This is a genomic window from Paenibacillus sp. GCM10023252, from assembly GCF_042653305.1.
GTDB lineage: Bacteria > Bacillota > Bacilli > Paenibacillales > Paenibacillaceae > Pristimantibacillus.
Genome location: NZ_JBHSHW010000027.1, coordinates 57,672 through 115,342, shown reverse-complemented (window position 1 = coordinate 115,342; position 57,671 = coordinate 57,672). Strand labels below are relative to the sequence as shown.

General features: G+C 52.3%; 47 protein-coding genes and 1 pseudogene (1 of these 48 only partly in view). 10 read left to right on the top strand and 38 right to left on the bottom strand.

Annotation, left to right across the window (positions count from 1 at the left end; genetic code table 11):
* Positions 1-20: 20 nt before the first annotated feature.
* From ACFO9Q_RS15620 to ACFO9Q_RS15590, 7 genes are all read right to left on the bottom strand, one after another.
* Positions 21-971 carry a ribose-phosphate diphosphokinase gene (locus tag ACFO9Q_RS15620; RefSeq protein ID WP_379183664.1) on the bottom strand — a complete coding sequence of 317 codons (951 nt, stop codon included), beginning with the start codon at positions 969-971 and terminating at the stop codon, positions 21-23.
* Between the two features lie 458 nt (positions 972-1,429).
* The gene (locus tag ACFO9Q_RS15615) at positions 1,430-2,512 is read right to left on the bottom strand and encodes a mandelate racemase/muconate lactonizing enzyme family protein (protein WP_379183662.1); all 1,083 of its coding nucleotides are present in this window, start codon (positions 2,510-2,512) and stop codon (positions 1,430-1,432) included.
* Positions 2,513-2,528: 16 nt separating this feature from the next.
* Positions 2,529-3,377, bottom strand: a complete 849-nt coding sequence (locus ACFO9Q_RS15610; RefSeq protein ID WP_379183660.1) for a DUF72 domain-containing protein — start codon at positions 3,375-3,377, stop codon at positions 2,529-2,531.
* Between the two features lie 21 nt (positions 3,378-3,398).
* Positions 3,399-4,259, bottom strand: a complete 861-nt coding sequence (locus tag ACFO9Q_RS15605) for a phosphotransferase family protein (protein ID WP_379183658.1) — start codon at positions 4,257-4,259, stop codon at positions 3,399-3,401.
* Positions 4,256-4,861: an AAA family ATPase gene (locus ACFO9Q_RS15600; protein ID WP_379183656.1), complete on the bottom strand. Its 606-nt coding sequence runs from the start codon at positions 4,859-4,861 to the stop codon at positions 4,256-4,258. The genes ACFO9Q_RS15605 and ACFO9Q_RS15600 overlap by 4 nt, the downstream gene beginning before the upstream one ends.
* 6 nt (positions 4,862-4,867) lie before the next feature.
* Positions 4,868-5,380: a CYTH domain-containing protein gene (locus ACFO9Q_RS15595; RefSeq protein ID WP_379183654.1), complete on the bottom strand. Its 513-nt coding sequence runs from the start codon at positions 5,378-5,380 to the stop codon at positions 4,868-4,870.
* A 175-nt stretch (positions 5,381-5,555) separates the two neighbouring features.
* Positions 5,556-6,059, bottom strand: a complete 504-nt coding sequence (locus tag ACFO9Q_RS15590; RefSeq protein WP_379183652.1) for a hypothetical protein — start codon at positions 6,057-6,059, stop codon at positions 5,556-5,558.
* A 122-nt stretch (positions 6,060-6,181) separates the two neighbouring features.
* On the opposite strand from ACFO9Q_RS15590, the gene ACFO9Q_RS15585 reads away from it, so the two are divergent.
* Positions 6,182-6,364: a hypothetical protein gene (locus ACFO9Q_RS15585; RefSeq protein WP_379183650.1), complete on the top strand. Its 183-nt coding sequence runs from the start codon at positions 6,182-6,184 to the stop codon at positions 6,362-6,364.
* Between the two features lie 2 nt (positions 6,365-6,366).
* Entirely contained in the window at positions 6,367-7,221 is an 855-nt protein-coding gene (locus ACFO9Q_RS15580; protein ID WP_379183648.1) for a hypothetical protein, read from the top strand.
* 367 nt (positions 7,222-7,588) lie between these two features.
* Here the strand turns inward: ACFO9Q_RS15580 and ACFO9Q_RS15575 are convergent, their stop codons facing one another.
* The 9 genes from ACFO9Q_RS15575 to ACFO9Q_RS15535 all read right to left on the bottom strand — a co-directional run bounded on the left by ACFO9Q_RS15575 (position 7,589) and on the right by ACFO9Q_RS15535 (position 17,224).
* Positions 7,589-8,557: an ABC transporter ATP-binding protein gene (locus tag ACFO9Q_RS15575; protein ID WP_379183646.1), complete on the bottom strand. Its 969-nt coding sequence runs from the start codon at positions 8,555-8,557 to the stop codon at positions 7,589-7,591.
* Positions 8,547-9,566: an ABC transporter ATP-binding protein gene (locus ACFO9Q_RS15570; protein WP_379183702.1), complete on the bottom strand. Its 1,020-nt coding sequence runs from the start codon at positions 9,564-9,566 to the stop codon at positions 8,547-8,549. The genes ACFO9Q_RS15575 and ACFO9Q_RS15570 overlap by 11 nt, the downstream gene beginning before the upstream one ends.
* Positions 9,567-9,908: 342 nt before the next feature.
* Complete coding sequence (opp4C, locus tag ACFO9Q_RS15565; protein ID WP_379183644.1) at positions 9,909-10,841, bottom strand: oligopeptide ABC transporter permease; 933 nt, start codon at positions 10,839-10,841, stop codon at positions 9,909-9,911.
* Between the two features lie 8 nt (positions 10,842-10,849).
* Positions 10,850-11,812, bottom strand: coding sequence for an ABC transporter permease (locus tag ACFO9Q_RS15560; RefSeq protein ID WP_379183642.1), 963 nt, complete (start codon positions 11,810-11,812; stop codon positions 10,850-10,852).
* Between the two features lie 95 nt (positions 11,813-11,907).
* Positions 11,908-13,653, bottom strand: coding sequence for an ABC transporter substrate-binding protein (locus tag ACFO9Q_RS15555; protein ID WP_379183640.1), 1,746 nt, complete (start codon positions 13,651-13,653; stop codon positions 11,908-11,910).
* Positions 13,654-13,931: 278 nt separating this feature from the next.
* Positions 13,932-14,666 carry a hypothetical protein gene (locus tag ACFO9Q_RS15550; RefSeq protein ID WP_379183638.1) on the bottom strand — a complete coding sequence of 245 codons (735 nt, stop codon included), beginning with the start codon at positions 14,664-14,666 and terminating at the stop codon, positions 13,932-13,934.
* Between the two features lies 1 nt (position 14,667).
* Complete coding sequence (locus tag ACFO9Q_RS15545; protein WP_379183636.1) at positions 14,668-15,039, bottom strand: STAS domain-containing protein; 372 nt, start codon at positions 15,037-15,039, stop codon at positions 14,668-14,670.
* Positions 15,014-15,502 (bottom strand): ATP-binding protein, encoded by a 489-nt coding sequence (locus ACFO9Q_RS15540; RefSeq protein ID WP_379183634.1) that lies wholly within the window; start codon positions 15,500-15,502, stop codon positions 15,014-15,016. The genes ACFO9Q_RS15545 and ACFO9Q_RS15540 overlap by 26 nt, the downstream gene beginning before the upstream one ends.
* A gap of 24 nt (positions 15,503-15,526) precedes the next feature.
* Positions 15,527-17,224 (bottom strand): SpoIIE family protein phosphatase, encoded by a 1,698-nt coding sequence (locus ACFO9Q_RS15535; protein ID WP_379183632.1) that lies wholly within the window; start codon positions 17,222-17,224, stop codon positions 15,527-15,529.
* A gap of 200 nt (positions 17,225-17,424) precedes the next feature.
* Here ACFO9Q_RS15535 and ACFO9Q_RS15530 point away from each other — a divergent pair, with 200 nt between their 5' ends.
* Together ACFO9Q_RS15530 and ACFO9Q_RS15525 are read left to right on the top strand one after the other, a co-directional pair.
* Positions 17,425-17,895, top strand: a complete 471-nt coding sequence (locus ACFO9Q_RS15530) for a MarR family winged helix-turn-helix transcriptional regulator (protein ID WP_379183630.1) — start codon at positions 17,425-17,427, stop codon at positions 17,893-17,895.
* Positions 17,892-19,037 carry an MFS transporter gene (locus tag ACFO9Q_RS15525; protein ID WP_379183628.1) on the top strand — a complete coding sequence of 382 codons (1,146 nt, stop codon included), beginning with the start codon at positions 17,892-17,894 and terminating at the stop codon, positions 19,035-19,037. Before ACFO9Q_RS15530 ends, ACFO9Q_RS15525 begins: the two co-directional genes overlap by 4 nt.
* Positions 19,038-19,993: 956 nt before the next feature.
* Here ACFO9Q_RS15525 and ACFO9Q_RS15520 read toward each other — a convergent pair.
* From ACFO9Q_RS15520 to ACFO9Q_RS15490, 7 genes and pseudogenes are all read right to left on the bottom strand, one after another.
* A pseudogene (locus ACFO9Q_RS15520) lies at positions 19,994-20,128 on the bottom strand (DUF3934 domain-containing protein); the annotation flags it as partial.
* A gap of 352 nt (positions 20,129-20,480) precedes the next feature.
* Positions 20,481-22,103 carry an MDR family MFS transporter gene (locus tag ACFO9Q_RS15515; protein WP_379183626.1) on the bottom strand — a complete coding sequence of 541 codons (1,623 nt, stop codon included), beginning with the start codon at positions 22,101-22,103 and terminating at the stop codon, positions 20,481-20,483.
* 60 nt (positions 22,104-22,163) lie between these two features.
* Positions 22,164-22,835 (bottom strand): bactofilin, encoded by a 672-nt coding sequence (locus tag ACFO9Q_RS15510; RefSeq protein WP_379183624.1) that lies wholly within the window; start codon positions 22,833-22,835, stop codon positions 22,164-22,166.
* Positions 22,828-23,550 (bottom strand): hypothetical protein, encoded by a 723-nt coding sequence (locus tag ACFO9Q_RS15505; RefSeq protein WP_379183622.1) that lies wholly within the window; start codon positions 23,548-23,550, stop codon positions 22,828-22,830. Before ACFO9Q_RS15505 ends, ACFO9Q_RS15510 begins: the two co-directional genes overlap by 8 nt.
* Positions 23,547-24,197, bottom strand: a complete 651-nt coding sequence (locus ACFO9Q_RS15500) for a DUF4004 family protein (RefSeq protein ID WP_379183620.1) — start codon at positions 24,195-24,197, stop codon at positions 23,547-23,549. The genes ACFO9Q_RS15505 and ACFO9Q_RS15500 overlap by 4 nt, the downstream gene beginning before the upstream one ends.
* A 318-nt stretch (positions 24,198-24,515) precedes the next feature.
* The gene (htpG, locus tag ACFO9Q_RS15495; protein ID WP_379183618.1) at positions 24,516-26,399 is read right to left on the bottom strand and encodes a molecular chaperone HtpG; all 1,884 of its coding nucleotides are present in this window, start codon (positions 26,397-26,399) and stop codon (positions 24,516-24,518) included.
* 132 nt (positions 26,400-26,531) lie between these two features.
* The gene (locus ACFO9Q_RS15490; RefSeq protein WP_379183616.1) at positions 26,532-27,893 is read right to left on the bottom strand and encodes a dipeptidase; all 1,362 of its coding nucleotides are present in this window, start codon (positions 27,891-27,893) and stop codon (positions 26,532-26,534) included.
* Between the two features lie 167 nt (positions 27,894-28,060).
* Here ACFO9Q_RS15490 and ACFO9Q_RS15485 point away from each other — a divergent pair, with 167 nt between their 5' ends.
* Entirely contained in the window at positions 28,061-28,381 is a 321-nt protein-coding gene (locus ACFO9Q_RS15485; protein WP_379183614.1) for a hypothetical protein, read from the top strand.
* A 235-nt stretch (positions 28,382-28,616) separates the two neighbouring features.
* Here the strand turns inward: ACFO9Q_RS15485 and ACFO9Q_RS15480 are convergent, their stop codons facing one another.
* On the bottom strand, positions 28,617-29,012 hold the full coding sequence (locus ACFO9Q_RS15480) for a type II toxin-antitoxin system VapC family toxin (protein WP_379183612.1): 396 nt from the start codon (positions 29,010-29,012) through the stop codon (positions 28,617-28,619).
* Positions 29,012-29,242 carry a hypothetical protein gene (locus ACFO9Q_RS15475; protein WP_379183610.1) on the bottom strand — a complete coding sequence of 77 codons (231 nt, stop codon included), beginning with the start codon at positions 29,240-29,242 and terminating at the stop codon, positions 29,012-29,014. Before ACFO9Q_RS15475 ends, ACFO9Q_RS15480 begins: the two co-directional genes overlap by 1 nt.
* Positions 29,243-29,444: 202 nt before the next feature.
* Between ACFO9Q_RS15475 and ACFO9Q_RS15470 the strand changes: the two genes are divergently transcribed.
* Positions 29,445-30,296, top strand: a complete 852-nt coding sequence (locus ACFO9Q_RS15470; protein WP_379183608.1) for a nucleotidyltransferase domain-containing protein — start codon at positions 29,445-29,447, stop codon at positions 30,294-30,296.
* Positions 30,297-30,370: 74 nt separating this feature from the next.
* Here the strand turns inward: ACFO9Q_RS15470 and mutT are convergent, their stop codons facing one another.
* Both mutT and ACFO9Q_RS15460 read right to left on the bottom strand, forming a co-directional pair.
* Positions 30,371-30,760, bottom strand: coding sequence for an 8-oxo-dGTP diphosphatase MutT (gene mutT / locus ACFO9Q_RS15465; RefSeq protein ID WP_379183606.1), 390 nt, complete (start codon positions 30,758-30,760; stop codon positions 30,371-30,373).
* Between the two features lie 13 nt (positions 30,761-30,773).
* Positions 30,774-33,932, bottom strand: a complete 3,159-nt coding sequence (locus tag ACFO9Q_RS15460) for a DUF3427 domain-containing protein (RefSeq protein WP_379183604.1) — start codon at positions 33,930-33,932, stop codon at positions 30,774-30,776.
* Between the two features lie 285 nt (positions 33,933-34,217).
* Between ACFO9Q_RS15460 and ACFO9Q_RS15455 the strand changes: the two genes are divergently transcribed.
* Positions 34,218-34,661 carry a hypothetical protein gene (locus tag ACFO9Q_RS15455; protein ID WP_379183602.1) on the top strand — a complete coding sequence of 148 codons (444 nt, stop codon included), beginning with the start codon at positions 34,218-34,220 and terminating at the stop codon, positions 34,659-34,661.
* A gap of 107 nt (positions 34,662-34,768) precedes the next feature.
* A complete protein-coding gene (locus ACFO9Q_RS15450; RefSeq protein WP_379183600.1) occupies positions 34,769-36,238 on the top strand; it encodes a hypothetical protein in 1,470 nt (489 codons plus the stop codon).
* Positions 36,239-36,373: 135 nt separating this feature from the next.
* Here the strand turns inward: ACFO9Q_RS15450 and ACFO9Q_RS15445 are convergent, their stop codons facing one another.
* From ACFO9Q_RS15445 to ACFO9Q_RS15420, 6 genes are all read right to left on the bottom strand, one after another.
* A complete protein-coding gene (locus ACFO9Q_RS15445; protein WP_379183598.1) occupies positions 36,374-38,680 on the bottom strand; it encodes a helix-turn-helix domain-containing protein in 2,307 nt (768 codons plus the stop codon).
* Between the two features lie 148 nt (positions 38,681-38,828).
* Positions 38,829-40,364: an ABC transporter substrate-binding protein gene (locus tag ACFO9Q_RS15440; protein ID WP_379183596.1), complete on the bottom strand. Its 1,536-nt coding sequence runs from the start codon at positions 40,362-40,364 to the stop codon at positions 38,829-38,831.
* Positions 40,365-40,498: 134 nt separating this feature from the next.
* Positions 40,499-41,365 (bottom strand): carbohydrate ABC transporter permease, encoded by an 867-nt coding sequence (locus tag ACFO9Q_RS15435; protein WP_379183594.1) that lies wholly within the window; start codon positions 41,363-41,365, stop codon positions 40,499-40,501.
* Between the two features lie 15 nt (positions 41,366-41,380).
* Complete coding sequence (locus ACFO9Q_RS15430; RefSeq protein ID WP_379183592.1) at positions 41,381-42,358, bottom strand: ABC transporter permease; 978 nt, start codon at positions 42,356-42,358, stop codon at positions 41,381-41,383.
* 338 nt (positions 42,359-42,696) lie between these two features.
* On the bottom strand, positions 42,697-47,301 hold the full coding sequence (locus tag ACFO9Q_RS15425; protein WP_379183590.1) for a cadherin-like beta sandwich domain-containing protein: 4,605 nt from the start codon (positions 47,299-47,301) through the stop codon (positions 42,697-42,699).
* A 326-nt stretch (positions 47,302-47,627) separates the two neighbouring features.
* Positions 47,628-50,792: a discoidin domain-containing protein gene (locus tag ACFO9Q_RS15420; protein WP_379183588.1), complete on the bottom strand. Its 3,165-nt coding sequence runs from the start codon at positions 50,790-50,792 to the stop codon at positions 47,628-47,630.
* A 187-nt stretch (positions 50,793-50,979) separates the two neighbouring features.
* On the opposite strand from ACFO9Q_RS15420, the gene ACFO9Q_RS15415 reads away from it, so the two are divergent.
* A complete protein-coding gene (locus ACFO9Q_RS15415; RefSeq protein ID WP_379183585.1) occupies positions 50,980-51,666 on the top strand; it encodes a GntR family transcriptional regulator in 687 nt (228 codons plus the stop codon).
* Between the two features lies 1 nt (position 51,667).
* A complete protein-coding gene (locus tag ACFO9Q_RS15410; protein ID WP_379183583.1) occupies positions 51,668-53,644 on the top strand; it encodes a hypothetical protein in 1,977 nt (658 codons plus the stop codon).
* Positions 53,645-53,716: 72 nt separating this feature from the next.
* Here ACFO9Q_RS15410 and ACFO9Q_RS15405 read toward each other — a convergent pair whose 3' ends face one another.
* The 5 genes from ACFO9Q_RS15405 to ACFO9Q_RS15385 all read right to left on the bottom strand — a co-directional run.
* Positions 53,717-54,511 (bottom strand): nucleotidyltransferase domain-containing protein, encoded by a 795-nt coding sequence (locus tag ACFO9Q_RS15405; RefSeq protein WP_379183580.1) that lies wholly within the window; start codon positions 54,509-54,511, stop codon positions 53,717-53,719.
* Between the two features lie 141 nt (positions 54,512-54,652).
* The gene (locus ACFO9Q_RS15400; protein ID WP_379183578.1) at positions 54,653-55,633 is read right to left on the bottom strand and encodes a ring-cleaving dioxygenase; all 981 of its coding nucleotides are present in this window, start codon (positions 55,631-55,633) and stop codon (positions 54,653-54,655) included.
* A 44-nt stretch (positions 55,634-55,677) separates the two neighbouring features.
* The gene (locus ACFO9Q_RS15395; protein WP_379183576.1) at positions 55,678-56,139 is read right to left on the bottom strand and encodes a MarR family winged helix-turn-helix transcriptional regulator; all 462 of its coding nucleotides are present in this window, start codon (positions 56,137-56,139) and stop codon (positions 55,678-55,680) included.
* A gap of 385 nt (positions 56,140-56,524) precedes the next feature.
* Complete coding sequence (locus tag ACFO9Q_RS15390) at positions 56,525-57,529, bottom strand: ABC transporter substrate-binding protein (protein WP_379183574.1); 1,005 nt, start codon at positions 57,527-57,529, stop codon at positions 56,525-56,527.
* Positions 57,530-57,556: 27 nt separating this feature from the next.
* A protein-coding gene (locus ACFO9Q_RS15385; protein WP_379183572.1) for a nitroreductase family protein crosses the window boundary here: on the bottom strand, positions 57,557-57,671 show its end. The gene runs 431 nt beyond the window's last position; 115 of the gene's 546 nt are visible here — the last part of the coding sequence; its start codon lies off the right edge, out of view; its stop codon occupies positions 57,557-57,559.

The following is a 57,671-nucleotide window of genomic DNA, read 5'->3' as shown; positions in this document are numbered from 1 at the left end:
GGTAGGTCGTCATGACAAAATTATATCCCTCTCGACTTGAACAACGTTGCTATGGAGCCGCCATCCACATTCGCCCGAATCGCTTCCGTAATCGTATCAGCAATTGGAATGACAATCAGCTTATCCGACTTGGATGTATCCTGAAGGATAGAGTCGGTCACCACAATATTGCGGAGGCGAGGATGGACAAGCTTGCTTAGCGCATGGTCAGAGAATAGGCCGTGAGTGGCAACCGCCAGACAATCCTCAGCCCCTGACTCGACGAGCTTATTAATGACGCTGTGCAGCGTCTTCCCCGTATCAATCAAGTCCTCAATAATAATCGGCGTCTTACCCTTCACATCACCGATGATGTTGAACGTCTCTGTCCCGGTCTGGTTATCCTTACCCGTTACGACGATCGCGAATTCAGCGTCCATGTAGCTGGCCAGCTTCTCTGCCGTTGAAGCACGTCCTGCATCTGGGGAGACGATAACCGGGCTCTTGATGGACAAGGTCTTCAAGTAATCCGTCAGCGTATCCAGTGCGGTCAGATGATCCACCGGGAAGTCGAAGAAGCCTTGGATAGCAGCCGTGTGGAGATCAAGTGTAATAATACGGGAAGCACCGGCAGCTGCCAGCAGATCGGCCACCAGCTTAGCCGAGATGGCTTCGCGAGGCGCACGCTTGCGTTCTTGGCGAGCATATCCGTAATACGGCATGATGATGTTAATTGTACCTGCAGAAGCACGCTTAGCCGCATCTATCATCGCCAGCAGCTCCATGAAGTGCTCATTAATGGGATCCGACAACGATTGTACGATGAAGATATCGCATGTACGAATCGACTCCATGAACGCTACATAGACCTCACCATTCTTGAACCGGGACAGCTTCACATCGCCTAGCGGGACTCCAAGCTTCTCACAGATCTGTGTAGTCAGGGGAATGTTGGACGAGCCTGCAAAGATTTTGATTTTGTCTGTAATCATCTCAGAATACCTCCATAGCAGTAACAGTAATCATTGAGGCTATTATAATCATGTTTGGAGGAAATAGCACGTCCTTATCAAAAAAGGTGTGAAAATGTGCCTTACCGGAGCCGTTCACTTATAATCATCCTCTGAAGTTTACAAACAATCTTTGCAAGATATACAACCTTTGCGCGAAGTATGACCGAGAGACTACTTTCATAGTGAGAGGAGTGTGACTCGATCGTTATTGAATGCGGTTACAAAATCTTGCATCAGAGCAGTTATTTTATCAATTGGAGAAGTCTCATCCCGATGACCTTCCAACCCGGGGATTCCACTCAATTCAAGACGGGGACCACATGCTCCGGCGTTACGTTAGCTCCTAATGGCTCCGGAATGGAACAGCCATAGCCATTCAGTAATCTGCCTTCTCGGATGAAATGATAGGCTGATAGACTTAGCCTATCAGTCCATTATTAATCGACTACCCGCATCGTTCGCCTCATTTTCTCCAGGTCTGGCTCCACGCCGAGACCTTGCCCTGACGGAATGTTCAACCTGCCTCCAGTTAACTGGAGAGGCGCTTGTAGATAAGCTTCGGATGGATCGTTGCCTATCTTCCATTCCATATAATAGCTGCACTCAGGCAGGGCGGCGGCTAGTTGGAGTGTGGCAGCCAGTCCAAGTCCGCGTGATGTATTATGCGGAGCATAAGTCACACCGAAGGCTCGGCATAACACAGCTGCTCGAACCGCACTGGCAATTCCGCCGCACTTCACCACATCCGGTGCATACAGCTGGCATGCCCCTGAGGCAATGAAGCTGCGGAACGTATATAGGTTCCAATCCTGCTCGCCAACATGGATAGGTACAGGAAGCTGGCCAGCCAGCTTCACATAGGCCTGAACGTCGTCATAGCGGCAAGGCTCCTCATAATGATAGATATCCGCCTCCTTCACGAAGTGATAGAACCGCACGGCTTCCGTATAGGAGTACGAGCTGTTCGCATCCAGCATCAGCTTCATGCGAGGCCCAATTGCCTCGCGCATCACATGCACGCGGCGAACATCTTCCTCTAGGTCCACTGCTTGCCCGGTTCCTAGTCTAGGTCCTACCTTCATCTTAATCGCCTCGAAGCCGTATTCCTCAATACTGCTGAGCACCTTGGCCGCTTCTTCCTCCGCACTCAGATGTCGGCTCATGCTGGAGCCATAGAACTTCACTTCCTCACGGCAGCGGCCCCCGAGCAGATTGTAGACAGGCTGTCCAACAGATCGTGCGGCCGCATCCCAGCAGGCTATCTCAACCCCGCTGAAGGCCATAGCCAACAGTTGCCCTGCAATCTTGTACTTCCCGTTCATGACATTCTGCTCCAGCTTGGCATGACCGAAGGGACTCTGCCCAAGCACGAGCGGCTTAATGACCTGATGAATGAGCTCTTCCAGCACCGCTTCCCCTACTCTGCTGCATTCACCGAATCCGCTAATTCCCGAATCCGTCTGCACTTCCACGAACACAGCACCCTGTGCTGCATAAGTGATTATATTAGTAATAAGCACACGCACCATCCTCCCCCTAGAACAACTCCAGCTGCTTCGGCGCGAACGGCTTCGTCTCCTGTCCGAGCATCTCCATCAGCCGAGCAGCGTTCGCTGCAGCATGCCCACCAGAGTTGTTGTTGAAAATCACATAAATCTCCTTCGTCATTCCCTCTAGCGTAAGCAGACGATCCTTCCACTCGCTGAGCTCTTGCTCGCTGTAGTTATACAGGTAGCGCACCTCACGCCAGTTGGGACCGCCGCCGCCATTCCAATGCTCGGCATTACGCCCATGCATGCGCACAATGGTCTGCCCCTTATCCGTCGCCTGCAGCACAATCGGAATGGAGCCAGCTCCAGCTTGCGGCTCATCGCATACACTGTGAATCCAGCCCTCCTGCTCCATGAAGGCCAGCGTCTTGTCCTTCATCTCTCCATCGAACCAGCTCTGGTGACGGAACTCCAGTGATACGGGCAGACCCTGCATACGTTCACGCGCTTCTCGCAAAATATCGACATGAGGCTTGCTGCAATCGAACCAAGGCGGATACTGGAACAGCACGGAGGCCAGCTTGCCTGCCGCGGCAACGGGAGCAATCGAGGCGCGGAACGCCTCGAACATAGCCTCTTCAGATGGGAACGGGTTCGGTCCGCGAAGATGACCGGTCATTCCTTGGTAGGCCTTAATGACGAACCGGAAGTGAGGGGGGGTATCCTCCTCGGCCCAGCGTGCAAGCACCTTCTCCGCCTGAATGGCATAGAAGGTGCTGTCTACTTCTACGCAGGAATGATAGGTGCTGTATATCTTCAGCCGGTCGCGTGCTGATACTCCCTTCGCATACAGATCGGTATGGTCACCCCAGCCCGCCAGTCCGATATGAATCATCGCTCACCCTCCTCACATCCGTTATAGCAGCTCTTCCGATAGATACGGACTGCTCTTCAGCAGCGCCCGTATACGCTTCTTCGTGCTCGGCCCATGCGGCAGTCCGACCTGGCGGTTAAGGAGCAGCCACCTGATGCAAGCTATCGCTTCAACAAGCTCCGAGTCCCGCTCACAGTCCTTGTTATCAGCCAGGTAGGCTGCCTTGAAGGCAGCTGCCAGCCTGTCCGACAAGTAGATTCTGGCGAGTACGGTTGACCAAGCAACATCATATCTTGCATCGCCCAGCTGTCCATTCGTCCAGTCAATAATCGTATAGACTCCGTCCTTCTGTACAATATTGCCTAGGTGATAATCGCCATGAATGAGAACCTGCTGCTTGTAATCCACCTTCGAGAAGAGGCTGTCCAGCCGCTCCTTCAGATCATCATAGTATTCGATTCCGGGGAAGAAGTACGGGATGAAGTCATAAGCTGGCAGAGGCTGCAGGAACCGGGATACGTCCGCTCTGTGGACGCGGGACAACAGCTGAGCGAGCTCCCGCACCTGCTTCAGCTTCACCTCAGCAGGAGGGATGCCGTCATCTGGCGTGAGCAAGACGGGATGGTTCTCCCCGTCTACTCCCCAGCCTAGGGGGCGAGACACCGCGACTCCTTGCTCGAATAGACCCTGGAGCAGCCTATATTGGGCAGCGACGTCGGGGCGGGATTGTTTGCTCCATCTTTTCACAATTAGGGGTTGTGAGGAATGGGGGCTGGCTACTCGAATGACCTCGGCCTCAAGGCCTCCATCTAATGTGGTGAATTGCAGCTGCTCCGGCTGATCCGCCAGGTGGCGGAGGCTGTCATCGAGCGCTGTGAAGCGGATGCTGGTCCATAGATTCATGCCGGTTCACTCCCCTTAACTCCGAATAAGAAGGTCTCCAGCAAGGCTAGCCGCTCCCCGCTCAGAGGCTTCGAGTTGTCGTATGGCATGATAGCTTCGGCCGGCAGGTCCCACTTCACCTCTCTGCGTGCGAGCGAACGGCTGAACTCCTTCCAATGAGCCAGCTTCCACTGATCCTGCTTCAGCCCTCTCGCCTGAATGCGTTGCTTGTACAGCTCCTCGCCAGGGAGATAGACGATCAGCACCTTCACATCCACATCCTCCGTCGTTGCGCCGATCCGCGCTAACTCCTGCTGCAGCCACTCGGGCTCTCCGGTCTCCTTCGTTAGTGGGCCAACGACGATGACGTCGCCTCCCAGCTCCACATTCTCCAGTGCAGCGTCCATCGTAATCCGGTATCCCAGATCGCGGCACAGCGTCTTGTATATGGCGGAGTCCCGGTCCTGCGGATCCTGACCTGACAGCTTCATAATGACTTGCGCAGCTGGACGCAGCAGCGTGTCCATATCGAGCAGCACCGTCTTGGTCCGCTTCGCTATCTCCTTCGCCACTGTCGTCTTGCCCGCCCCAGCAGCACCAACTACGAACAAGAGCTTCCTCATGCCCGGTTAGCTTCCTGCCGCTGCTCTGCTTAATTGAAGCTCTCGCCAGACGGTCTTGTTGCTGTACTGCCGCTCGCTGCTAATGTCTGGTCCGAACCACGCTGGCGGGTTGAAGGCATTCGCTTCTTCGATAGAGGCGAATTCGACCTCGACTACGGTTAACTGGAGCTGATCGTATACATCTACTTCGAGTATCGTCCCGTTCCACTCTGCCGTGATACGGTTCTTCGTCAGTGCAACCGCATTGTGCGCGCGCGCCACCTGCTCATAGATGCTCTCTGAGATCTCGTACTCAATCTCTTCCCTTGATAGACCGTTGCCCTGCTTGAAGGTATGCGTGTAGGTGCGTTCATTCGTGCTTAAGTCGGTTAATCGTCGAATTCTAAGCTCCTGCTGCTCGTCAATCGCCAGATAAGTCTGTTCAATACACTGCTCTCCCTGGATGCGCAGAACCCCTCGGTCTGCCAGCTCCTGTACAGGCTCCGCCAGCAGGAACTTGCGTTCAATCTCTAAGGCCATGTCCTAACCTCCTCGTCATTAGCTAGATTATACCTCTAGAGGCTGGGGAGATCCAAGACGCCGCCGTTCCCGCCACCCTATAATTACAACCGCCCTTCTGCAAAAAAAAAGTAACCACCCATCCCACCTAACGGGGCAAGAGGGTGGTATGACCATAGTAAGTACTAGAAAGTGATTAGTTAGTGGAACCTGCTATGCTGGCATTCTGCCTCTTCTGAATGGCATGAACGCCCATCACGATAGCAATGAGCTCGTAATGATCCAGGTGCTGTGATTGATTGTTCAGGCAGAAGGCTCCGGGATGGAGCCATCCGCTGATTTTGGCAAAGGACGCCACCTCGTTCTCATCCTCATCTAAGACGGCATACTCATTCGAGAAGGCAGGCGATACAATCTCATAGATGCCTCGACCGCCTGAATCGTACTCATACTTCTTCTTCAAGAAGCTCATCCTCGCACGCAGTACACCAAGCTCACAGTCGTCCGCCGTTGTAATATGCCACTTATTCGAGAAGAAGGGGAATTCCCCTGCGCACATCTTCAATCCCTGCCCATTGTATACATCCAGCCCCGAGCCGAACGCACTCCGCAGATCCAGTGAACCGGCATGGTTGCCTTCCGCGTCCATAATATCGCTGCTGCCAGCATTGAAGAAGTTGTCTCTGAAGTACAGCTCCATTGTTCATCCCTCCCTACAGACTAATACGCCGCACGCCTCCTAATTGTTGCGCATGAATGGAATATTATTGAAGACAGTGCTGTGGTATACTGCTGGAAGAAGAGACGTCAGGAGGGTACGTTATGACCATATATGTCATTCAAGCGTTCAGTGAGGACGGGATGGAGAATGTGTATGTCGGCGAGGATAAGGAGAGAGCTCTGTCCTTGAAGCCAGAGGACTTCGAGAACTGCGACGCACTGTTCGTCGAGATCTGGACCGATGGGGAGAAGACCGATGACTTCCGGTTGGGGTCGGAGGAGTGAGGATGGGGAGGCGGGAGGCGGTTCGAGGCTTGCTGTGGTGCTTGCTGAGTCTGACGGCGGTGATGGTTATTGGGGGGTGTTCGGATCATTTAATCAAGCGTCAGAGCGTTAGGGATATGGATTCGGCAGCTTTTCCCCGGTCAATAAGTGAGGAAGATATTAAGAAAGAAGCGGATGGAAAGGACCACATCGTATTAGAATGGAGTAAGGGTGACCAAGGAAGTAAACACTCATCGGTTAATCTTCCCCTCGCACAGAGCGGATACTACCAGCCTCTGCGGGAGGTCAGCAAGGTCACCTATAGCAAGCCTGTTCGAATCCGTTCCCATTGGGATAAGCTGCCATCAATGCTGACTGAAGCAGTTCGTCCTCTTGATACTGATGAGCTCCCTTGGAAGGCTGGGGAGGAGCTGGCTTATGTGGCCTCGTTCGAGAAGGATGGCAAGAGGCATCAACAGGTGCAACTGACCTACCTGCAAGATATGTCTTCTGGAGCTGGAGATGAGTTCATTATCCTTAGGATGACGGAGCTGGCTGAGGACCCTTGGGCTGCCGCGGATATTGCTGCGGCTGACACCTTCGATAACCCCATTAAGGTGCATAAGCTAGGCGGGAAGCGGCCTGTAACGCTATATCATCATATACTGGCGACGGATAGCAGCTACACCTATCAGTACTACAATTATAATGATGCTATGGATAGGGTTGATGTGACGGTGAGTGCGGCTAACGAGATTAACTTCTACTCTGACGGTATTTTGTACCAAGTAGGCTACCACTTGGACGGGGACCATCCAGATCAAGATACTCAGGACCGTATGGTCAAGCTTGTGGAGAGCTGGCTTGATGGAACATAGTGTGCTTACCTTCAGCACAATGTGTGGAGGACTCGCCGAATGGTAATCGTCCTCGGCTGCCTCGAATTTCTTGCACTTCTGCACCTCAATCCTGCCCGGACACGAATCCCATTGCAAGCGGCTGGCTTCGCAAGCTTAAGCACTTAACGAGGCAGATCCTCGTTAAGTCCTCTAGCAACCCCCTTCTAGGCTGACTTAACACGGAATATCCTTGTTAACGTGAATCCCAATCGTTACACACCTGCCTTCTCAGACACTTAACGAGGATAATCCTCGTTAAGTGCTCCAGTCCCCCCCTTCAGATTGACTTAACACGGAATATCCGTGCTAATGTCATTCGTCTGCGCCAGGCTATTGAGCGCCCCACCTACACCAGATGGCAAGCGACATAGTGCTCTCCGCCCATGTCGCGGTAGTCCGGGACCTCGGTCCGGCACTGCTCCACCGCCAGCGGACAGCGGGTGTGGAACTTGCAGCCGGACGGCGGGTTCGCCGGACTCGGCAGGTCGCCCTTCAGCACGATGCGCTCGCGTCGTGTCTCCGGGTTGGACACCGGTACGGCCGATAGCAGCGCCTTGGTGTAAGGGTGCAGCGGATTCGCGAACAGCTCACACTTCGGCCCCAGCTCCATCATCGTACCTAGATACATGACACCAATCGTGGTACATAGATGCTCGACGATGCTGAGGTCATGCGAGATGAATAGATACGTCAGTCCCCTAGCCTCCTGCAGATCGCGGAACAGATTAATAATCTGCGCTTGAATGGATACATCCAGCGCGGATACCGGCTCATCGGCGATGATGAAGTCAGGCTGCAGGATTAGCGCGCGTGCTATGCCAATTCGCTGACGCTGACCGCCGGAGAATTCATGCGGATAGCGATCATAGTGGTACGGAGCCATCCCGCATAGCTGCAGCACCTCCTTCGCCCGCTCCATCGCTTCCGCCTTCCCGCACAGCCCATGATCAATGAGCGGCTCAGCAATCGCATCGCCCACCTTAACTCGGGGATTAAGAGAGGAGTAAGGGTCCTGGAAGACGAACTGCATCTGAGGGCGCAAGCCGCGAAGCTTAGCCTTGTTCAGTTCGTATATGTTGGTGCCCCGGAACTTCACCGAGCCCGACGTCTTGCTCACCAGCCGCAGAATTGTCCTGCCCACCGTACTCTTGCCGCAGCCTGACTCTCCCACCAGCCCGAAGGTCTCCCCCCTCCGAATGACGAAGGACACCCCATCGACCGCCTTCACCTGGCCAATCGTACGCTGCAGCACGCCCCCGCGTATTGGATAATAGGTGCGAAGATCCTCAACCTCCAGCAGCACATCACTTGCCATCCCGCCTCACTCCTTCCTGATGCTCGTCCTCCTCATACAGCCAGCAAGCCGCCTTATGCCCCGCCGTCTGCTCCTCCAGCGGAGGCTGCTTCGTACGGCAGATCTCCATAGCATGCACACACCGCTCGTGAAAAGCGCAGAAATCCCCCAATGTCAGCGGATTCCGCACCTGGCCAGGGATGGTGTAGAGCCGCTCCGCGGACTGCCCCAGCATCGGCTTCGCCTTCATCAGCCCTTGCGTATACGGATGCTTAGGATGACGGAACAGCTCCTTCACCGGAGCCTCCTCCACCACCTTCCCTGCATACATCACGACCACATGATCCGCCATCTCGGCCACGACGCCGAGGTCATGGGTGATGAACAGAATGGAGGTGCCCAGCTCGCGCGACAGATCCCTCATCAAGTCAAGGATCTGAGCTTGAATCGTTACATCAAGCGCCGTAGTAGGTTCGTCCGCAACGAGCAGCTTCGGCTCGCAGCTGAGCGCGATCGCAATCATGATTCGCTGCCGCATCCCTCCGCTCAGCTCATGGGGGTAAGCCTCCGCCACTCCCTCCGGCCTAGCGATGCCCACCATGCGCAGCAGCTCCAGCACCCGGCTCCTCGCCTGTGCCCGAGACATGCCCCGGTGCTCCTGCAGAGGCTCCATAATCTGCGCTCCGACCTTGAACACTGGATTCAGCGAACTCATCGGCTCTTGGAAAATCATTGCAATCTCGTTCCCTCGAATGCGCCGCATCTGCTTCTCCCGCAAGGCGAGCAGATCCTCGCCTTCGAACCGAACCTCTCCCCCGTCAATCCGGCCCGGCGAGGAGATCAGTCTCATCAGCGACAGCGCCGTCACGCTCTTGCCGCAGCCAGACTCGCCGACGACGCACACCGTCTCCCCGCGGTTCACCTTGAAGCTCACTTCATCCACCGCTCGAACGACGCCTCCTTCCGTCCGGAAGGAGGTTCGCAGCCCGCGGAACTCCACGAGCGGCTCACCAACCTTCCCAGCCGCCAAGCGTCCTGCTCCATCCCCAGCCTTCTTACCCTCCAAGCGTCCTGCCCCATCCCCAGCCTTCTTACCATTCAAGCGCCCTTCCCCATCCCCAGCCTTCTTAGCATCCAAGCGTCCTTCCCCATCCCCACCCATCCTGCCTTCCAAGCGTCCTGCCCCATCGACCGCCTGTCTGAACCGAATAAGCCTCTCTTCTTGGCCTACAGCCAGCCTCTTCCCTTGCCTGTGTTCTCCTACAGCCAACCGGCTCTCCGGCCTTCCTGCATGCTCCGTAGTCGTATGAATCTCCTTCTCTTCCGACAACCCCGCTGCTTCGCTCTCCACTCCAGCCATCCTCGCTCCCCCCTATCGCTTCATCTTCGGATCGAGGGCGTCGCGCAGCCCGTCGCCGAACATGTTAATGGCAATGACCGTGATGAAGATGCATAGTCCCGGCGGAATCCACAGCCACGGCCGCTTCTGGAAGTCAATCAGATTGTTAGCCGACTGAATGAGATTGCCCCAGGACGGGGTTGGCGGCACGACGCCTATGCCGAAGTAACTGAGCACCGCTTCCGACAGCACCGCGCCGGCCACAGTCAGCGTAGCGACGACGATAATCGTCGGAATGGTGTTCGGCAGCAGATGGCGGAAGATGCGGCGATGGTCACGCAGCCCCAGCACCTCGGCCGCCTGCATGAACTCCTGCTCCCGCAGCGTCAGAATCTCGCTTCGGACGAGCCTTGCAAGCGAAGGCCAGCTGAGCACGCCTAAGATCAGCATGACAATATAGATCCGCATCTCTGGCGGAACTCGCAGGTCCGACAGCACCGCCCCCAATATGATGAGCAGCGGAAGCGAAGGCACCGACATCATGATGTCGGTCAGCCGCATGATGAGGCTGTCCACCAGCCCCCCGTAGAAGCCAGCCACCGCGCCAAGCACACTGCCGATGACGACGGAGATGACCATCGCGACGATACCGACCGACAGCGAGATGCGGCCCGCCAGCAGCACGCGCTTCAGAATATCGCGACCCAGCTTATCCGTACCGAGCCAGTGTGCATCGCTTGGCGGCTTGTTGCCGTTCATAATATTGATCTTCTCCGTCTGATACGGAGACAGCATCGGGCCGAATAGACAAGCGAGGATCATAACGACTAATACCGCGAGTCCAGCCATCGCCAGATGGTTGCGGCGCAGCCTGCGCAGGGCAAGACGCCAAGGCGAAGCTGGCCTCCGGGCGATGCTAACACTGTCATAGGTCGCAGCGTCAACTGTTCCGTGTTCAATCTGCATAGCTCCCCCTACCTCCGATCCAGCCGAATGCGAGGATCCGCAACCGCGTATAGGATGTCTGCCATTAAGTTGCCCAGCACCGTCAGCAGTGCCATGAACATCGTGAAGCCCATCAGCAGCGGATAGTCCCTCACATTAAGCGCATCCAGGCTGACTCTCCCAATGCCCGGCCAGTTGAAGATCTGCTCCAGTATAATCGCTCCTGCGAATAGCCCCGGCAGCTCGAAGCCGAGCAGCGTAATCGCGGGAAGGAGCGCATTGCGCAGCGCATGCTTGTAGATGACCTTGCCCTCGGACAAGCCCTTCGCCCGAGCCGTCCGAATATAATCCTTGCGGACCACTTCCAGCATGCTCGTGCGGAAGTACCGCGTCAGAGAGCCGATGCTAAGCATCGACAACACGATGACGGGCATGGCGGCATGCTTCACCACGTCCCACATATATGCGAAGCCAGTACGATCACTGGCTGTCGTAGTCATTCCTCCGACAGGCACCCATCCTAGGTCCACGGCGAACCACTTGATCATTAACAACCCGATGAAGAAAGAAGGGAAAGACATAGCAGCCATAACGAGAATCGTCGTAACGCTGTCAAATAAGGAGTACTGCTTGGACGCCGATATGACGCCTACAACAATTGCGATGAACCAGGACAGAATCAAGGAGGCGGAAGCGATGATGAAGGAGTTCCACATATACGTCCTTATTACATCCGTGACCGGCTGCTTGAATTGCAGCGAATCTCCGAACTGTCCTTGGATGGCGTTGCCTATCCAGATGAAGTAGCGCTCGACAAGCCCTTTGTCAAGACCATAGATCTCTCTAAGCTCCTGAGCACGCTCGGCAGTCAGCCGCTGATTCGTATCCACGAAGTCTCCCGGGGCCAAGGAGAAGACTAAGAACACAACGATGGACACCCCGAATAATGTCGGTATGGCGTACAAGAGACGACGAACGATGAATGGCCACATACCGCTCCTCCTTATAGTAGAGCCCAGCCGCCTACACGGACGGCCGGGCAATGGGACAATTGGTCAACTAATCCTCGTAACTGACCATCTAACCTCTACTTAATCTCAATCTTATGCAAGTCACTTGTGAACTCGCGGAACGGAGACATGTCGAACCCTTGCACCCGGGCATTGACCGCCCACATATCTCTTCGCTGATAGAGGAAGATGTACGGCAGGTCATCATTAAGCACCTTGTACAGCTCTTGGTAGACCGGCTTACGCTTATCTATCTCGAGCTCCGATATTCCCTGAGCGAGCAGCTTGTCCGCCTCAGCATTGGAATACCCGATATCATTATAAGGACCGCCAGTTCCGAAGATCTCTGTCGTATCCGGCTCCGGGGTCAAGCTCCATGCCATGAACAGCATGTCGAAGTCGCCCTTCTCCCGCTTATCGAGCATCGCGTTGAATTCCATCTGTTCGGCGACGAATTCAATGCCAAGCTCCTTGTAGTTCTCTTCAGCAATCGGAATAATCGCTTCATTCACAGGATTAGGCGTACTGGCGGCGAACGAGATCTTGAACTTCACGCCGTCCTTCTCCCTGATGCCGTCTGAACCGACGACCCAGCCTGCCTCATCCAGCAGCTTCTTCGCTGTCTCCAGATTGAATTCATACTTATTCACATCGTCGGTGTAAGACCAGGATACCTTGGACTGCGGTACGTTCAGCACATCTGCATACCCTTGGTAGACGGCATCAACGATCTGCTTGCGGTCGAGACCGTAGGTGAGCGCCTGGCGCACCTTCTTATCCTGGAACAGGGGACGCTTGTGGTTGAAGGCAATGTAGCCATATCCATTGGTAGGGAACAGATTCACATCAAGGAAGCCGAACGACTGCAGCTGCTCCACGCTATCCTTGTTCACCGCCACCTGATCAATGTCGATCTCTCCTGTCTGAAGGAGCTGAATACGGGTATCATCCGTCGTGGTCTTATAGATCAGGTTAGGAATCTTAGGCGCTCCGTTCCAATAGCTCGGGTTCGCCTTCAGTCTCACTTCCTGGCCTGCGATGTACTTGTCTAGAATATAAGGACCAGACCCCATCGGCTTCAGATACAAGTCCTTCAGATAATCGAGATTGCCCTGCTTATAGCCCTTGCCATAATACGCCTTGGAGATGACTGGACCTCCAAGCGTCGTCAGCGTCGTTGCACTAATCTTCTCCGTTGTGAACTCAATTGTATGCGGATCGACCACCCTAATACCGGAGATTGACGTGGCCTTTCCTTCCTTGTAATCCTTACCGCCCTTAAGGCTCGTTGTCGTAGCGTCAACCGGACCGGTATAGGCCTTGTCGAACAGCAGCGTCGTGGTGAAGGCCACATCTTCGGCTGTTATGGGAGTTCCATCGCTGAACTTGGCGTCCTTGACCAGATGGAAGGTGTACACCAGCTTGTCCTCCGAGATGTCCCACTTCTCCGCGAGCCCTGGGCCTGGAGAGCCATCCTTGTTAGTGGAGAGAAGCGAGTCGAATAATGCGGCATTAACATAGGCATCATAGACCGATTCTTGATAGAGCGGATGGAATACACCCTTCGGAGCGTCGATGCCGACGATGAAGGTATCCTTGCGAGCCGTCGCAGCGGACGGGTTCTTCGATAGATCCGAGGCAGGGATGAGACCGTCGGTCTTAAGACCGCTCTCCTCTGGGGGCGCACTTTCGCTCGGTTTTGGACTTGACGGGTCATCCGTCGCATTAGGGGAATTCCCGCCACCAGAATTGTTCGAGCAAGCAGATAACAACAGAACACCAATGAGCAGCAGCAGACATAGGGAACTCCAGCTTCTTTTCATCGTAGACCACCTCTTCAATTGGGTTATGTATATTAACTTTAGCAGCTTGATTTATATGAAAATTCAGACAATTAAGCTCGTGAGGCTTCGCTGCTAAATTCATTTTTGGAGCCGCAACATCCACATCCCCTTATAATTAGATATTTTCCGTCTTTTCCCTTCTTTTCACCTCAACAAAAAAAGAATAAACCCTAAATATAGGAATTTACTCCTTCACAACTAATTCTATATGCCTGCATATGTCGATTAATATCTAGTTCCATGCAACTATATCCCTCTTACAAAATATAAATGATAATTCCCCGCTCTGTTCTCTCCTGTCTAATGATATTCATTCTCTCCAGCTCCAGCAGAGCTTCGTTCAGCTCCTTCGCCTGGAAGTCCATCCCCTTGTAGACTAGCAGATCTACAAGCTCCAGCAGCGTAACCTGGTAGCCGCTCTTCAAGCTCTCTCGAATTAAGGAGATGAGACTGGAATGAAGAGGCTTCGCCGCTCTGCCGCCATTCGCCCCTGACTCGAAGCGGCTGCGTATCGCTGATACCTCGTGGTTGAACTTGTCCCGGTAAGCAAGCGAGATATCACGCTCAAGCTCTGCCGGCACCTCCAGCCCCTCCTCTCGGAGCAGGGAGAAGACGGTACTAATATGGTCATCCACCTGGTCTGCATACCGATGGAGCGATTGAAGCAGATTATCGTTGCCCGCCTTCGCATCCTGCCTGATGAGGGCCAGCTCATCTCGAATATGCGACACTTCATCGACCTTATCCACAATGCTGCTCAGCGCGCTCTGCACCATCCGGTTCTGCGCGGAGGATTCATACGATTGCACATAGGAATAGACCATAGCTACGATGGCTAGGAGGATAGAGGACAGCGTAGCAGCGAAGGAGATCTGATCGATCAGCTCCTTCGCATCATAGAACTTCCATACGAATAGACCGATTATCCCAAGCGTGAGATCTATCATGATGAACCAGTAGATCAGATCCCGGCGCCGCATCTCTCCCAGCATGTTAGTCTGCTCCTCCCTTAGAGCATGCCTCCATAATCTTGCGTGCTTCCTCCAGGCTCCCGCACAAGGTGAAGACAAGATCCAGCTTGGCGATATAGAACAGCTCTCTAATAATGGAATCGTCAAGGATTATGACCATCGGACAGGCACTGCTTGCAATCTTGTTCTTGTAATAGATCAACACTCCGAATCCCGTACTGTCAATAAGCGTCAGCTTACGAATATCCATAATACATCCCTTGCTCGTCTTGTTGAGTGCGGCAAGCTTCATCTTCGCCTCTTCATAGTTGTTATACGTAAGCTTGCCCGAGGCCGTAATGTGCTGCACAGAGTCACACACCATCTCGTCAAATTGAATGAGATGCTCCTGCACCGCGGTTCACTCCCTTCTTCCATAATTCAATGGTTAATCTCCCGCTCGCATCCTGGTCGAACGTTAATCCATCCGCTATCATCTGGGCAAGCATAATACCTCTTCCCCGCTCTTCCTGGAATAAGCTCTCCATGCTGCCTCGGCTTGCCTCCTCCAAGGTGGCGACCACCTGCGGGCCCGCTTGATTGGAGATGGAGACGAATACCTCATCCTGCACCATTCTTAGCGTCATTGTAATGGTCGTCACCGCAGCTTGCTCCTCACCGCTGCTCTCACCCAGCTTCACCACCGCTTCTACCGCATTAATCATCAGCTCATGAATGGCGAAGCACAGCTTGAAGGACTGATCCTCAGCCACTCCCCCTAGGAATACCTTGCTGAGCTCATCGGTTAAGTCTATTAAGTCATGGCCGGGCGCACTCTCAATCACCAGCTTGTACAAGGCTGTCATCCTCTCCCTCATCTCGAAGTTGTATCCTGCTTCACTTCATACTCTTGCTTCAATAGCAAGCAGGCAGATATCATCCGGCCATGACCCTCCTGAATTCATCTCAAGCTCCAGCTTAACTAGCAGCTTCTCAATCGGCTCGTTATATAACGTTACTAATTCATCCCTTAGTCTGCAGAACGTAGCTCGAGGAGAGGTATCATACACTTCGAACAGTCCGTCTGTATAGAGGAGGATTCTAGCCGCAGTCTCATAGCTGAACATCCCTAATTGATAGTTGGCATGATAGTCAATGCCTAACGTTAAGCCGCCTGCACTTAGCTCTTCGACCTTCCCGTCATCTCGAATTCCTATTCCGTAAGGATGCCCTGCATTCACATAATGCACCTGCCTTGCGGCTGGATTAATCTGCACACAGAGCGCCGTGCAATAGACGATGGTATCGTTGTAATTAGACTTGAACAGCTGGCATAAGTGCTTGTTCAGCAGGTCCATAATCTGAACAGGATCGGAGACGGAGGCCAGCATATTCTGGAGGAAGGCGTGTATATACATGCTCACCAGTGAGGAGGATACGCCGTGCCCCATGACATCAATGATGATAGCCGCGCTCGTTCCACAGTCATAGACACGCCAGGTATACATATCGCCTGACAGCTGGCTGGAGGGGACATAACTGCCCCTGAAGGTAACAGCCTGACTGTAATGGGGGGCGGGGAGTACGGACTGTTGAATACGCTTAGACAGTTCCATATCGGACACCATCCTCAGCTCGGCTTCCTTGCGCTCGGTAATATCCATTAGCGTTCCCGTGGTGCCGATGGTCTTCCCATCTTCACCGAGGAGGGGCTCGGACAGCGCCTCCACCCACTTGACACTCCCGGACTTAGTAACCAGCTTCACTTGGAGCCTGGTCGTCGGCTGTCCCTTAATGTGCTCCAATGCCTCCTGATTATCTTGAACCTCTTCCGGACTGCCATACTCGAATACATAATGGCCCAATGTCTCAGCGACTGAGTATTCAGAGACCGCTTCCCAAGCCGGGTTCAGGTAGGTCCACCGCCCATCATTATCTGTCTGATAGATGACCTCAGTCACTCGGTTCAGTACACCGTTGTAATTTTCCGAGAGGTCGCGATATCGCTGTTCGCTCTTCTTCAGTTCATCCGTCAAGCTGTTGGAAGTAAGCAGATAACTGACGACATAATACGCTAACGTTCCACCGAGCACAGAGACGATGACTTGCTGCAGGAAGATGGTTAAGAAGAACGGCGTCTCTTGATAGAGCAGGTAGAGACCGAAGACGAGCAGTTGGAACACATTGAGCAGGTGAAATGCCGCCGCGCGAGGCCACTCGAACTTCGCCCCAACTTGTCCAGATACCCATCCAATCAATAGAATGAGCCCGGCTGAATGAATCGCAATCTCGTTCACTCCGAAGAAGAACAGCCTTGTAACTGCAATGAGGAGAGCTGCTGGAAGGGCTGCATATACCCCTCCGAATACTCCCGCTAGGACAAGCGCAATCGACCGCATGCTGACACGGGTCTCAGAGCCCTCCCATGTTGGAATGCTGAATACGACGAGCAATCCTCCAAGTACGCCTAGGATAAGGCCTGCACGTATGCGTGCTGTAGGCTTAGCCGCTAGGCTGAACATATCCTGCTTGAACGAGTGGCCGAATACGAATAGATAAGACAACAATAAGCACAGATTCATCATATATCCTTCCAGCAACGCCCCATCTACCTCCTCGCTGTGCAATGTGGCTATATACTAGATTATGCATCCGGTTAATAGATTGCCCTTGGTAAGCGCCTTAATCTACCGCAAGATTAATTAAGGGAAAGGAAGACTTCTCGATGGTTGACATGTCAACTTCATGAGGATATAGTTGACTTATCAACGATTATAGATCGGGAAGGAGACTATACCCTATGGAGAAGCAGATGCATGACACGAATCTGGGCAGGATGATCTCACTCCTCTATCGTCAGTTCCAGATGCATATTAATCGGGAGCTGAAGGCGCTGGGAATTAACTCGTCACAGTATATCTATCTGGCTAACCTGTACGAGAAGGACGGGATGAATCAGGAGGCGCTCTCATCTGCCCTATACATTGACAAGGCAGCAACCGCGCGGGCATTGGATAAGCTGGAGACTAGTGGTTATATACGCCGGGAGGTGGATGCTCGGGATAAGCGTTCGAAGTGTGTCTATCTGACTGAGCAGGCCTTAAGTGTGCGACCTATCATTATGGAAGCGCTCATGAAGTGGAATCAGATTATTCAAGAGGATCTTAGTGTAGAGGAGATTATGCGGACGAGCGAGACGCTCAGCCGGATGTCGAACAGTGTGCTGAGTCACGCGAGCGGCGGTCCTATCGGGGAAGGAGATAAGCAATGACTAGACTAATTCGAATTGCCATTCTGTCCATCTCTCTGCTCACTGTCATGGCTGGAGCGGCGGTCGCTCCGGCTCTGGGGAGTATTGGCGAGTTCTACACCGGGGTGGACCCCTTGCTCATTAAGATGATTCTCACCTTGCCCTCGCTCGTTATTATTCCTGCCAGTCTCCTGTCGGGGAGATGGGCACCTGTGCTCGGTAAGAAGCAGTTGCTGCTCGCCGGCATCGCCTTATATGTCATTGGCGGCGTTGGCGGCGGGTTCACGGATCATATAGCGACACTGCTGCTGTTCCGTGGGATTCTTGGGCTTGGGGTAGGCATCATTATGCCGCTGTCTACAGGGCTTATCGCTGAGCTGTTCAGCGGAGAGGATCGGACCCGAATGATGGGCTATTCCACCGCTGTCAATAACCTTGGCGGCATTATCGCTACCGTGCTGTCCGGCTTCCTAGCAACAGTGAGCTGGAGAATGTCGTTCGGCGTCTATCTGCTCGGCCTGCTGGTGCTGGTGCTAATTGCTGTGGCGCTGCCTCGATTGGAGAAGCAGCCTGCAGGCTCGACCAGCTTCACTTCCCTGCCGATGGGCAGCCTCTCGCTCATGATGACGGCTGGATTCTTCATCAGCATTATCTTCTACACCGTGCCGACGAATCTGTCCCTCTATATTGAAGGCCGAGGTCTAGGAAGCGCCCAGACCTCCGGATTATTAATCTCCAGTATGACCTTCGCTTCCTTCCTGTCCGGCATGCTGCTAAGCCGAGTAACCAAGTGGCTTGGCCGGCAGCTCGTCGTCGTCTCCTTAGCGAGTATGGCCGCGGGGTTCGGGCTGTTAGCCTTCACGAACCATCTTGTGCCGATTGTGGGCGGCTTGCTGCTGGTCGGCCTTGGCCTCGGGCTCCTCATGCCGACGCTATTCCTCACGACGTCGAAGTCAGTGAAGCCGCCCCAGATTACCTTCGCGCTGTCACTGGTTAGCAGCAGCATGTTCCTCGGGCAGTTCCTCTCCCCGCTGCTCGCTGGTCTATTCGGCTCCTCGGTAGAGGCACCCTACCAGTTCTCGATGACGCTGGCGCTGGCCGCCATGCTCGTGGTCTGGCTCATGAGCCGCCGCCGCGCCGGTCAGCCGGCGGTATCGCGGTGAGCGGCGCGATGGGGGGCGCGATGGGGGGCGTGATGGGGGGCGTGATGGGGGGCGCGCTGGATGCGCGCAGCTGGGGGCGGCCTTGTCCGGCGCAGGGGCAAAAAAGGCCGCAGCATCGTAAAGTGATGCTGCAGCCTCCCGGTCGGTGAGTGGAGTTAACACGGATTTCCCGTGTTAACCCCACTCAGTTAGCCGAGGTTCGACGGGTTAACGGGGTTTTTCCGCGTTAAGTTACTTGGAGCAGGTTAGTTTGGTGCTCCCGCACTCCGTTAACACGGATTTCCCGTGTTAACCCCACTCAGTTAGCCGTGGTTCGACGGGTTAACGAGGTTTTTCCGCGTTAAGTTACTTGGAGCAGGTTAGTTTGGTGCTCCCGCACACCGTTAACACGGATTTTCCGTGTTAACTGCCCCCAGTTAGCCGAGGTTCGAGGGGTTAACGGGGTTTTTCCGCGTTAAGTTACTTGGAGCAGGTTAGTTTGGTGCTCCCGCACACCGTTAACACGGATTTTCCGTGTTAACTGCCCCAGTTAGTCAAGGTTCGACGGGTTAACGAGGTTTTTCCACGTTAAGTTACTTGGAGCAGGTTAGTTTGGTGCTCCCGCACACCTTTAACACGGATTTTCCGTGTTAACCCCCCTCAGTTAGCCGAGGTTCAACGGGTTAACGGGGTTTTTCCGCGTTAAGTTACTTGGAGCAGGTTAGTTTGGTGCTCCCGCACACCTTTAACATGGATTTTCCGTGTTAACTGCCCCCAGTTAGCCGAGGTTCGACGGGTTAACGGGGTTTTTCCGCGTTAAGTTACTTAGACCTGGGCCCCTTAGCCGCACTACTGTTGCTGCCACCGCCGCCACCCTTGCCAGTTCTGCTCCCGCTGTTCCCACCATTCCCGCCGGCACGACTGCCGCCGCTCGCGTTCGCTCCTGCATCACTCGTGCTTGCTCCTGCAGCGCCCGCTTCCGCGTTCTTCGTGCCCTTGCTCTTATAAGGCTTCGGCGCACTCTTCAGACGATTCGCGCTCGCCTGCCACCGATTCCACCCCTTCTTGTCCGTTCCTCTTCCTGTACCGCCCTTAGCCTTCGCCATCCTCATCACTCCACTGCTTCTATATTGCATAACCTGCATGATTCTTATTGTTAACCAATTGCCTAAGTTATCTACCATACCCTATACGAACCCCAATGTACAGTTCTGTTGCAAAAACACACCACCCTATCGTATCGCGAATTCGGAAATTCGAGCTCCTGAACGAAAGGGATAGTGTGCAAAAGGAGGAAAGGAGAGCTAGCCGCTCCCGACCAGACTGTATCACCTCGGCTATCAATGACAGGAAGCAAGAGCAACTGGCTGTCTCCTGCCTTTGGCGGCAATCGCTCGTTCGTTCCCTAATAAAAAGCTCCCAGACACCAAAACGTCTGGAAGCTCCACCTTCATCAACTATTACTTAATGGCCGCCGGCGTAGTCCTGCGAGCCTTCTTCGACTTCAAGCTTCTGCCGTCCCATGAACAGGGAGACGAGCAGTGCAAGCACCGCAGGCAGAATCGCCCATGCGAAGGTGTACGTTATAGAAGAGGACAGGGCATCCGCAATCTTGTCGACCACTTCGGCCGGGATCTTCTCCCTAGTCTCTGGAGTCAGCAGCGCACGCGGATCGCTTAAGTCCACACCCGCAGGCGTCTGACCAGCGGCTCCCGCACCGGCTTCACCAGCACCAGCACCATCAGCTCCCGCGCCACCTTCGCCCGCTCCACCAGCTCCGCCACCGCCGAACGCCGTCGCCAGCTTGTTCGTCAGTGCCTGGCTCTGCATGATGCCGAATATTGTGATTCCGAGTGTCATGCCCAGCGACCGAATGAAGTTCATTGTCGCACTGGCACTTCCCCGTTGACGGGCCGGCAAGCCATGAATCGCTGCGTTGCTGAGCACAGAGAACGAGGCGCCAATCCCAAGGCCAATTAGAACCATGTAGATGGTTACCGTCAAGCGTGACGTCTCAGGAGAGATCGTTGAGACCAGTACGAGACCAACGACCAGCAGGATGAAGGTAGGCACCATGAAGTTCCTATACGGCATCTTCATCATGAAGATCCCGCCCAGAGTTGCCGTCACCACCGAACCGACCATCATCGGCAGCAGGACAAGTCCTGAGTTCGTAGCCGAACCGCCAAGTACGCCCTGGATGAAGATGGGAATATATACCGATGCGACAACGAACGCCGCACCGCTGAACAAGGCGGCAAGCAGGCTCGTTGAGTAGAGACGTCCCTTGAACAGCTCGAACGGAATGACCGGCTCCTCCGCCTTGCGCTCAGCGAGCAGGAACACAAGGACCAGCACCGCGAATGCGGCGAACAGTCCGATAATCTGGAACGAATCCCAAGCGAATTCCTTGCCACCCAGCTCCAAGGCGAACATGAGGCAGATAACGGCACCTACCAGAGTGAACGCCCCTAGCCAGTCAATCTTCTGCTTGGAGTGCTCATGAGACTCCTTGTAGAAGAACGTAACCATACCGAAGGCAATGACGCCCAGCGGCAGATTAATGTAGAATATCCATTGCCACGTGATGTGGTCGGTAATATAGGCTCCTAGCAGAGGGCCGAATATACTCGACAGACCGAACACGGCGCCGAATAATCCGCCTAGCTTGCCGCGCGTCTCAATGGGTACTGCATCGAACATAATCGTGAAGGCAACCGGGATGAGCGCTCCCGCCCCAATACCTTGAATAGCACGATACATCGCCAGCTCTGTAATCGTCTCTGCTGTTCCACATAACGCCGAACCAATCATGAAGACGATCGCGCCGAACATGAAGAACTTCTTCCGCCCATACATATCGGACAGCTTGCCGAAGATCGGCATTCCCGCCATCTCGGCCACCATATATGCGGATGTTACCCACACGAACTTATCCAGTCCGCCAAGCTCTCCGACAATGTTGCCCATCGCTGTTGCGACAATCGTATTGTCCATAGAGGCCATTAGAATACCCAGCAGCAAGCCGGCTATAACGATTCCGAGATTTTTGTTCTTAGGCACACTGGCCTGAATTCCTTGACTCACCTTACCCTACACTCCTTCAACTGCACTATAATTATAATTCCCCTTCGGGTCATTCCAGAATTATACCCTTAATTGCTCCTGAGCACTAGCGCTCCGATGAATCGTCAGCGTATCCCGATATTCAACTCGGCCAATCTGGCAGCCTGGGCCAATGACCACTCGATTACCTCGCACCAGCCCCGCCTCCGTATACGCCAGCTCAATCTCATCCCCTTCAATATAATCGGCGGATAAGCTCATCGCTTGCAGGGGGAAGGCTAATCTCTTCAGTGCTGCAGCCTTGCTCTGCTTCACCCGAATACGGCCGCCGCCAATCTCCTTCACCCGGCATGGCCCGTACAAGCTAATATCCAGCTGCTCAGCACTTAGCAGCCCTTCCACGGAGCAAGCTCCTGCCAACTCGAAGCTGCCTGACTCACAATTGCCGCCTACTTGCAGATGCCCGGTGAATGACAGCTTCTCCGCCAGGAGTGACCCTCTAACCTCCACTTCCCCTCTGCCGCCCACGGATCCTGCTCTCATGCCGCCGTCCACGGACAGCTCCCCCGTCAGCCTTAACTGGCCGCCGTTCAAGTCGCCCTGAATGGTCAGCGTTCCCGTGCAGGCCATACGTTCGCATGAGGTATCCCCTGACAGCATGCCGTCGCCGGTAAGTCTAATGTGCCGGAACTGGCCGCCGCTGGCTGTGAAGTTGCCCATCATCTTCATATCCTGCTTCTTCGCTTCAGTCACCCAGCTTCACTTCCTCTCTGATCCACGCATCTGGAGCCTTAATCAGCTCATCGCGGTACTCGACCCGACCAATGACACAACCAGGACCGATGACAACTCTATTCCCCCGAACATATTGTGCTGTGGTCAGCGTCAGCTCAATCTCGTCGCCCTCTATCGTGTGAGCCTCCAGCTCCGGATTCAGCTTCGGGATCGCCCAGCTCCAGAGCGCATGCCACTTGCTGCGAGGCAGCTTCCTCACGCGAATGGACTCCACTCCAATCTCAGCCGCCTTGCTGCTGCCGTGCAGCTGGATATCCAGAGTGCCTGCGCTCAGCAAGCCTCTCACCTCCAGGTTCCCGTTCACCTTGAGCTGCTCAACCTCACAATCTCCATGAACGGTCAGCATGCCGTTCAACTCTAGCTGCTCTCCCCTCACACGTCCGCGCACCGTTGCCATTCCATCCAGACTGCCTGTCGCTGCAAGCAGATCCCCTTGAATAGACAGATGGCCGTGGCTGCTAAGCTCCTCTGTGCGCAAGTCCCCTCCCAGTCTCACATGGCCGTGCGCCTCGAAGGACTCAGAGGTGAGGTCAGAGCCGATTCGCCCTACTCCGTGGATCTCAACGTGCTGATAGCTGCCTCCTGCAGCTGTATTCACACCGTGTATCGACAAGTCTGGCAAGGGATCACCCTTCCGCCAATCCTTACCGTCATATGAAGTCGTCATACTCATCCTTGGCCACCTCCAGTAACGAGTCTCTTCAACTGCTGGGCAAGCTCAGTCATTGACTGCCGCGCAATCAACCGAGCATCAGCTCCCCAGTGTACCTCTCCCGGTGACGCCGCCAAGAGGAACAAGGTTATTCCCATCTTGCGGAGGCCGAGCAGCTCTCCAGACTTCCCTTCCAGCTTCGGCAGCTGATCACGCAGCGTATCCATGAGCAAGGCCCCCTCTTCAAGGGAGATGTCCCCCGCAGCCAGCAGCTGCTCTACCGCGAACAGCCGCAGCGCCTGTTCGAAGGTCAGCACCTGTACTCCCTCATACTCCCCGCTGTTCCCCAGCCGTTCCATCACCATCTCCGATACGGCTCTGCTCCTCTGCAGCTCTTCCTTCGACACGCTCAGTTCAGGATAGAGGTCAGGCGTCGTCAGCTTCCCGACCAGATCGTCCAGGGACAGGTCATCCTTCAAGTTCATAATCTGGTTCACCCGAGAGAGGATTAACTCCCTTGGGAGGTATGTCTCCTGCCCCGTGAACGTAGACTTGCGAATGAACCACTCCTCCGGAATCAACTGCTTCCGCTTCCACCGATATAACTGTCCATAGGAGATGCCGGTCAACTCCAGCAAGTCCTTCTTCGATATCAGATCTTCACTCATTCAGGGATTCAACTCCTTAACTATTCAGATTGTAACATAACACTGTTACGTTGCATAACAGTCTCAAGACCGAGAAGGCAACTACGCCTCTGGAAGGAGGTTCCCGCGTCGGGCGTGAGGCGTGAGGCGTGAGGCGTTGGCGCATTGCCATGCGGTCCTAGCGCGGCGACTACGCCCATTAATTCGCTTAAGGACTGCAGCCATGGCTATGGCGACATCACGTCACCACCAACAGCTGCCACCGCCGCCTGTCCACTACAGCAAAAACCCGCTGCAAGCATCAAAGCCTGCAGCGGGTTTTTTTTTCTAACAGCACCCTTACACCATAATCTTGCAAATATCGTTCGTGAACTCGACCGGATCTTGGATAGGCAGACCTTCAATCAGCAGCGCTTGCTGATACAGCAGGCTGGTGTAGAGGCTCAGCTTCTCCTTGTCACTGGCGAACGCGTTCTTCAGCGACTGGAACACTTCGTGGTTCGGGTTGATCTCCAGCACCTTGTCGGCCTGCACATTCTCATTGTTCGGCATCGCCTGCAGAATCTTCTCCATCTCGATCGTCACTTCGCCCTCAGCGGACAAGCACACCGGATGCGACTTCAGACGCTTCGACGCGCGAACGCTCTTCACCTTGCCGCCGAGCAGCGTCTTCATCTCCTCGAACAGGTCCTTGCTCTCATTCTCCTCTGCCTCAGTCGCCTTGTCCTCTGCACCCGATTCAATGCCCAGATCGCCGCTCGAGACGGACTTGAATTCCTTGTCCTTGTACTTCTGCACCATCTTGATCGCGAACTCGTCGATATCGTCGGTGAAGTACAGGATCTCATAGCCCTTGTCGCTCACCAGCTCTGTCTGAGGCAGCTTGTCGATCCGCTCGATCGACGCTCCGGATGCGTAGTAGATGAACTTCTGGTCCTCCGGCATCCGCGACACATACTCGTCCAGCGTCACCAGCTTCTTCTCCTTGGAGGAGTAGAACAGGAGCAGATCCTGCAGCACGTCCTTGTTCATGCCGTAATCATTGTATACCCCGAACTTCAGCTGTCTGCCAAAAGCCTTATAGAACCGCTCGTACCCCTCGCGCTCATCCTTCAAGAGCGACTGCAGCGCACTCTTAATCTTGTTCTTAATGTTCTTCGCGATCAGCGTCAGCTGGCGGTCATGCTGCAGCATCTCCCGTGAGATGTTCAGTGACAGATCCTCGGAATCAACCATTCCCTTCACGAAGCTGAAGTAGTCGGGCAGCAGGTCCGCACACTTGTCCATGATAAGTACGCCGTTCGAGTACAGCTCCAGCCCCTTCTCATACTCCTTCGTGTAATAATCGAATGGCGTGTTCTCAGGAATGTAGAGAATGGCGTTGTATACAACCGCGCCGTCCGCACTAATGTGCAGATGCTTCAGCGGCTTGTCGAAGCCGTAACGCTTCTCCATATAGAAGAGCTCGTAGTCTTCCGGCGTGAGTTCGCTTTTGTTTTTGCGCCAGATGGGGATCATGGAGTTGACGATCTGCTCTTCCTCGTACGCTTCCAGCTCGTTCGTCTCGCTGCCTTCCACCGGCCGCTGACCCTTCACGTCCATCTTAATCGGGTAACGGATGAAGTCGGAGTACTTCTTGATGATTGCTCTCAGGCGGTATTCTTCCAGGAACTCATCGTAATTGTCGTCCTCGGTGTTCGGCTTGATCTTCATCGTGATGACCGTTCCCACGCTGTCCTTGTCGGCAGGGGTGATCGTGTAGCCGTCCGCACCTTCGGATTCCCACTTGAACGCTTCGCTGCTGCCGAGCGCCTTGGAGACAACCGTTACCGTGTCCGCAACCATGAACGCTGAGTAGAAGCCTACGCCGAACTGACCGATAATGTTGTGGCCGTCCTTGCGCTCATTCTCACTCTTGAAGGCCAGCGAGCCGCTCTTCGCGATGACGCCCAGATTGTTCTCCAGCTCCTCCTGAGTCATGCCGATGCCTGTATCAGTCAGCGTCAGCGTACGGTTCTCCTTGTCCACCGTCACCTTAATGAAGTAATCGTCTTGGTTGAACGTGAGGTTATCGTCAGTTAGCGCCTTATAGTAGATCTTATCGATAGCATCGCTTGCGTTCGAGATCAGCTCTCTGAGGAAGATTTCCCGCTGGGTGTAGATCGAGTTGATCATCATCTCCAGTAAGCGCTTGGATTCGGCCTTGAACTCCTGCTTAATCATGCTTGTACAAGTCCCCTTTCAATTGGTGAAAAAAAGTCCAACGTTAGCACTCGTATTACCGGAGTGCTAATACTTCTTTTTATATAACACATTGGGAAATTGTGTGTCAATAGGGGCGGGGCACCGCTTCCCTTACAGCCGCTTCAGGAACTCCACAATCGTCAGCAGACCCTTGTCGAAGTTGTCGAGGTTGAAGTGCTCGTCCGGCGCATGCAGATTCTCGTCCGGCAGGCCGAAGCCCATCATAACCACGGGTGCCGACAGCTCATGTGCCAAGGATGCTACGATTGGAATGGAACCCCCGTCCTTCGTGAACAGAGCCCGAGTGCCATACACCGCCTCATAAGCATCCGCCGCAAGCTGCAGCATCGGATGTGAAGGATCCGCATTGAAGGCCCTCCCCTTCTCCCCTTCGGTCAGCTGCAGCGTCGCACCTGGCGTGCGGGACAGCTGCGCATTCAGATGCATGGTGATGCTGTCCAGCACCGCCTGTGGATCCTGGTCACCTACGAGACGGCATGTAATCTTCGCATGGGCTTCCTTCGGCAGCACCGTCTTCGTCCCTTCCCCCTGGAAGCCGCCGTATATCCCATTCAGCTCCAGCGTTGGCCGGGCACCGGTCCGCTCTACGAACGAGTAGCCTTCTTCGCCATACAGCTCGAGTAAGCCAAGGCTCTGCGTCAGCTCCTCCTCGTTCACGTTCAGCTTGCTGAACTCCTCGCGCATTAGCGGCGATAACTCAGGCACTCCATCATAGAAGCCGTCTACCGTCACACGCCCTGTATCATCATGAAGCGAGGAGAGCAGCGTCACGAGCGCATGCAGCGCATTCGGCACGCCTCCGCCGTAGGTACCGGAGTGCAGATCAGTGTTCGCTGTGTAGAGATCCACTTGCAGCGAACATAGACCACGGAGGCCGGTGCAGATGGCCGGGCGGCCTTTTTCTAACAGGCTCGTATCCGATATCAGAACGACGTCCGCGGCAAGCTTCGCGCGATTGTCCATTAAGTAAGCAGGCAGATGCTCGCTTGCAATCTCCTCCTCGCCCTCGATGCAGAACTTCACATTCACCGGCAGCTCACCTTCCTGCTTCAGGATCGCCTCGACCGCCTTCACATGCAGATAGATCTGCCCCTTATCATCCGTCGCTCCCCGCGCGTACAGCTTGCCATCCCGAATGTCCGGCTCGAATGGCGGCGTCGTCCACAGATGAAGCGGATCAACCGGCTGCACATCATAGTGACCGTACACCAGCACCGTCGGCTTGCCAGGCGCATGCAGATGATCTGCATAGATGATTGGATGGCCGTTCGTCGGCGTTATCTCCACATTGTCCAGCCCAGCGCGCTTCAGCGCATCTGCCAGCCACTCCGCCGCGCGGTTCACATCCGCCTTATGCTCCGACAGCGCGGAGATGCTTGGAATGGAGAGGAACTGCTTCAGCTCCCCCAGCTGTTCATCCCTTTTTTCCTCGAAGTAAGCCTTGTAGCTCATATGTAAATAGCCTCCTAATGTGCAGGTATTGGAATTCGATTTTATTTTACACTATTGGAGGGGGCATTAGGAAATTGGGGTGAGGGATGGACAATCACATAATCAACTCTATAACTCTCTCATATAGTAGTAGAATCACAGGCAAGCCATAAGGAGAGATTGCACACGTGAAGAACTGGAAGAGCAGCAAGACCAACCTGTCCATCACCTACATTAACATCTACAACGGAGGAACGAAGATCGACAAGAGTATTCACCTGAAGCTGCAGCAGCGGGCAGAGGGCGGGGGTCAGATTCTGAAGGATGTGGGCTATAACGCGAGCCAGGGCGGACACTTCGCAACGAACCTGAGCCAGAGCTCCAACAGACGGTCCCAATTCGCGAACGGCAACGGCCGCAGCGGCATTGCTGGGCACAAGAACGACGAACAGGGCGGCCAGAGCGCGGTTAAGCTTCGGAAGAGCAAGAATAAGAGTAAGCGGGGTTAGTGGTTAGAGGATACTTGTGAGGATGAGGTGTCCAGATCCATCTGGGCTCCGTCCTTCATATAGACGTAAATCTCCCAATCTCCGCTCAGGCCTTCTGCAGCCTTCTCTTCCATCCGCTGAGTCCTCTCGTTCTGACCTCGCTTCATTAATGATGTTACAAATGTGGTGGCTAGGCAGCTTAATATTCCAAATAACAAGTAGACCGGATGCCTTGGCATACGCGGTCTACTTTTTTCTAAATTTGAATGATTGGTATTCCGAGCTCATCCTGTACAAACCTCATATCCGAGTCTCTCGACAACAATGACAGTTCGTTCACTAGGGCAGTAGCAATAATAAGTGCATCAGGTGTTTTTAGCTTGCGGCCTTTTTCTCGTTGTTCTCTTCGTATTCGACCTGCTGCTTTTGCAATTTGGGAGGTAACTGGGATACTTCTTCTGGAAGTGAACAACTTTTCCAATCGCAGTTGTTCTGCAGGTGTTAAGCCCGCTATGACCTCACATTCACTTACGACTGAAAAGAAGATTTTTACCTTATCTCTCATAGCTTGCTGGGTGAACTCAACGACTGAAGCTTCATTGACAAGAATAGCGATAGCAATATTTGTGTCAAGAAGATATCCTTTGCTCATTAGTCCCATTCCTCACGGGATTTCCTTATTTCCTCAAGCAACTCCTTGCCTCGCTCTGGAGTTAACGTTCCAGCAACCTCAAGAAGGTCTTCGATATCTTGCTCATCATCTTGAACCTCAACCGTTTGTTTATCAAGGTCAATGACTACTCGAGACTGATTAATATTTAGATTTTGAAGCATAGACTTAAGGGCTTTTGTAGTTTGCTGGTCTAACCTTTTGGAGATCATCGGTACATCCCTCCATTTTTTCAACATAATTCATTATATCATTGTTTGATTACAGAACGTGAACTGAGACTTCGTATCTGCTAATCTAATTTCAAGCCGCATGGTATACTCCACTGACTTCGAGGTTATAGGTGTCTCTTGGTATGATTATCTCCATAGAAATAAGTGTAATCAACTACAAACCACCCAGAAAGGATTACCCATGCATACAGACGATCTCATTAAACATGTCACCACTAGCTTGAGACAGGTTCCGGGTATTGTAGCCATTGTATTAGGCGGCTCCAGGGCCAGAGGAACGCACACTGAGCAGTCTGACATTGACGTTGGTCTATATTATGATTCGCTGATTCAGCCTATAGATGTTGAAGCGTTGAATGAAGTAGCCACACAATTGGATGACGAGCATAGGCAGTCTCTTGTCACTCCAATTGGCGGTTGGGGTCCGTGGATTAACGGGGGAGGCTGGCTAACCGTACAAGGGGTACCGGTTGATCTGCTATACAGGGATCTTCAGCAAGTTGCCAAGGTTGCTAAGGATTGCGCGGAGGGTAGGGTCACTACCGATTATCAGCCTGGCCATCCCCATGGCTTCCACAATTACATGTATCTGTCGGAGATCGCTCTCTGCCATGTGTTATGGGACCCGCAGGAACGAATCACCTGTTGGCAAAAGCAAACCGTTCCCTATCCGAAGCCGCTGCAGCGAGCGATTATATCCAAGTTCCTATGGGAAGCCACATTCTCGCTCCAGAATGCGAGGAAGGGTGTGAATCGTGGAGATCTCACTTACCTAGCTGGATGCTGCTTCCGGACGGTGATGTGCTTGAACCAAGCACTGTTTGCCTATAACGAGGTGTACTGGATGAACGAGAAGGGTTCAACTTCACTCGTCGACACGTTCCCGGTCCATCCCGCTGGGTATGCTACCCGAGTGAATGAGACATTCGGCCGCTTGCCCATAGGAGCGTCTGGACTCCAAGAGGCCATTGGATTATTAGAGGCGCTGACTACGGAGACGGAATCTATGATAGAGGCAGGTAAGCCGGTATGACAATAAGGGAGCGGTGCAATTACCCGCTCCCTTCCTATTTCTCTAACTCAAATTCATCCCGCTTAACATGAGACTTACATGCTCTCCCGCTCCAACAATTCAACAAACTTGATATCTGCAGGTGCAAATATATACTCCTTCAACTCACCACGAGATATCCATCTAACATCATCATGATCAATTAGAGCAATCTTACCGCTTTTATAAGATGCTTTGTACGCAATTAAGCGAATATGAATAGAGCCATAGTGATGGTCATTAGTAGCAAAATACTCAAGAGGTACAATCTCTATCTGCATCTCTTCCAACAATTCTCTTCTGAGACAGGCTTCAACCGATTCTCCCTCTTCAATCTTGCCTCCAGGAAATTCCCACAACCCTTCTTGAGATTTGCCTTTCCTTCTCCGTGCAATGAGAATCTGACCTTGTTCGTTAAATATTATAGCTGCAGCTACTTCGAGCATTCCTCTTCACGTCCTAAACAATTGCTTTATTTGCTGCTGGAACCAATGCAGGTGGCATCTCTTTCTTCAATCTCCAGACAAAGCTGATTGGCTTATTGCCTTCATGTCTGACATACTCTGCCTCTCCAAGGAAGGTAAACGGGGAGGTATAGTTTCTGTCTTCCTTGTATTCCCGTACAAACAACAGAACCTTGTTACCTGTCCGCTTGTGATGAATGTATCTTTGTGCTGTTTTCGTTTCTTCCGAGATCCTACTCTGAGACTGCCAGTGGAATAAGCGCTCATTAATAGCATAATCCTCATACAGAGTTGAGGGAGAGAAGTCTTTGTCTGATTTGTTCAAGGTAATAAAGAAAATATCTGTCTCTTTATCTTCAAAATATTTTACCCCTTCACGGAAGCTTGGAGCCTTCTCCTCATTCCAAAAACCGAAAGCCGCCAGAATTTGATCAGTGGAGTATCTGCAATGTAAGTCTAACGGACAAGCGTATGGAAGACTATTGCTCTCATCAACAAAGTCGATATGACTGTAATTATACTTAAGTATATCCAACATCTCTTCCTTGAAAGGAGTACAAGAACAGATAAACTGTATTCCCGCTTCTATACTTTCAAAACCTTGCTTCTTAGGCTCTGATCTATAAAAGGTATAATAGAACAAGCTTAACATCAACCGTTCCTCTTCAGTCTCTGTCAGCTTCTCACCTATAAGGTAGTCTATAAGGAACTTTAACAATCTACGAGAGTTCAAATTCAGTAATGCAGGAATTCGCTTGACTAGGCTGTCTAGCTCCTCAAAATCAAATGGCTCTAATAGACCTGCTTCAACCATTAGTCCTCTAAATGAGCGATTCCCCGTTCTTCCACCATATAACTCATGCAAGCTCATTCCGTGATAATTTACGAAGCTCTCCAGTGACAACTCAAGACCCGAGTCTCCTTCAAAATACTTAATTTTATGAATCAAGCTCCTTCTGGTATTAGTCGCTTGCTTGAGATTGTCCAAGATGTAGGACCTGGCCACCTTCTCCAACTGAATGAAGCTTCCTCTCGGAAGGCTGGAAAAGCCATTCTCGACGTAGTGCTGAACGGAATGCTTCGTTTTGCCAAGCAGCGCTCGAAGCTTATCCTGAAAATTGTAATCTTTATGCGCTTGGCCTATAAAATCAAGAATCGTTAAGCATTCTTTGCCTTCGGCTAAGCGGAGGCCCCTTCCTAGTTGTTGCAGGAATACGGTTAAGCTCTCTGTTGGACGTAAGAATAAGACAGTATTCACTTCTGGGATGTCCACGCCCTCATTATATAAGTCCACAACAAAAATCATTCTGATCTCGCCATGAACAAGCTTGCTCTTCGCTTGATTCCTATCCTCTTCACTTGATCCCCCATGCAGGGCAAGGGATGGAACACCCGCTTCATTGAATACCTTCGCCATATAGAGGGCATGTTCAACCCCTACGCAGAAGCCAAGTCCTTTTACACCATTTAGATCTGTGACATATTTCTTGAGACTGTTAAGAATTTGCGTGACTCGAATTTTATTGTTCGTATATAACTGTTCCAGCTCTTGCAGATCATAACCGCGTTTGGACCATTTTACTCGAGACAGATCGACATGATCACTAACTCCGAAGTACTGAAAAGGAGATAGAAGCTTCCGGTCTATTGCATCCGTTAACCGAATCTCTGCAGCAGTCGTATGATCAAAGTAGCCTAGAATATCCTTGCCATCCATCCGTTCTGGTGTAGCCGTGAGTCCTAACAGAATGGAGGGTTCATAGTGATTAAGCAGCTTCTGATAGGATGGTGCGGCAGCATGATGGAATTCGTCTACGATAATAAAATCATAGAAGTCAGCGGTTGTTAGCTCTGTAAGCTTCGTAGAATTCATACTCTGTATGCTAATAAACAGATGGTCAAGCGCTGTTGCCTGATGAATTCCGACATGCAGCTCACCGAAGTTTAAGTCTTTCAATATAAAACGGAAAGTATCTAAGCTTTGCTTCAATATCTCTTCTCGGTGAGCAACGAACAGCAGTCTGGCTCTAGCGTTACGCTGAGCATATCGTTTATAGTCAAATGCTGAAATGACGGTCTTCCCTACGCCCGTTGCAGCTACCAGCAAATTCTTTGTTCTTCCATACAATGTTCTTTCCGCCTCAAGCTTGTCGAGTACTTCCTTCTGATAATCGTATGGCATAATATTAAATTTAAACATCATGGTATCTTGGGTTTGGTCCTGCATCTTGGTTCTGCTTAGTGCTTGTATTAATTGCTCTTCATGCTTAGGGTCATCTGCAACAAAGCTTGTAAACTCTCGGTCATTCCAATAGCTCTCGAAGGTTGCCTCTATTTTTTTCAAGACATCATAGGAGTCCTTCTCAGTCACCTTAAGATTCCACTCTAGTCCGCTAGTAAGAGCCGGGTTGGACAGATTGGATGACCCTACATAGGCAGTAGTAAATCCCGTATTTCTTTTGAATACATAAGCCTTTGCATGAAGACGCGTACGACTGCTATCATAGGATATTTTAATCTCTGTATTCTGAAGCTTGCTCAGTTCAATGACAGCCTTATAATCCGTAGCTTCCATATAGGTCGTGGTTATGACTCTAAGTCGCCCACCTCTGGCGGTGAATTCCTCTAGCTGCTCAATCAGACATCTTAGTCCGCTCCACTTGATAAAAGATACAAGAAACTCAATCTGATCAGCCGTTACAATCTCATGCCTCAATTCACTAAGCATATTCGGTTCAGAATGGGAGCCTGTGAACAGAGAGCTCTGTGACAGCGGCGTTGTTGGACGCAGAACTTTCTCAGCCTTCATGGAGCGAATTGAATTCAACTTCTCATAGACGTAGGTTAATACTTCCCCTTGTTCTTGCAGCTGCAGCGCTTCATAATCTTCATGATCAAGACTGCCTCTTAGCGTTGTCATAATATCATTACAGGCTCGAACTTGTGCCAGTACCGCTTCCTCATCACTGTCAGAGTTCTCGCGAACAACCTTCAAGGCCTTTCGGACAACGGTGGCGATGTAGTTGGAGAGGAGCTTCCTCGCTTCTTCTGAGTCTAGCGGCTCTTTTCCAACATCATAGGAAGATGGGTCCAACAAGGCTAGCTGCTTCAGTGTGCCCTTGTTAATGAGTTGTTCGTATAAGCCTTGCTTCATTGGACACCTCGTAAATTATTATTAATGCAGTTCCCGCCGTTCGAAATGCCAATGCAGCCGATACAAGCAAATCTCCCGCGTCCAGCGGTACATATTGCGATGTAGGTCGCTGTCTGCTGGTAATTAAGAACCATTTTCAACCTTGTACATCAAGTTCGACACGATCCAGTATTATCCTGCATGGGTAGATAATTAGGTTGCGCGGTTAGCCATTCGGCTATATCGCATCTCATACACTCTCATACAATAGTAGCAGACAACTCTACTAGGAGAGGATCTGGTCGAATGACAATTCAGTATGTAGATCTCAGATTATCGATGCAGGACAACGGGCTTGGCACTCCTGTTCTCATTCCAACCACACCGGATACCGCCATGTTCGGAGATATTGGCATCCAGACCACTCCGGTGCTGCCTGCCAACGTCGAACTGGTACGGGTTCAGATTACGGGCTCGGTGCTTCTTCTCTTCCAGAAGAATCAGGTTCCCATTACGGTCAATGTATACAAGAACGACGACCCCTCACCCTTCTATACCACAAGCTCCAAGGTCCCCTCTGGAATGGTCGTCACCTCCACACTCGGCATTCATGCCATGGACTTCCCAACCCCAGCGGAAGTAATCTCCGGGCAGATTCGCTATACGGCCACCATTACCCAGGAGGAGAAGGGTGACACCTTGATGAGTGCAAGAAGTCTTAGTGGAATTGCTTTTGCCGGGAACGGCTGACCTGTTAAGCAACTTTTTCTTAGTGTGCAACTTTCCACGCTCACCTGCGTCTTACTCATAGTCTACTGGAACGACTTCCAACTATTAGTAGCTAAGGAGTGACGATTATGAAGCTATTGCAAAAGCTTACCGCAGCCCTGCTGCTGTTCACCGCTGTCGCAGGAGCCGGTGCTGCTGGATCAGCGCCGGCCTCGGCCGCGCAGCAGCAGAATGTGTCTGTGAAGCTTCCGACTTACGCAGTTCACGTGAATGGGGTAACCCTGGATAGCGCGAGGGCGGCTTATCCGGTGGTGGTGTATAAGGGGATTACTTATTTTCCGATGACATGGAATTATGCACGGGCACTGGGGCTGACTACCGCGTGGAACAAGACGACAGGCCTGACGATTCAGTCGCAGCCGAACGGGAGAGAGCCGCTGAAGCAGGACAACTCCGGGCGCAACAAGGCTGGACAAGCCTATACGGCGAAGATTGCTTCGTTCCCCATTAAGGTGAACAACGAGGTGGTGGTGAATGCGAAGCAGAAGTACCCCATCCTGCAGTTCCGGGACGTGACTTACTTCCCTATGACGTGGCACTTCACGCATGACTTGTTCAAGTGGGAGAATGAGTGGAATGCGAAGACGGGCTATCATGTGCGAGGGACACAGGAGCAGATGCTGGCGGGCAGGGGCGTTGTATCCGATGCTGGAGATTATCTATATGTGATGAGCAGTACGGGTGACTATGTCGAAGTGAACAAGAATCTACAAGGCGATGCAAGGAAGCTTATTGGGAAGAAGGAATATGCGGAAGTTGTGGAACTTGCGGAGAGGAAGGATAAGCCATATGAGATGCCTGAATCGCAGGATGCAGATAAGGAAATTATTAGAGAAGGCGACGCCCTATTCTATAATAATCAGAACTTAGTTGACCTGACCCCTTACCTGGACAAGGTTAAGGAATATAAGAAGACGGGCACCGAGGAGAGCGGGGTCTCGTTCGATGCTTATACTCAGAAGCTGGATGTTGCGCTTACTCTGTTGACCATTAATGTCTCCTATCTCACTCATATACCTGGTCCGTACACGCCGAGCGAGATTCATCTGTTCGTACTTAGAGATGGTCAAGCTCAGAGAATTACAGGCTTCAGTCAATATCCTGACATGCTAGCACGGAATGCAGACGGAAGCTACTGGCTCGCCAGTCATACCGTTGTGAGAGATGAATTAACGACAAGGAACTTCCACATGGAAGGACAGGTTGCCCTCATTCGCAAGGACGGAAGCTCACGCAGGTACAATTCCAGTACAGAGCTTAATGCTGTTGATATCGATCTCCTCTCTGCAGATGAGAACTCAGTCATCGTTCATGCCTACAATGATAAGTTCAATGATACCGACGCCCTCCCTACTGACGGATTCTTCCGCCTGCACAGCAACGGCAAGGTCGAGAAGCTGGCTCCGCATACGCGCGGCAAGGGCTATGTCGATGACAAGGGCCAGCTGTATGTGGTCATTCCCGAGAGGAACACGATCACCAACCTAACGACGAAGCAGACCCACCGCTGGTGGGATTATGAGCTTACGTTCCGCTAACTACAGCGCGCAACAACCGAAGCCGCTCCAGCCATCAACACAAGGAAGGGATACCTCGCATCAATCGGGGTATCCATTCCTTGCTTTCCTGCATAGTCGTATCAATGATCTTGTGAGATCTGGCCGGAAGCCACACTACAGCTGACTCAATCGCTTCAACTGATACTCCTTCGGTGTAACGCCGTAAGCCTTCTTGAACACCTTGTAGAAGTAGCTCTCGTTGCCGAAGCCCACTCGGACAATAATCTCCTTCGTGCTTCGCTCTTCCTTCTCCAGCAGCTCTACCGCTGCCTCCAGCCTCAGCTTGTTAATATACTCGGTAATCGCAAGCGACTCCCGCTGCTTGAATACCTTGCTGATCGTCGTGGTCGACATCTTCAAGCGGCTGGCTATGCTCTGCACGTTCAAGTCGGGATCGGTATACTGCTCTTCAATAATGGACTTGATCGTATCGAACAGGACCGTATACTTCATCTCCTCCGACCCCTTAAGCTGCTCCTTAATATGGAGCAGCTCACGCAGGAACAGCATTCGAATGTCATACAGAGTCTCTTGGCTAAGCACCTCTTGATAGAAGGCCTTAATGTCCATCCGCAGCGGCTGCAGGCGATGATGATTCATCTCGCGCATCTCTTGATGAATAATGGTCATGAAGTGGAGAATGGAATGATACATATTCTCATAACGCACCTCGGCAATCGCTTCGAAGATGTCCCCCACTGCCTCTTCCACATCCGACTCACTGCCCTGCTTCAGCTGCTCAATCAGCTTCTTCTCCAGCTCCGCAGGGTAACGCAGCTCTGCGTGGCTCTCATTCTCTTGAATGTCCGCCGAGGTTATATAAGAGCTCTGGCCGAGCAGCATCCGATAATTAGACAGATGCAGGGTATGCTCATACGTCTTAGACAGCTCTGCAGCTTCCTGGCATACTTCCCCTGCCGCAGCCGTCACTGTAATCCGGTAGTACTGAGTGACAGCAGCCTGAATTCTTCGCACTCGCTGCTCAAGCTCTTCCCCATTCCTATACTCTTGGCTCTTAGGGCTTAAGATGACGACGACATAGTTATTCTCCGGGTCCACTGTCTCTACCTTGTATTGATCAGCAAGAATCTCACTGGCTATATTCCCGATGGCGAACTGGAACAGCTTGCACTCCTGATGACTGTAGTTCTTCTTCAGCTCATTATAGTTGTCCAGCTGGAAGACCAGCAGGCGAAGAGGCTTCATCACATCAATATGGAGCTCATGCTCCTTCACTAGCTGCGTTAGAGCATTCGGGGTGAACGACTGACTCTCTAGCAGCAGCCTTCTGAGATGATAGCGCTTGGCAATGTTCTGCTTGTTGAAGTTATACTTATCGACAACTCCCTTGTACATCTTGCTCATCATTCTAAGTTCATCGTCATCCGCACTCTCTTCGCCGATATCTCCCTTCATTTGCGAGAGCAATCGCTCGACTGGCTTGTAGATCCTCAGGGACACAGCTAAGCCCAGCCCGACGAAGATCACGACGAAGATGAGAAGGATAAGTACCGTCGTGTTGCGGAGCTGCTTAATACTGCCCATGATAGACTCATAGGACTTCACACTAATGATCGTCCAATCTTCCGTACCTGTAGACAAGTAAGTGACAACCTGCTTCTCTTCTCCTGATCCAGCGAAGAACAGATCCTTACTTTTTCCGGTGCCTTGAATACGCTTGTTAATGGTGTCGCCGAGATTCCAGGTGTCGGGCATGACTTGATTGTTTTTGCCAAAAATCGTGCCGTCAGTATCCATTAGATAGACATTCGTCTCCCGGTTGTACGACTGCCGATTGATCCACTCCATGTTGTCGAACAGCCACTGCGGCTTCACATTAATAATGAGAGCGCTCTCTTCAGACGCCGACGAAGCTTGCTTCCGCTCCTCGTACATGAACATAGAGAAGTATTGCAAGTAATTATCTTCGATGATTGGGATGAATCGGAACTTAGGCACCTTGTCTTGCTTGCCCAGATATAAGTCTAGAATGGTCTGCTTGTTCACATCGCCTGCCTGGAAGGAATACTTATTCTGCCCGTTATAGACGACAATGGAATGCAGATAGCTGGAGGAGCCAAGTGAAGTCCTCAGCTTGTTCAGCGCGACGACGGAATCCTTGTAATTCATCCCGCTGTCGAACAGGAGCCCATTGTAATCCCCTGCGGAATACAGCTTGACCAGCAGCTCCTTCACATTCTCCCTCATGAAGGTCAGATTATATTGAATCTGGCTTGCCCTCTCCAGATCCGCTTCCTTCTGCACGCGCAGTACGGCCTTCTCTGCATTCACATAGAGAGCAATGGACGAGGCAATCAGCACGATCAGGATAACGAATACGACTGATAGGGATATGCGCTGCAGATACTTCCTGGACTTATACTTGTGAAGAATAGGCAGAGCGGGACCCTCCTCATACATGTCTTCTACTTGCAGTAGTGTTAAAAATAGCAGAAGAAAGCCTCTATGGCAACTGTACAAATCGCAAATCAGTCTCTATTCATGATGAATGAGGAAAGAGACTCTCCCAAGAGGAGAATCTCAATAAGTAAAAGGAGAAGCTGACTGATTACTTCTTCGTGCTCTTCCATTCATCGATCTGCTTCTGCAGCTCAGCGATGACTTCGTCCACGCCTGCTTGCTTCAGCTTCTGCTGGAACTCAGGAAGCACCTTCGCTGGATCCTCAGCGCCCGTGAGTAGAATAGGAAGATACGTATCCAAGACCGATGTGACATTCGCTACGTTCGATTGTACCGGTTCAGGGTTGAATACATAGCCCATCAGAGCAGCAGGCTTCGATTCGGCATTCATCTTGAGTGTCTCTTCGTGAATAGTAGGCAGCATGCCTGCCTTCAAGTACTCATTGAACGTATTGCCGAATACCCAGCTTGTGTTCGGTGAGTAGCCGCTCTCTGGAATAATCTCGATATACTTGTCGTCCACTTGCTTGTAATGCTTATCCTTAATTCCGTTGGAGATTAAGTTGTACAGCTCCTTGTCATTGTTGACCAGCTCAAGGAACATCATCGCACGCTCCGGATTAGCCGAAGTCTTGCTTACGGCGTTAAGTGTTGCTTGTGCAGCAGTAGCGGGAACATAGTTCTCTACGAGCGGCACATATACGCTGTCCTCGCCCACCTTATCTTCGGTCGTGAAGGCCTTCACATTACCGCCAGGCTTAAGGGTCGTATGGATGACAATAGCATCCTGCGACTTCTCCTGAATCTCCTTGATGCTATCGAGTGGAGCATCCTTGTGAATATACCCCTTCTGGTACCAATCGCGAACGATCTCTGTGCTCTCCTTGAAGCCGGCTGTCTCATAGATGTTCATAACCTTGTAGTCTCCAGCCTTGTAGTCAATCGCGCCAACTCCGCCAACCTCTTCAAGTCCCCATGTACGAGACAGGTTCTTGAATAGTCCATTACGAGGATCCAGAGCAAGGGTGACCATATCCTTCTCTCCAGCCTTAACCTTCGCCATGAAGGGCTCCATGTCTCTAATCGTCTTAATGGCAGCAGGATCTAGACCGTACTTCTCTGCAATACTCTTGCGAACGATGAAGCCTGGATTCTGAGCCATGATCTGGTAGGAAGGTACACCGTAGATCTTGCCGTCTACCTTCACGCCATCCCATGCGAAGGCTGGGATGGTCTCTCTAGTCTTAGGCATGTACTGGGCAAGCTGCTCTTCCGTCAGCTCCATGAATGCACCCTTCTTGACATTCTGCACATAGTTGAAGTTCCAGCTGGAAGCCCAGATGATGTCAACTGGCTCACCGGAGGCAACAATCGGGTTCATCTTGTCCTGATAGTTCCAGCTTCCAATCTTAAGTGTAACGGTGGCATTGATCTTCTCTTGGGTAATCTTATTCACTGCTTCTTGGACAGACTTCAGGTCCTCCTGCTCGGGTCCAATGTAGTACCAGGTCAGATTCACCGGCTTAAGCTCCTCTGTCTTACCTGGAGCAGGTGTTGCCTCTGTGCTGCCTGTGTTCGCTGTTCCAGACGGCTGGTTATTGCCATTGTTGCTGCTGCAAGCGCCTACAATAAGCGTCAAGCAGAGGATGAGCATCAGTATGCTCATGCGCTTCGTTGTGAACATGAATAAGTGCCTCCCTTGTCTCTTCTATTATAATCGGATGAAGCTGTATGATAAATGGGAGAGAGAAGCTTCAGGTCATGGTGTCCCTCCAGATCTCCCGCCCATCGTATCCGAATGAGGCCGCAACGGTAACCCTACTTGAGTGAGCCGATTGTCAGACCCTTGATGAAGAACCGCTGGAAGAACGGGAATACGAGCAGCATGGGTCCAGCGATGAGCACCGTAAGCGCCATTCTCGTCGACATGGTCGGCAAGTCCTTGATCTTAATATCGACCTGCCCCTGGAATGCGTTCTCCTTCAGGAAGTTGATGTTGTCGAGGATTCGCACCAGCATCAGCTGTACAGGCGTCAAGTCCTTGTTCTCCACATACAGGAAGGCCAGCATATAGTCATTCCAGTACTGGAACGACAGGATGACAGCTACCGTAGCAAGCGCCGGCAGAGACAACGGGAGAACGATGGTGAAGAAGATCCGCCACTCGCCCGCTCCGTCCATCTTCGCCGATTCGAATACCTCGAAGGGAAGCTTGCTTAGGAAGCCCTTCATAATCATGACCAGGAACGGACTGAGGAGCGCCGGAATAATCATGACCCAGATCGTATCCTTCATATGCAGATATTGCGTGATGAGAATGTAGGAAGGAACCAGTCCACCGCTGAACATCATGGTGAAGAAAATATAAAACGTCGTTGACTTGCGCAGCTTATAGTCCTGCCTGGAGATCGCATACGCCGTCATGGTAGTGAGTAACAGACCAAGCAGCGTCCCTGCCACCGTTACAAATATCGTAACCCCATAGGCCTTAATCAACTGCTCTGGTGCTTGCCAGAACATGCTGTAGCCCTCGAAGCTCAGCTTCTCCGGGATGAATTCGAACCCATTCTTCCTTAAGGTCTGCTCATCCGTGAAGGAGATCGCCAGCATCAGCAGGATGGGCAGCACGATCAGAATGGATACGATCGTCATGAATACATTAATGATCTTGGCTTCTCTAGTCATATTGACCGCTTCCTCCTACCATAGGGCATTCTCTTCGTTAATCTTGCGAACTGCATAATTCGCGGATACCACCAGCACGAGGCCAACCACCGCTTGGAACAGGCCAACCGCTGCTGACATCCCGATATCTCCAATCTCCGTAAGCGCACGATAGACGTAAGTGTTGATGACGTCCGTTGCGGGATAGAGGAAGACCGAGTTCTTCGGAACGAAGTAGAACAAGCCGAAGTCTGCCGAGAAGATATTGCCTATGCTCAGAATCATTAGAATGACAATGAGCGGAGCCAGCATTGGTATGGTAATTCTCAGTGCCATCTGCCTGCGGTTCGCCCCATCCATTCTTGCTGCTTCATACAAGTGAGGATCGATCCCCATAATGCCTGCGTAGTAGATGAGCGTGCCGAAGCCGACACCCTTCCACAAGGAGACGAGGTTCATCAGGTAAGGCCACCAATGGCTCTCACGGTACCAGCTGACCGGCTCTAGTCCGAACAAGTTAAGCAGGCCGTTCAAGAAGCCGTAATCATGATGCAGGAAGCCTTCTACTAGATAGGCTACAATGATCCAGGAGACGAAGTGAGGCAGGAATAGAATCGTCTGATGAACCTTGATCCACCGCTTCGTTAGTTCATTGAGCAGGATAGCGAAGATGAGCGCCATGGCCGTAGTAATGATCCAGAAGCTAATGCCGTACAGCACCGTATTCTTCGAGATCTGCCAGGCGACATCGGACTTGAAGAAGAATTCGAAGTTGCGCAAGCCCACCCATTCGCTGTTCCAGATGCCTAGATCATAACGGAACTTCTTGAAGGCTAGTACGACTCCGAACATCGGAAGGTAAGCGAATATTAGAATATAGATGAGCCCGGGTAAGGACAGCGAGAACAGATCGAAGTGAGAACGCATCTGTCTGAGCCTTAGTTGAAGCTTCCCCTTGGAATGGGGTGTTGTGCTGTGACTTATCATTGGTAGGTTGCCTTGGTCTGATCTCATTGCTTCACCTCATCCTGAATTGAACGCTCAGCCTTGAAGGAGTTACTTACGAGCAGCGCTGCTAGGAAGCAGCTGCTCCATAAGAGGCTGCTGTCGTAAGTGTGCAGCTGCTGCCGTCTCGCTGGGAACAACCCCATTATTCCACGAAGCCGTCCGCCCCGCCTACTGTGTTATTGCAGATTCGCTCGCTTCCGGGATTGTACTATTCTGCATTCACTGTTCCTGTGCGGTTAGTTGTTGCCCAGCAACAGTTATACGGCTTCTGCACCCTATAATGCAGAGGCAGCCCCCAAGGCTATTAACCTTGAGGGCTGCTTCACGGAATACTTATAGACATCTTAATGCGGGACGATTACCGTCGCTGCAACGGTTGTCTCATTGCCTGCATAGTCGGTTGCTGCATAGACGACTGTATAGGAGCGCCCGCTGCCATCGCCTGCTCGTTCTGCACTTACACGGAAGACTGTGTCGAAGGTGCCGAATGCCGCGTCTTGAATGTCGGTTGTCGTATTGCCGTCGCCTGTCCCGTTATCCGGTTCATTGCTCGTAATAGAGCGGAGGACGATGGAAGCTACGCCGCTATCTCCATCAGCAGCTGCAACTGCTGCGTTCACCGTAACGAGCTTATGATTGTTCTCATCGATCACACTCGGGTCCAGCTCCACCGTCATCGTCGGAGCCGTCTTGTCGATATTGCCTGCGCTCGCAGCCACAGTGCCCGCATTGCCGGCTGCGTCCACGAATTCGAAGGTGAAGCTGTCATTATGGGTGAAGGTGTAGCTGGCCGAGCCTCCGTTGTTCACGATCGTGACCGGCTCGCTTGCTGTAATCGTTGCGACGACCTCTTCATTCGTAGGCGAGGTTGTACTATAAGCAACCGTTGCCGTAGGGGCGATCTCATCCGTTACTTGAATGTATAAGGAAGACGTCTTCGTCCCGCTGACCGCATCATTCACGACCGCGGTAACCTTAGCCATCCCGTGTGCTAACATGGATACAACACCCTGGCTGTTCACGGACACGACACCGCTGCCTGACACATCCTCTGCCGAATAGCTTACTACGCTGTCTGCAATCGCCTTGTAGGTGCCTCCCGTTGTCCTTGCGGTTACGGCAAGCTCGAGGTTGTCTCCCGGTTGACCTTCAAGCGAAGGACTGGTTAGTACTTCGCCAGCCTCTCTAACGTAGATTCGATCAATCGGCTCTGACGGCTGTGCGAAGAAGAAGGACTGGGGAAGTCCGAACGGCTCCACATCGATGTCTTCGAACCCTAGTCCATAGGCAGGTGAATCCGACGCTAAGCGGAAGTCGTTGTAGGATAGCTTCGGATCAGCCTCCAGCGGATTCGTACCATAAGGCTTCCAGTTCGAGAAGAGATTATCCTTCACCGTGAAGCTGCCACCTAAGCTTGCATTTGCTCCCAGTGCAATCAGATCCACATCATTGCGAACGGTACTGCTGATGAACAGATTACGTTCAATCGCCACACGATCACTGCTGCCATTATTCATATACAGGAACGGAACAACTCCCTTCCAGTTCGTCTCCAGTGAGTCGGTTAATCGGAATACGTTGTTCGTAATCGTCGAATCGTCCAAGCCATTCCCATAGCTGAGGAATCTGAGGCCGTCAATGCCGTCGAACACATTATGATGAATCTTGTGTCCTCCTTCCTTCTTGCCGAAGCTTGCTATTGGATAATAGCCGTTACTGAAGTAATTATGGTCAATCTCCAGATTCTCCATCGTAACTTCAATGGCATACGTATAGCCGTTCGCTCCAGCCTTCTCCGCTATGAATTGGTTATGATGCACCCGGACACTCTTCTCCGGCAGATGCTCCGTTGAGATCAAGGAGACGGAATCAGCGAATCGGCTGTTGAAGATCTCTACTTCTTCCGTGATCGCTCCAGGCATCTCAATCGCAATATTCGGCTGTCCAACTCCCCATAGCCCTCTCTGTCTAAGATCGATATCCAAGTTATACATGTTCACCCGAGTGAGGTGGGTTAAGAGCGAATTCGGAACGAATGCCCCATTCCCCTCATTGAAGGTATCGCTCCTTGCAGCCTTAATGCCGTAAGTGCCTCTAGTCTCTCTGATTCGTATATCATGGAGGGACCCGTCGGTCATATTGCCAATCATAATATTGCCCAGACAGGCTTGCTGATTGCCATATGCTGTGTCATAGACGGCCGTATTATAGATGCTGGAACCAACCGAATTCTCGAGCCAGATGCCGTTGTACGAGAAGTTCTGAACGACCACATCATGGAGCTGAACATTCGTGACGTTGTTCAGCAGAATTCCGCCGTGAGCGAGATCCGTTGCATTAATCTGTCCTTCCAAGGTGAATCCGCTGATGGACAGATCATGCAGACCACGGCCCTGAAGGGCGTAGAGCGTCACATCGCCTTGCTTATAAGAAGTGACCGCCTTCATTAAGCTGGCCTTGATGGTGGTTAGTCCAGTACCCGCGCCAATAAGATTCGTCTGCTGCGGCAATTGTACAGCGGCGACCTCGAACACCCCAACACCTAGATGAATCGTCGCTCCTCGGCCAGGAGCTGCTTGGCTCACAGCTCTCGCTATCGTTCGGAAGGGACTGCTCAGACTCCCGCTGTTCGTGTCATTACCTGCAGTTGATACATACACATCCATCAGCAGGGGTCTGCGGTTGATGTTCAGCGTATACGTCTTGCTGCCGCCTTCCTCTCCAGTTACGACAATCACAACGGAGCTGACCGCATCCGTCTGAACGCTGTACATCGTCCCTGGATTCCAGCTCTCTCCGTTAATCGTTACCGCTGAAGCTAGCGGGTCCTTCACGACCGGCAGCAGCTCCAAGGTGTTCACATCGTCGAAGACATCCACCTGATAGGTGGTAACATTGCTATTGAAGGCCGGGCTCAGTATGGACTTCTCGTCTACCTTAATGGAAGACAGGTCCGCATTCGCGAACGAATTCCGATTGAACTCGATCCAATCCACGTTCATAACCCCATAATCTGTCCCCTTGAAAAGAAGATAAACCGTATGCGTCCCGCTCGTGAAGGGATCCAGCGCGATCGTCTTCGTCTTGAAGGCGGTATAGCTCGCTGTCCGCTCGCTGCCGCTGATCTTGAACGAAGTCAGCTTCGTTCCTCCGACTAATCCGCTTCGCACGTTATCGTAATATTCCACGGTACTGTCCAGCCACACTTCAACGGATACGCCATCCGCTGGAGTGGCATAGCGAAGAGTGAGATCCGTATAGCCCGGGGTCAGATTCACTTGATCGAACCGCGCCCAGTCATTGTTATTCGTTCCTCCTATCGCTCCGTTCACAAGGTCGGCCGTTACCCCGTTCTGTGAAGCACCGCTAGTCGATGCACTGGCTCCGCCTGTTGCCTGGAAGCTCTCCCCCTCTAGTCGGAGCACGCTTCCTGTGTTCTCAATCGTAAGCGTATAGGTGCGCGCCGTGCCATCCTGTGCAATCGCCTGAATCGTGACAGGATTACTCCCGCGAATGAGCGGAATGGACTTCGCTGTACCGCTTGCCTGAGCAGTCCCGTTAATCTTAATGGATGCCAGCTGCGGGAACGCCAGCTCTGCCGTCACATCCACCGAGGTCAGTCCCGCTGTACTCGCTGTATACGTGTACACCCCTGTGCTGAATGATGGAGATAAGACGGCTCCGCTTCCCAGGCGAATGTCCTTCAGATCCGAATTCTTATAACTGATTGACTTCACAACATACTTATCAATATTAGCCAGCCCGAAGGAGCTGCCGCTATTCACATCTCCGAATCGAATATACAAGGTGTGCGTGCCGCTCACCTGTTGATTCAGCGTAACGGGATGAAGAGCGAACGAAGCGGATGTATTCGGGTCCGCAGCTGCTACCCCGTTCAGACGGGCAATTAGCGTACCTCCCGACAACGTCGTTCCATCATCCGTTGCATCGATGATGAAGTCCATGCGGGTGCTCGTCTTCAGCACATTCGCATAGACGTCAATGACCTTCTTATCCGTCAGGTCAACATTGTCATACCGCACCCAATCATTGGAATCCACATAGCCAATACCGCTTGTTACCGGCTGGATTCCTCTCTGACTTGCATAAGCTTCCGCTTCTATAACTACAGGAGCGGTACTGGCTCGCCCAATCGACACGTTGTACAGCTTCACGGCTCCGCTCTCTGCCGTCACAGCTATGGCAAGGCTATCCTCTTCATTGAGATTAACCGAGTAGGGCGTATTATTCGCATGAGCCGCTCCGTTAATGGTCAGGGATGCATAGCCCGTGTCCATGACTTGCGGAGTAATCGTTACCTGAGAGGACTCGCCATAGACACTCCACTCATAGCTGGTTATACCAGGCTGGAACGCTGGAGACAGATTCCCTTCACTCACAGCAAGCTGCTTCAGATCAGCATTGGCAGATACCTGCTGTCTGGTGAAGGTGAACTTGTCGACATTGGCAATGCCATAGGTGAATCCGCCGTTCGTGTCTCCGAATCTGACATATAGATTGCGGCTTCCGCTCACAATCTGATTCAGCATAATGGTACGGGTCGCATAGGAGGTGGAAGAGTTAGTATCCGCCGTTGGGACACCAGAGAGTGTACCAATTACCGTTCCCCCAACCAGACTATTCCCGTTCTCCTGCGCATTGATAATGAGCTCTATCCGAGCATTCGTCTTAAGAATATTGGCAGTAAGGTCAACTTGCGTATAGCCAGTAAGATCTACTTGATCGTATCGGAGCCAATCATTCGAATCGGCATACCCAATTCCGCTCCCGGTGCTCTGAATGCCATATTGCTTGGCATAGGCTTCTGCCTCGATAACCAGAGGCGATACGGCGGCATATGCCTGCAAGACGAACAAGCTTGCCAAGCTGTTACAGAGCATGAACCATACAAGTACTTTAGGCAGCTGCTTCTTCATTGTTCTCAACATCATCATTCTCCTTTTATACTGCTTCTCAGTGCAACCGCTTACTTTAATTCCAATGCCTCCTCTTAGGGAGCCAGCCGATTCCCCCCTTCATCACCATCTCATCAATATCGTTCCTGCAGGTTATTCCTTCATCCACGGTTAACCCTGCAGCATCTATTACGCTAATGCATGGCGAAGCTGTCCGCTACTGTACAATTGTGAATTGACTGCTCTATTCTTACTGCAGCCCCCGATGAAGAGGGAAGACCCCCGTGAACAGCTAATCTGCTCACGGGCTGTCTCCCGCTCCCTGTTACCATCCAAGATGAAGCAGAGGACATCCGCCCCTACTTGTCAGACAAGCCGAACTCCTTAATCGCAATTGGTTCGAAGCCCATCGCCAAGGCCGGAGAATTGCCCTGCAGCTTGAAGCTCTTGAGTGACAGCTTCGGATCTGCAGTGAGCGCATTCGTTCCATAAGGCTTCCAGTTGAAGAATAGATTCTGGTCCACGACTACATGAGGACCAAGCGAAGCCATTACATTCTTCGAATTAGGGTTAAGATTGAAAAATTCAAAGTCATTATAACGTGTCATAACCGGATCAATGAAGAGATTATTAGTAACCCGGAAGTCCTCCGTCATTCCCCCAATAAGACGTGCAAACGGGAACTTGCCTATATCAGCGGGACGAAGATTGGCATTGAGCGTGACGATATTATTATGAAATACAGCATCCTTCAATCCACCGTTAATGTGGATAACATCAAGGCCCTCCAGCTGATCGAACACATTATGATGAATATTGAGCCCCTTGCGAATGTGGCCAGAGAAGTCTGCAATCGGATAATAGCCATTCTTGAAGTAGTTATGATCTACTTCGATGTAATCAAGACTCGCCTCAATGGCATAGGTGTACGCTGCAGGGCTGACAGGATCGGCTATGAACTCGTTATGATGAACCCTTGCCGTCTTCGTCTGCCCGTCCTTGTTCGTCGCAGCCAGAGAGAGATTATCGCTGAAGCGATTATGATGGATGTCAACCTCATGTACGTCAGCACTCCATAGCTCGATTGCAATGCCTGGCTGTCCTGCACCCCATGAGCCGTTCTGCCTGACATCAATATCCAGGTTATAGAATTCTGTTCTGACAATATCCACGTAATAATCCTGCCCTGGGAACTGCCTATAAGGATTATCTGTCCAGCCATATCGCATCGTATCGATTCCGTCTGCACCGAGCGTATCCTTAATGACAAGATCATGGAAGGAGCTGTCGAATATATCCCCTAGCTTAATTGCCCCGGAGCTGCCAGCTTGATTGGCATAGCCAGTGTTATAGAAGGTCGATTCATAGAAGTGAGAGCTCGATATATTGGCGGCCCAGATGCCCGTTAGCTCGAACTCTCTTACATCAATGTGATGAACAAGCACGTTGTCTGCTTCATGGATGAACAGCCCGGCATGAGCCTTGCGCCCATTGTCCATCTTCCCAACCAGGCTAAGATCACTGATCGTAATATGGCTCGTATTACGAGCTTGGATGAGGAAGCTGTGCTCGTCGTAATTCCAGCCACTGCCCTGCATATCGTGATAGAGTGCGGAGTAGAGGATGGTCTTGTTCTTGCCCGCTCCCTTCAAGCTCGTGTTCGCAGGCAGGCTGCATGCTGCTGTCTCCATGTATGGACCGGGGGCAAGATGAATGGTTGCTCCGCGTCCTTCAGGCACCTGCGTACATGCATAAGCCATTGACTTCCACGGCTTCTTAGCGGTTCCTTCACCTTCACCTATTGCGTCACTTCCCTCTGGGGACACATAATAGCGATCTGATATCAGCCGCTCAACAATGGTGAGCGTGTAGACCTTAGAATGTCCATTCTCAGCCGTTACCGTGAAGGTAACAAGCGTTATACCGTCCGGCTCGTAAGTGATGGATGTATCATCTGTATGAGCCTCTCCATTCACTTGCAGTGAAGCGTAGCCAGTATCCATCACTTGCGCAGTGACTTCAACCGAGTCAACATCGTCGTATAAGGTCAGTGTGTAGTTGGTTATGCTTTTGTCGAAGGCAGGCTCCAGCTTCCCCTTGCTCACCTCTAAGCTCCTCAGATCGGCGTTCGCATTCGTCCCTCTCATCAGCTGCAGCTGCTCCAGCTCCATTAGGCTGGATGCCGCACGGCCCGTTGCAGAAGAGAACCTCAGGTAGATGGTGTGCAGTCCGCTCGAGGTGTAGGTCAGGGATTGTACCCGCTCTACGGCTTGAGCTGCATCATCTCTGGTCATGCCAGAGAACACGCCAATAAGCGTCCCTCCTGAGATGGAGCCGTCCGGCTCAATCGTACTATCGACGTACAGCTCTACTCTGGCATCCTGATTCAGGACAGAGGCAGTGAGTGCCAGATCTGTCATACCAGCTAAGGAGATATCCTTGAAGCTTATCCAATCCCCAGTATCAATGCTGGTGAGCTTACCGGCATCATACACAATGCCAGAGGATTGATCGAACGAGGGTAGATTGACGAGGTGTGCCGCCAATTGATCGGTCCCGATCGTCTGCGCTCGAAGTTCATTGGAGGCGCTGCTAATACCTGTTCTGTCATAAGCGAAGACGGTGAAGGAATGCTCGTCTTCGGGCAGTTCACGGACGAGGTAGCTCGTCACGTTCCCAAGCTCTACTATATGCCTATTGCCGCTCTGGACAGAGCCGTATTGGAGACGATAACCGGCGGCTCCAGGCACTGCCGACCAACTAACCTTCACTTGACCCTCTCCTGCTGTTGAAGCTTCCTCCAGCACAGGCGCTGCAAGAGGAGGGAGGTCATACACTTCAAGCTCAGAGATCGTTGGCCCTCCGGTGAAGCTGCTAATGCTTAATCGCATCTTGCTTGAAGTGACCGTCTGGAAGGTACTGCTCTTGATAGCGCCGGCTGCACCAGCAACATTGCTTCCTTGATAAGCCGTGCTCCACCCTCCGTCTGCCTCATACTCAATCTCATAATGAAGGATTCTGCTGAACTGGGATGGCTGCTTCATAATCACTTGGTTGAACGTGGTAGGCGTGCCGAAGTCCACTTCCAGGTAATAGCTGGCTGGCTCGTTGGTTGTTGCCCACCGAGTATCGGGTAGACCGTCTACAGCCTTAGCTGCGTCATACGTTTTCGGATCGAGGTTGGAGAGTGTGTAGGTGTTGCTGGCACTTGCCTGTTTGTTCAAGGCTAGGTTGACTGGAGCTGGCGAGTCTTCTGCATAGACTTGATGCTGTGCCCCAGAGAAGTGTGTGCCTAGTACGAGAACCAGCATGGCTAGCATTAGGGTTCCCGCAGCTGACCGTTTTAGTAACCGCTTACTTTTTGAAGCATCTGCAATTAATCTCCGCACATTCATGCTCCCCTCTCCCAAGCTGAATAAGTTGAAGCCTCTCTTGAATTCTGCAGCATCCAGAGAGGATTCAACCATTAGCTTAGGGTATGAAGCGCTCGGCTGCGACTGTTCTATTGCGAATTTACTGGTCATGCTGCAGCTACTATTCTACGATTACTGTTCTATATATCAAGTCTGGGATGACAAGCAGGCGTTTCACTATAGTGCTGCGCCCCTGCCATGCAGGTGAACAGATAACTCTTTACTTTGCTCTATGTTTTATATAACATATAAGACATATGAAAGCGCTAGTAATTAGAGAAGAGAGGTGTCACCCAGCATGACCCTATCCCGCGTCACGACCACGAACAACTGGACGCAAGTGTATCAGATTCTGAAGGAGAACATTCTGCAGCGTAAGTTCCTCCCTAATCAGAAGATTGCCATTCCAGAGCTAGCCGCGCAGCTTGGCGTCAGTCCTACCCCAATCCGCGACGCGCTCAGCCGGCTGGAAGCTGAGGGGCTTATTCGAACTGTCCCGAAGGTCGGGACGTTCGTCCATGCGGTGGATGCCGCACAAGCCGAGCACCTTATTGATGCGCGGCTCATGATGGAGAACTGGGTCATTGAGAAGTGGCCTTCCCTGCCACTAGACCGCAAGACACATACGATCTCGGAGATGAGCAGACTTACCGAGGAAGCGCGGCGTATGCTAACACCGGCTACGCTGGAGCAATACCTGTCCTCGAAGCTGGACAATGAGTTCCACTTCGCCTTCCTGGCAGCGGCAGGCAATGAGCGAATATCCGAGATGTATGCCGGGACGATGAACTATCGGGCATTCAACCTTGCCGGCAAGCTAACGACGCTTGAGATGTGTATCCGGTCGGTTGATCAGCACCGAGCCATTGTGGAAGCGCTCCAATCTGGCGAGACAGCTAGGATGAAGGAAGCCGTACAGGACCATCTCTACAGCTCGAAGAGCAATCTACTCACGTTCATTGAACGATCAGGAGGAGTGTTATAACATGTCCGAAGCCCAGACAGCCTCAAGCTCAGCTGCGAATTCCGTCTCTGCCTCAAGCTCCGTCACAAGCTCAGCCGCAGCGGCTATACCCGCTGCATCCCGCAACGACGCTGCATCCCAGCGCGGAGCTATACCCGTCATCAAGTCCGGCAAGCCGATGACTCCACCCGAATGGGCACTGCTCCAGCGGGATATTATCCGAACGTTGAACGAGGTCGCCTTCGAGTTCGTAGACCGCTATACAAGGCCGGACGGCACGCTCATCTGGCGAGAGGAATGGCCTGGCATGGACGGGTCGGACGATCCGTACGAAGGATTCATGCATTTTCCACTTTTTTACACACTTGGGGGGAGCTCTGCCATTCATGATCTGTCTCGCAAGCTGTGGGATACGATTACGTGGCAGTGGACCGAGTACGGCCAGATTCATCGGGAGTTCGACGCCTACTACGATTGGATGCACCACGGCGAGGCCTCTCTCTACATCTACTATTACGGACTCGCAGATCCTACGGTGCTTAAGGACCGCCAGCGCGCGCTGAAGTTCGCTCGCATGTATATGGGGGATGACCCGGAGTCGCCGAACTATGACAAGGACAAGAAGCTGATGCGATCACCGATTAACGGCAGCCGAGGACCGCGGTTCCTGCAGACCGCCGAGGATTGGTGCACACACCGGGAGGTGCTGGACAACTACCCGCCTCCGTTCGAGGATATGCCCGGCGTGCCGGGTCCGCTCTGCCAGTGGACGGATGACCGCATCTATGGCGAGGTGCTCTCCCGCATCAACAGCCGGATGGCGAAGGGTGATGTTCCGCTCAATCTCACGTCGACGAGCCTAATTACGCATGCTTACCTATATAACGGCGATGACAGCTACCGCACTTGGGTGCTGGACTATCTCCAGGCTTGGAAGGAGCGGACCGAGCGCAACGGAGGCATTACCCCAGATAACGTCGGACTGTCCGGTGAGATCGGAGAGTACAATGACGGCAAGTGGTGGGGCGGCTACTACGGCTGGCGCTGGCCGCATGGCTCCTTCTCCATCGTCGAGCCCCTCGTCGTAGCTGGCTGCAATGCTGCCTTAATGGAAGGCGATCTGAGCTATCTGGATCTTGCGCGTTCGCAGATCGATATGCTGTGGAGCCTCCGCCAGCAGGATGAGCGAGGGCAATGGCTCGTTCCGAACAAGCATCTCGATGAGGGCTGGACGGACTACCGCAGCATGAACCCTTGGTATCCGCTCTATTGCTGGATCATGTCGATGGACGATGCCGACCTCGAGCGGGTGGAACGCATCCGTACCACAGAGGACTGGGATTCTGCGAAGACGTATACGAGCAAGGGCTTCTTCGGCAACCATGGTCCGTGGTTCAAGTACATTCGCGGAGAGAATCCGGCCTATCCAGCTGAGATTCTGCGCAAGAATCTGACCTTCATCCGCGAGCAGGTTGAAGCGATGCGCTCGGAGCAGGGAGATCCTACGACCTGGGATGTGCATCACTGGCAGCAGCGTACGCCTATGATTCTCGAAGGCTTGCTGCAGACGACACTCGGCTGCCCGATTCATATCTATCACGGGGGTCTGCTGTATGCCCGCGTCCGGTACTATGATACGGCGAATCGCAGGCCGGGCTTGCCCGATCACGTTGCCGCTCTCGTCGAGGAGCTATCGTCCGAATCCGTTATGTTGCAGCTCGTTAACACCAGTCCGCTGCACGAGCGAGAGATTACGATTCAGGCTGGCACCTTCGGCGAGCATACCTTCACCTTGGTTCATACGCTGGATGAACAGGGGCTAGTGGTCGACACCACGGAAGTGAACAACAAGTGGGTCACGATACAGCTTGCACCAGGCACCGGAACGAAGCTCCAGCTCATGACGAGCCGTTATGTGAACAAGCCTTCCTACGCGACCCCATGGGTCACCGAGGAAGAGCTGCAGTACAGCATTCAAGGCAGACAGCTGGACTCCTAATTTTCTCATCATCAAAAAATACAGGCGCCCCGCCTCGGGACGCCTGTTCGTTCTCGTAGAAGCACAACCTTGCTAGGCTATACCCTCTCCCCACACTTCCCTGAGCGTCGACCGGAACAGCTCATCAAGCTGATCATCCGGAGTGCCCTCCGCTGTCAGCATACGTGATGCTTCACGCTCATAGTAACTCAATCTCTCTTCCAGATAGTCGTTAATAGGGTGTATACGCGGCTCATAGTCCAGTTCATCGCCAGCCAGCTTCCGAGCAAGCAGCTCCAGGATGACCGGCCGCAGTTCACTGCTATCAGGTACCATGGCGTCCAGCAGCTCGTGGAAGGCAATTGGAGGCATTGTGCCATAACGCTCAATCCATCCACAAGCCAGGATGGGCCGAAGCACATAGAAGTACTTCTTAATCTTCACCCGCTCACCCTGCAGATACTCCCGATAATTCCCCTTCGCCATATGCAAGTAGTGGTACATGCACGACCTTGGAGAGAAGGTGGACGTGGAGATTGCCCGGATCTGCTCAGCCGCTGAATGCTGCACCATATACACAATCGGGGACTTCAGCCACTCCAGCAGCGGCGGATTCGACTTGCGGAACAGCTTCAGCGCCTTCTTCAGATCCCATCCGTTAATGTCCAGCAGGTTGCTAATTGGCCGTTCAATGACATCCCGCTTCTCATGGATAGACAGATACCACTCGGTCGGCCGAACGTAGATGAACCTCACGTCATAGTCGCTGTCCTTGGACGGGAAGCCCCATGCCCGGCTGCCCGACTCACAAGCATATAATATGCGAACTCCCTCTTCACGCTCAATTCGCTTCAGTTCCTGGGTGATCTCGTCTCGAACGTCTGTCATGGACTACCGCCTCCTTAACCGGCAGCTGTGCTGCCTCTGCCCCTATCTTCGCTCAATGGCGAGAGTAGCAACAGGGCAGAAGTATTACAAAAAAAGATGACTCCTGTTATCCAACACAGGAATCATCTCATTAGACTAGAATTACTCTACCTTCGTGTCGATCGGCTTAAGCACCGCTTCAATCTGCTCCCGTCTATCCTCCAGGAATGGCGGCAGAGCAAGGGATTCACCGAGATGATGAATATCCTCGTCCGTATCGAAGCCCGGGCCGTCCGTTGCTAGTTCGAATAGGATGCCATTAGGCTCTCTGAAGTAGAGGGACCGGAAGTAGAAGCGATCTACGAAGCCCGAGTTGGGTAGACGCGCTTCGCTAATACGCCCGATCCACTGACGTAACTCCTCTTCATTATCCACTCGGAACGCTACATGGTGGACACTGCCACGTCCTGGGCGTTCGGCAGGGAGATCCGCTCGCTCTTCCACATGCACCTCAGCCCCCGTCCCTCCTTGTCCTGTCTCCAGCACGACAATATCGGGCTGTCCGGCAACGGAGGAAGCGTACTGTCCTGCGACGCGGAAGCCCATTATATCCGTAAGGACGTCTATCGTCGCTTGAGCATGCTGTACGGTTAGCTGAACAGGGCCAAGTCCAATAATGCCGTAGGCTGCAGGAACAGGACTCTTATCCCATACTGTCCCCCCTGGAACTCCCTGATTATGCTCGTCTGATACCAGGATGAGCCTCTGCCCTTCATGGTCTTGGAAGGCTAACGTAGAGCGGCCTGCCCGCTCTCTAATCTCCTCATGCTCAACCTGCATCGTGTCGAAGCGCTCCCTCCAATACTGAAGGGCTTCATCATTAGGAACACGAAGGGAAGTTGCCGAGATGCTGTTCGTGCCCGCATGGAATCGCCCTGCTCTAGGGATCTCGAAGAACGTGAGTTCCGTACCCGGGTTCCCCTTCTCATCGCCGTAGAACAGATGGTACACGGAAGGATCATCTTGATTCACTGTTTTTTTAATGAGCCGAAGCCCTAATACCTTTGTGTAGAAATCGTAGTTTTCCTGTCCCTTTGCCGTCAACGCCGATACGTGATGAATTCCTTTGAATTCTAATGTCATGATAGACCTCCCCTTGTCATTTTTTTATTGTTATTGTAGTTTTCTTATTGTAGCTTCCTTAATAACTCCAACAGCTGTTTCTTTTCTTCACTGCTTAGGGCGCTGAATTGTGACGCTTGGAATTGCTCTTGCCTCGGAACCACTTCCTGATATAATTCTTTTCCTTGCTCCGTTAACGCTAGATATTTCGTTTTCCATTGCTGCTCCCGTATCATGATGCCCATATCTTCCATCTTCGATAGTAGCTGCGTGATATTCCCCTTGGTCACCAGCAGCTTATCGGCCAGCTCCTGTTGACTTAACCGTTCATGAGTACCAACCTGAACTAGGATATCGAACTGAGCAGCAGACAGATTCCATGCTCTCAAGTGCTGATTAGATTCTCGAACACTCTGATTGTACAGCCGCGACAGGCGGAACCAGAGCATTAATCCTAGACGCTCTTCTTTTCTCGACAAGATGGGACCCTCTATGCTCTCACTCACTATGCCACCTCGCTTTTTCATCTCTTGTTATCAGTTTATATATAAACTGATAAGGTGTCAAGTTCATCCTTTCACGCTCCTTTGCTACACTATCCCTGTTGCTCAGGGCATATGTGTCTCGCTCCTTTACTACACTATCCCCGTCGCTCAGGGCTGCAAGCTGATTCACGCAGATGCCCAACTGTCACCCGCTTCGCACCAACATGCCTGTCTTCTGAGCGAAGGGGATAGTGTCCCAAAGGGACAAAATAGAGTACCCTCGCGCCTCGCGCCTCGCCCCTCGCCCCTCGCACCCCGACCCCTGCCCCTCTATGACAGCCATCGACGACACAGAAACACGCTGCAAAAAAGGGGCAATCCCAACGAAGCCTGCGGCTTGTAGGATCACCCCTATGCTAGCACCTATTTACTTCGCTTGCTCTGCAATAATCTTCCCGATCCACTCTACCCCGTACATCTTGCCGACTGCAGTCGGGCCGAAGGCAGCGGTGTCGATGTCGTACACTTGGCCGTTCTTCGCTGCTGCGATCTGCTTGAATGCTTCATTCGCCTTCAGCTTCTCCACAGCGCCTGTGCGATTCGTGTAGTCCTCTGCAAGGAACAACAAGTCAGGATTAGCCTTGACCAGCGTCTCCAGGTCAATTCCGCCTGCGATCTTCTCGTTCTGATGAAGCTCCTTAACCGGCGCTAGGCCGAACTTCTCGTAGTAGAAGTTAATATCGTAGACGTAGTTGGTCTTCTCACCAGCCATTAAGAATAAGACTGTCTTGCCCGTCAGGCCCTTGTCTTCAATGATCTTCTTCGTTGCCGCTACTTGGTCATTGAACTTCTTCGTGAACGCCGCATAGGCATCCTTCGCATCAATTGCGGTAGCAATCTGTTCCAGTCCATAGCTGAAGGCATCCTTCCCGTCGGTATATCCGCCGTTCAGCTTGCTGTCAATGACAATGGTCGGAGCGATCTTGCTTGCCTTGTCATAGTCAATGTTAGCCCAATCATACGCGATGATCAGATCTGGGTCTGACTCCAGCAGCTTCTCATAGTTGAGTGGAGTCGAGTAGTCGCTGGACAGCGCGATGATGTCGGGATATTTCTCCAGGTAAGGCTGGTAGATCGGGAAGCCCTTCGCCGTATCATAGTTGCCTGTAGCAACCGGACTGCGATCCAGAGCGAACATATGCTCAAGCACGACGAAGTCTGCGGCAGCAACACGCTCAGGACGCTTCTCAACGACCGTCTCACCCTTCATGTGCTTAATCGTAATCGGATAAGTAACGGCATTCTCAGTCGTGCTTGCTTGCCCTTCATTCGTTCCTTCTTCGTTCTTCGCATTGCTTGCACCGCAGCCTGCTGCAACAATCATCGCCAGCAGAACAATCAGGAGGGTGAATATTGGCTTCTTCTTCGTCATCGTCTGTCGAACTCCCCTTATTATCTATTATGAAGATATAATGACCGTCTTAAGCTCCGCCTTCGTGCGCGACTGCGCCTTCGGCTTCTTGTGGAACCTTCCCAGGATGAGCAGCCCCATCACATGCTCTTCATGCCCTATG

What these genes read in the sequence shown, in the direction of transcription:
- ACFO9Q_RS15620 (WP_379183664.1), bottom strand. Translation starts at nt 971, where the DNA reads ATGATTACAGACAAAATCAAAATCTTTGCAGGCTCGTCCAACATTCCC.
- ACFO9Q_RS15610 (WP_379183660.1), bottom strand. Translation starts at nt 3,377, where the DNA reads ATGATTCATATCGGACTGGCGGGCTGGGGTGACCATACCGATCTGTAT.
- ACFO9Q_RS15605 (WP_379183658.1), bottom strand. Translation starts at nt 4,259, where the DNA reads ATGAATCTATGGACCAGCATCCGCTTCACAGCGCTCGATGACAGCCTC.
- ACFO9Q_RS15600 (WP_379183656.1), bottom strand. Translation starts at nt 4,861, where the DNA reads ATGAGGAAGCTCTTGTTCGTAGTTGGTGCTGCTGGGGCGGGCAAGACG.
- ACFO9Q_RS15595 (WP_379183654.1), bottom strand. Translation starts at nt 5,380, where the DNA reads ATGGCCTTAGAGATTGAACGCAAGTTCCTGCTGGCGGAGCCTGTACAG.
- ACFO9Q_RS15590 (WP_379183652.1), bottom strand. Translation starts at nt 6,059, where the DNA reads ATGGAGCTGTACTTCAGAGACAACTTCTTCAATGCTGGCAGCAGCGAT.
- ACFO9Q_RS15585 (WP_379183650.1), top strand. Translation starts at nt 6,182, where the DNA reads ATGACCATATATGTCATTCAAGCGTTCAGTGAGGACGGGATGGAGAAT.
- ACFO9Q_RS15580 (WP_379183648.1), top strand. Translation starts at nt 6,367, where the DNA reads ATGGGGAGGCGGGAGGCGGTTCGAGGCTTGCTGTGGTGCTTGCTGAGT.
- ACFO9Q_RS15575 (WP_379183646.1), bottom strand. Translation starts at nt 8,557, where the DNA reads ATGGCAAGTGATGTGCTGCTGGAGGTTGAGGATCTTCGCACCTATTAT.
- opp4C (WP_379183644.1), bottom strand. Translation starts at nt 10,841, where the DNA reads ATGCAGATTGAACACGGAACAGTTGACGCTGCGACCTATGACAGTGTT.
- ACFO9Q_RS15560 (WP_379183642.1), bottom strand. Translation starts at nt 11,812, where the DNA reads ATGTGGCCATTCATCGTTCGTCGTCTCTTGTACGCCATACCGACATTA.
- ACFO9Q_RS15555 (WP_379183640.1), bottom strand. Translation starts at nt 13,653, where the DNA reads ATGAAAAGAAGCTGGAGTTCCCTATGTCTGCTGCTGCTCATTGGTGTT.
- ACFO9Q_RS15550 (WP_379183638.1), bottom strand. Translation starts at nt 14,666, where the DNA reads ATGCTGGGAGAGATGCGGCGCCGGGATCTGATCTACTGGTTCATCATG.
- ACFO9Q_RS15540 (WP_379183634.1), bottom strand. Translation starts at nt 15,502, where the DNA reads ATGAGGGAGAGGATGACAGCCTTGTACAAGCTGGTGATTGAGAGTGCG.
- ACFO9Q_RS15530 (WP_379183630.1), top strand. Translation starts at nt 17,425, where the DNA reads ATGGAGAAGCAGATGCATGACACGAATCTGGGCAGGATGATCTCACTC.
- ACFO9Q_RS15525 (WP_379183628.1), top strand. Translation starts at nt 17,892, where the DNA reads ATGACTAGACTAATTCGAATTGCCATTCTGTCCATCTCTCTGCTCACT.
- ACFO9Q_RS15505 (WP_379183622.1), bottom strand. Translation starts at nt 23,550, where the DNA reads ATGAGTATGACGACTTCATATGACGGTAAGGATTGGCGGAAGGGTGAT.
- ACFO9Q_RS15500 (WP_379183620.1), bottom strand. Translation starts at nt 24,197, where the DNA reads ATGAGTGAAGATCTGATATCGAAGAAGGACTTGCTGGAGTTGACCGGC.
- htpG (WP_379183618.1), bottom strand. Translation starts at nt 26,399, where the DNA reads ATGATTAAGCAGGAGTTCAAGGCCGAATCCAAGCGCTTACTGGAGATG.
- ACFO9Q_RS15490 (WP_379183616.1), bottom strand. Translation starts at nt 27,893, where the DNA reads ATGAGCTACAAGGCTTACTTCGAGGAAAAAAGGGATGAACAGCTGGGG.
- ACFO9Q_RS15480 (WP_379183612.1), bottom strand. Translation starts at nt 29,012, where the DNA reads ATGAGCAAAGGATATCTTCTTGACACAAATATTGCTATCGCTATTCTT.
- ACFO9Q_RS15475 (WP_379183610.1), bottom strand. Translation starts at nt 29,242, where the DNA reads ATGATCTCCAAAAGGTTAGACCAGCAAACTACAAAAGCCCTTAAGTCT.
- ACFO9Q_RS15470 (WP_379183608.1), top strand. Translation starts at nt 29,445, where the DNA reads ATGCATACAGACGATCTCATTAAACATGTCACCACTAGCTTGAGACAG.
- mutT (WP_379183606.1), bottom strand. Translation starts at nt 30,760, where the DNA reads ATGCTCGAAGTAGCTGCAGCTATAATATTTAACGAACAAGGTCAGATT.
- ACFO9Q_RS15460 (WP_379183604.1), bottom strand. Translation starts at nt 33,932, where the DNA reads ATGAAGCAAGGCTTATACGAACAACTCATTAACAAGGGCACACTGAAG.
- ACFO9Q_RS15455 (WP_379183602.1), top strand. Translation starts at nt 34,218, where the DNA reads ATGACAATTCAGTATGTAGATCTCAGATTATCGATGCAGGACAACGGG.
- ACFO9Q_RS15450 (WP_379183600.1), top strand. Translation starts at nt 34,769, where the DNA reads ATGAAGCTATTGCAAAAGCTTACCGCAGCCCTGCTGCTGTTCACCGCT.
- ACFO9Q_RS15445 (WP_379183598.1), bottom strand. Translation starts at nt 38,680, where the DNA reads ATGTATGAGGAGGGTCCCGCTCTGCCTATTCTTCACAAGTATAAGTCC.
- ACFO9Q_RS15440 (WP_379183596.1), bottom strand. Translation starts at nt 40,364, where the DNA reads ATGTTCACAACGAAGCGCATGAGCATACTGATGCTCATCCTCTGCTTG.
- ACFO9Q_RS15435 (WP_379183594.1), bottom strand. Translation starts at nt 41,365, where the DNA reads ATGACTAGAGAAGCCAAGATCATTAATGTATTCATGACGATCGTATCC.
- ACFO9Q_RS15430 (WP_379183592.1), bottom strand. Translation starts at nt 42,358, where the DNA reads ATGAGATCAGACCAAGGCAACCTACCAATGATAAGTCACAGCACAACA.
- ACFO9Q_RS15425 (WP_379183590.1), bottom strand. Translation starts at nt 47,301, where the DNA reads ATGTTGAGAACAATGAAGAAGCAGCTGCCTAAAGTACTTGTATGGTTC.
- ACFO9Q_RS15420 (WP_379183588.1), bottom strand. Translation starts at nt 50,792, where the DNA reads ATGACCAGTAAATTCGCAATAGAACAGTCGCAGCCGAGCGCTTCATAC.
- ACFO9Q_RS15415 (WP_379183585.1), top strand. Translation starts at nt 50,980, where the DNA reads ATGACCCTATCCCGCGTCACGACCACGAACAACTGGACGCAAGTGTAT.
- ACFO9Q_RS15410 (WP_379183583.1), top strand. Translation starts at nt 51,668, where the DNA reads ATGTCCGAAGCCCAGACAGCCTCAAGCTCAGCTGCGAATTCCGTCTCT.
- ACFO9Q_RS15405 (WP_379183580.1), bottom strand. Translation starts at nt 54,511, where the DNA reads ATGACAGACGTTCGAGACGAGATCACCCAGGAACTGAAGCGAATTGAG.
- ACFO9Q_RS15400 (WP_379183578.1), bottom strand. Translation starts at nt 55,633, where the DNA reads ATGACATTAGAATTCAAAGGAATTCATCACGTATCGGCGTTGACGGCA.
- ACFO9Q_RS15395 (WP_379183576.1), bottom strand. Translation starts at nt 56,139, where the DNA reads ATGAAAAAGCGAGGTGGCATAGTGAGTGAGAGCATAGAGGGTCCCATC.
- ACFO9Q_RS15390 (WP_379183574.1), bottom strand. Translation starts at nt 57,529, where the DNA reads ATGACGAAGAAGAAGCCAATATTCACCCTCCTGATTGTTCTGCTGGCG.